At 69.4% G+C, this 57,671-nt stretch carries 43 protein-coding genes (2 of these 43 cut by a window edge); 22 read left to right on the top strand and 21 right to left on the bottom strand.

The window, feature by feature from the left end; genetic code table 11:
- Positions 1-146, top strand: partial view of a flavodoxin domain-containing protein gene (locus tag AC1DK9_RS09260; protein ID WP_476915729.1) — the end only. Its footprint begins 394 nt before the window's first position; the window shows 146 of its 540 coding nt (coding positions 395-540); its start codon lies beyond the left edge, outside the window; it ends in the stop codon at positions 144-146.
- On the opposite strand, the gene AC1DK9_RS09255 is transcribed toward AC1DK9_RS09260, so the two are convergent.
- The 9 genes from AC1DK9_RS09255 to AC1DK9_RS09215 all read right to left on the bottom strand — a co-directional run bounded on the left by AC1DK9_RS09255 (position 143) and on the right by AC1DK9_RS09215 (position 8,975).
- Positions 143-781 (bottom strand): hypothetical protein, encoded by a 639-nt coding sequence (locus tag AC1DK9_RS09255; protein ID WP_476915728.1) that lies wholly within the window; start codon positions 779-781, stop codon positions 143-145. The two genes, AC1DK9_RS09260 and AC1DK9_RS09255, sit on opposite strands and share 4 nt — an antisense overlap.
- A gap of 251 nt (positions 782-1,032) precedes the next feature.
- On the bottom strand, positions 1,033-1,653 hold the full coding sequence (locus AC1DK9_RS09250) for an excalibur calcium-binding domain-containing protein (RefSeq protein ID WP_476915727.1): 621 nt from the start codon (positions 1,651-1,653) through the stop codon (positions 1,033-1,035).
- Positions 1,654-1,814: 161 nt separating this feature from the next.
- Positions 1,815-3,368 carry an FAD-dependent oxidoreductase gene (locus tag AC1DK9_RS09245; protein WP_476915726.1) on the bottom strand — a complete coding sequence of 518 codons (1,554 nt, stop codon included), beginning with the start codon at positions 3,366-3,368 and terminating at the stop codon, positions 1,815-1,817.
- Complete coding sequence (locus tag AC1DK9_RS09240) at positions 3,365-5,578, bottom strand: molybdopterin oxidoreductase family protein (RefSeq protein ID WP_476915725.1); 2,214 nt, start codon at positions 5,576-5,578, stop codon at positions 3,365-3,367. Before AC1DK9_RS09240 ends, AC1DK9_RS09245 begins: the two co-directional genes overlap by 4 nt.
- The gene (locus AC1DK9_RS09235; RefSeq protein WP_476915831.1) at positions 5,579-6,976 is read right to left on the bottom strand and encodes an MFS transporter; all 1,398 of its coding nucleotides are present in this window, start codon (positions 6,974-6,976) and stop codon (positions 5,579-5,581) included.
- A 176-nt stretch (positions 6,977-7,152) separates the two neighbouring features.
- Complete coding sequence (locus tag AC1DK9_RS09230) at positions 7,153-7,485, bottom strand: thioredoxin family protein (protein ID WP_476915724.1); 333 nt, start codon at positions 7,483-7,485, stop codon at positions 7,153-7,155.
- Between the two features lie 2 nt (positions 7,486-7,487).
- A complete protein-coding gene (locus AC1DK9_RS09225; RefSeq protein WP_476915723.1) occupies positions 7,488-8,258 on the bottom strand; it encodes a cation diffusion facilitator family transporter in 771 nt (256 codons plus the stop codon).
- Positions 8,255-8,581, bottom strand: coding sequence for an ArsR/SmtB family transcription factor (locus AC1DK9_RS09220; protein WP_476915722.1), 327 nt, complete (start codon positions 8,579-8,581; stop codon positions 8,255-8,257). Before AC1DK9_RS09220 ends, AC1DK9_RS09225 begins: the two co-directional genes overlap by 4 nt.
- Positions 8,582-8,636: 55 nt before the next feature.
- Positions 8,637-8,975: a YnfA family protein gene (locus AC1DK9_RS09215; RefSeq protein WP_476915721.1), complete on the bottom strand. Its 339-nt coding sequence runs from the start codon at positions 8,973-8,975 to the stop codon at positions 8,637-8,639.
- Between the two features lie 185 nt (positions 8,976-9,160).
- Here AC1DK9_RS09215 and AC1DK9_RS09210 point away from each other — a divergent pair, with 185 nt between their 5' ends.
- Positions 9,161-10,573, top strand: coding sequence for an MFS transporter (locus AC1DK9_RS09210; RefSeq protein ID WP_476861739.1), 1,413 nt, complete (start codon positions 9,161-9,163; stop codon positions 10,571-10,573).
- Positions 10,574-10,703: 130 nt separating this feature from the next.
- On the opposite strand, the gene AC1DK9_RS09205 is transcribed toward AC1DK9_RS09210, so the two are convergent.
- From AC1DK9_RS09205 to AC1DK9_RS09180, 6 genes are all read right to left on the bottom strand, one after another.
- Entirely contained in the window at positions 10,704-11,435 is a 732-nt protein-coding gene (locus tag AC1DK9_RS09205) for a glutamine amidotransferase (protein WP_476915720.1), read from the bottom strand.
- A gap of 33 nt (positions 11,436-11,468) precedes the next feature.
- Positions 11,469-13,280 (bottom strand): acetyl/propionyl/methylcrotonyl-CoA carboxylase subunit alpha, encoded by a 1,812-nt coding sequence (locus AC1DK9_RS09200; RefSeq protein ID WP_476915830.1) that lies wholly within the window; start codon positions 13,278-13,280, stop codon positions 11,469-11,471.
- 157 nt (positions 13,281-13,437) lie between these two features.
- Positions 13,438-14,106, bottom strand: coding sequence for a Maf family protein (locus tag AC1DK9_RS09195; RefSeq protein ID WP_476915719.1), 669 nt, complete (start codon positions 14,104-14,106; stop codon positions 13,438-13,440).
- A gap of 144 nt (positions 14,107-14,250) precedes the next feature.
- Complete coding sequence (locus AC1DK9_RS09190; RefSeq protein ID WP_476915718.1) at positions 14,251-16,797, bottom strand: MMPL family transporter; 2,547 nt, start codon at positions 16,795-16,797, stop codon at positions 14,251-14,253.
- 1 nt (position 16,798) lies between these two features.
- On the bottom strand, positions 16,799-17,503 hold the full coding sequence (locus tag AC1DK9_RS09185) for a TetR/AcrR family transcriptional regulator (RefSeq protein WP_476861735.1): 705 nt from the start codon (positions 17,501-17,503) through the stop codon (positions 16,799-16,801).
- Positions 17,504-17,541: 38 nt separating this feature from the next.
- Positions 17,542-17,940: a YbjQ family protein gene (locus AC1DK9_RS09180; RefSeq protein ID WP_476861734.1), complete on the bottom strand. Its 399-nt coding sequence runs from the start codon at positions 17,938-17,940 to the stop codon at positions 17,542-17,544.
- Between the two features lie 188 nt (positions 17,941-18,128).
- Between AC1DK9_RS09180 and AC1DK9_RS09175 the strand changes: the two genes are divergently transcribed.
- Positions 18,129-18,713, top strand: a complete 585-nt coding sequence (locus AC1DK9_RS09175) for a hypothetical protein (protein WP_476915717.1) — start codon at positions 18,129-18,131, stop codon at positions 18,711-18,713.
- Positions 18,714-18,788: 75 nt separating this feature from the next.
- On the opposite strand, the gene AC1DK9_RS09170 is transcribed toward AC1DK9_RS09175, so the two are convergent.
- Positions 18,789-20,207: a dicarboxylate/amino acid:cation symporter gene (locus AC1DK9_RS09170; RefSeq protein WP_476915716.1), complete on the bottom strand. Its 1,419-nt coding sequence runs from the start codon at positions 20,205-20,207 to the stop codon at positions 18,789-18,791.
- Positions 20,208-20,481: 274 nt separating this feature from the next.
- Here AC1DK9_RS09170 and AC1DK9_RS09165 point away from each other — a divergent pair, with 274 nt between their 5' ends.
- Positions 20,482-20,841: a VOC family protein gene (locus tag AC1DK9_RS09165; protein WP_476915715.1), complete on the top strand. Its 360-nt coding sequence runs from the start codon at positions 20,482-20,484 to the stop codon at positions 20,839-20,841.
- Here AC1DK9_RS09165 and AC1DK9_RS09160 read toward each other — a convergent pair.
- From AC1DK9_RS09160 to AC1DK9_RS09150, 3 genes are read right to left on the bottom strand one after another with little or no spacing between them, the layout of a single operon-like run.
- Positions 20,834-22,546: a DUF885 domain-containing protein gene (locus tag AC1DK9_RS09160; RefSeq protein WP_476915714.1), complete on the bottom strand. Its 1,713-nt coding sequence runs from the start codon at positions 22,544-22,546 to the stop codon at positions 20,834-20,836. The two genes, AC1DK9_RS09165 and AC1DK9_RS09160, sit on opposite strands and share 8 nt — an antisense overlap.
- Before the next feature lie 53 nt (positions 22,547-22,599).
- Complete coding sequence (locus AC1DK9_RS09155; protein WP_476861730.1) at positions 22,600-22,824, bottom strand: acyl-CoA carboxylase subunit epsilon; 225 nt, start codon at positions 22,822-22,824, stop codon at positions 22,600-22,602.
- Positions 22,821-24,404: an acyl-CoA carboxylase subunit beta gene (locus AC1DK9_RS09150; RefSeq protein ID WP_476861729.1), complete on the bottom strand. Its 1,584-nt coding sequence runs from the start codon at positions 24,402-24,404 to the stop codon at positions 22,821-22,823. Before AC1DK9_RS09150 ends, AC1DK9_RS09155 begins: the two co-directional genes overlap by 4 nt.
- Positions 24,405-24,748: 344 nt before the next feature.
- On the opposite strand from AC1DK9_RS09150, the gene AC1DK9_RS09145 reads away from it, so the two are divergent.
- The 18 genes from AC1DK9_RS09145 (at position 24,749) to AC1DK9_RS09060 (ending at position 55,343) form a co-directional block, all read left to right on the top strand.
- On the top strand, positions 24,749-25,654 hold the full coding sequence (locus tag AC1DK9_RS09145; protein ID WP_476861728.1) for an SDR family oxidoreductase: 906 nt from the start codon (positions 24,749-24,751) through the stop codon (positions 25,652-25,654).
- A gap of 184 nt (positions 25,655-25,838) precedes the next feature.
- Positions 25,839-26,756 (top strand): biotin--[acetyl-CoA-carboxylase] ligase, encoded by a 918-nt coding sequence (locus tag AC1DK9_RS09140; RefSeq protein ID WP_476861727.1) that lies wholly within the window; start codon positions 25,839-25,841, stop codon positions 26,754-26,756.
- Positions 26,749-27,345: a PH domain-containing protein gene (locus AC1DK9_RS09135; protein ID WP_476861726.1), complete on the top strand. Its 597-nt coding sequence runs from the start codon at positions 26,749-26,751 to the stop codon at positions 27,343-27,345. Before AC1DK9_RS09140 ends, AC1DK9_RS09135 begins: the two co-directional genes overlap by 8 nt.
- Complete coding sequence (locus tag AC1DK9_RS09130) at positions 27,335-28,648, top strand: adenylate/guanylate cyclase domain-containing protein (RefSeq protein WP_476915713.1); 1,314 nt, start codon at positions 27,335-27,337, stop codon at positions 28,646-28,648. The genes AC1DK9_RS09135 and AC1DK9_RS09130 overlap by 11 nt, the downstream gene beginning before the upstream one ends.
- A 142-nt stretch (positions 28,649-28,790) precedes the next feature.
- Positions 28,791-34,898, top strand: coding sequence for an Ig-like domain-containing protein (locus AC1DK9_RS09125; RefSeq protein ID WP_476915712.1), 6,108 nt, complete (start codon positions 28,791-28,793; stop codon positions 34,896-34,898).
- Between the two features lie 91 nt (positions 34,899-34,989).
- Positions 34,990-35,961, top strand: coding sequence for an AAA family ATPase (locus AC1DK9_RS09120; RefSeq protein WP_476861723.1), 972 nt, complete (start codon positions 34,990-34,992; stop codon positions 35,959-35,961).
- 76 nt (positions 35,962-36,037) lie between these two features.
- Positions 36,038-37,369, top strand: coding sequence for a DUF58 domain-containing protein (locus AC1DK9_RS09115; RefSeq protein ID WP_476915711.1), 1,332 nt, complete (start codon positions 36,038-36,040; stop codon positions 37,367-37,369).
- Complete coding sequence (locus tag AC1DK9_RS09110; RefSeq protein ID WP_476915710.1) at positions 37,366-39,933, top strand: transglutaminase-like domain-containing protein; 2,568 nt, start codon at positions 37,366-37,368, stop codon at positions 39,931-39,933. The genes AC1DK9_RS09115 and AC1DK9_RS09110 overlap by 4 nt, the downstream gene beginning before the upstream one ends.
- A complete protein-coding gene (locus AC1DK9_RS09105) occupies positions 39,930-41,432 on the top strand; it encodes an RDD family protein (RefSeq protein ID WP_476915709.1) in 1,503 nt (500 codons plus the stop codon). The genes AC1DK9_RS09110 and AC1DK9_RS09105 overlap by 4 nt, the downstream gene beginning before the upstream one ends.
- Positions 41,429-42,385, top strand: coding sequence for a PP2C family protein-serine/threonine phosphatase (locus AC1DK9_RS09100; protein ID WP_476915708.1), 957 nt, complete (start codon positions 41,429-41,431; stop codon positions 42,383-42,385). Before AC1DK9_RS09105 ends, AC1DK9_RS09100 begins: the two co-directional genes overlap by 4 nt.
- On the top strand, positions 42,372-44,015 hold the full coding sequence (locus AC1DK9_RS09095) for an FHA domain-containing protein (protein ID WP_476861718.1): 1,644 nt from the start codon (positions 42,372-42,374) through the stop codon (positions 44,013-44,015). The genes AC1DK9_RS09100 and AC1DK9_RS09095 overlap by 14 nt, the downstream gene beginning before the upstream one ends.
- Positions 44,012-45,685: a serine/threonine-protein kinase gene (locus AC1DK9_RS09090; RefSeq protein WP_476861717.1), complete on the top strand. Its 1,674-nt coding sequence runs from the start codon at positions 44,012-44,014 to the stop codon at positions 45,683-45,685. The genes AC1DK9_RS09095 and AC1DK9_RS09090 overlap by 4 nt, the downstream gene beginning before the upstream one ends.
- Before the next feature lie 69 nt (positions 45,686-45,754).
- A complete protein-coding gene (locus tag AC1DK9_RS09085; RefSeq protein WP_476861716.1) occupies positions 45,755-46,459 on the top strand; it encodes a hypothetical protein in 705 nt (234 codons plus the stop codon).
- Positions 46,456-50,901 carry an FtsK/SpoIIIE domain-containing protein gene (locus AC1DK9_RS09080; RefSeq protein WP_476915707.1) on the top strand — a complete coding sequence of 1,482 codons (4,446 nt, stop codon included), beginning with the start codon at positions 46,456-46,458 and terminating at the stop codon, positions 50,899-50,901. Before AC1DK9_RS09085 ends, AC1DK9_RS09080 begins: the two co-directional genes overlap by 4 nt.
- A 100-nt stretch (positions 50,902-51,001) precedes the next feature.
- A complete protein-coding gene (gene ligA, locus AC1DK9_RS09075) occupies positions 51,002-53,305 on the top strand; it encodes an NAD-dependent DNA ligase LigA (RefSeq protein WP_476861714.1) in 2,304 nt (767 codons plus the stop codon).
- On the top strand, positions 53,302-54,132 hold the full coding sequence (locus AC1DK9_RS09070; protein ID WP_476861713.1) for an inositol monophosphatase family protein: 831 nt from the start codon (positions 53,302-53,304) through the stop codon (positions 54,130-54,132). Before ligA ends, AC1DK9_RS09070 begins: the two co-directional genes overlap by 4 nt.
- 87 nt (positions 54,133-54,219) lie before the next feature.
- Entirely contained in the window at positions 54,220-54,723 is a 504-nt protein-coding gene (locus AC1DK9_RS09065) for a GNAT family N-acetyltransferase (protein WP_476861712.1), read from the top strand.
- A 98-nt stretch (positions 54,724-54,821) separates the two neighbouring features.
- Positions 54,822-55,343: a hypothetical protein gene (locus AC1DK9_RS09060; protein WP_476915706.1), complete on the top strand. Its 522-nt coding sequence runs from the start codon at positions 54,822-54,824 to the stop codon at positions 55,341-55,343.
- Between the two features lie 92 nt (positions 55,344-55,435).
- On the opposite strand, the gene AC1DK9_RS09055 is transcribed toward AC1DK9_RS09060, so the two are convergent.
- Both AC1DK9_RS09055 and AC1DK9_RS09050 read right to left on the bottom strand, forming a co-directional pair.
- Positions 55,436-56,107 carry a response regulator gene (locus tag AC1DK9_RS09055; protein WP_476915705.1) on the bottom strand — a complete coding sequence of 224 codons (672 nt, stop codon included), beginning with the start codon at positions 56,105-56,107 and terminating at the stop codon, positions 55,436-55,438.
- Positions 56,100-57,671: the 3' portion of a sensor histidine kinase gene (locus AC1DK9_RS09050; protein ID WP_476915704.1), read on the bottom strand. 192 nt of this gene lie beyond the right edge of the window; 1,572 of the gene's 1,764 nt are visible here — the last part of the coding sequence; the start codon falls outside the window, past its right edge; the stop codon is at positions 56,100-56,102. The genes AC1DK9_RS09055 and AC1DK9_RS09050 overlap by 8 nt, the downstream gene beginning before the upstream one ends.

The raw sequence follows: 57,671 nt of genomic DNA, 5'->3' as shown, positions 1-57,671 counted from the left end.
TCAAACGGCACCTGATGAAACGGATCGTCAGCGGCCAGGGATCGCCGGACACGGACATGTCCCGCGACTACGTCTATACCGAGTGGGACGGCGTCCGGCGGTTCGCTGAGGATTTCCTGACCGGGTTGCCCGCGGCCGGCGCCTAGACGGCAGCGGTCGGAACGTTCTCCGACATTGTGCCCGCCCGGGCCATCCGGGCCGCCAGCAGGTAGACGGCTCCCGTGACCAGCGGGACCACGCTTGCCGCGGCGAGCGAGGCGATGGGACCGGACCTGCCGAGCACCGTGATCAGCAGCGGCAGCACGCCCACGGCCAGCAGCAGCCAGCCGGCCAGGGCAGTCCGTTTCAGGCCGAGGATGGCGGCCGGGAACGCGAGGGCGACGACGCCGACGGCCAAGACCGGTCCGTTCACTTCCTGGAAGCTGCGCGCCATTGTCGAATCGGCGGCAAACCACACGCAAAGCGCGACGAACGCCGCCGTCAGTGCCACCAGCAGGGGAGCGGCGCCTGCCGGCCAGAACCAGGCGATGGCCGCGAGGAACAGCACCGGCCCCGCCCAGCCCAGGAGCACCGTCAGGCCGGCCGAGCCGCCCGGTTCCTCCATGGCGTAGCCTCCGATGAAGGCCCCGCCGAAGACGGTGAACACGGCCATGAGCACTGCACCCGTCCTCGTCAGCGCTGCCGCCCGCCGCTGCGGGTCCTTCTGCCGCTTACTGACAATTCCCAGCACGACGGCGACCACGACGACGGCGACGACCGCCAGGATGATGGGGACCGACACGGGTGCCTCCTAGAGGGGTGAGAACCTGAGCCCATTGAAGCCGTGAGGTGCGGTGCGGGCCAAGGGGAGAAAGGCCCCGCTTGGGTGTGGGGAAGAAAACGCGCGGCCCGCAGGCCTGAACAGTTGGTCACGCCTTAACACGCCGCATTGCGGCTGTGCCCCGCTGGCTAAAGGGCCAACGGGGCACAGACGAAAGTCCCTGAAGTGGGACCTTAGATATCGGAAAGGCATAACCTTCCCGGCACGTGGGGCTATTTGTCGCAGGCCCAGCCGTCGCGATCTCGGTCCAAGTGCGTGCCATATCCCGGTTGGCCGATGTGAATGGGAGCAGCGCCGGCATTCCTGGCGGCCGTGCAGTTCGCGTAGTAGGGAGCCGCCGGAGGCGCGGGCGGGGCTACAACGACCGGCGGTGCCTTTACAACCGGCGGGGCTTTGACGACAGGCGGAGCTTTCACGACGGGCACGGGTGCCACGAGCTTGGCCGGAACCTTCGTCGGCGTAGGCGTCGGCGTCGGGGTGGGCGTCGGCGTGGCATCCGTCAGATGCCGGACACCCAGCTCCACCGTTGAGCCGTCGGCGACGCTGGCCCCGTCGGCGGGATTCTCGGTGACTACCTGCCAGTTCTTCTTGCTTAGGATCATTTTGCCGTCGTTCACGTCAGTGGCGTGGGCTTTCAGGCCGAGTCCCTCAAGCTGTTCCGTCGCCTTATCCAAGGTCAGGCCCACGACGTTGGGAACGGTTACGGCCGTCGGAGTGACTTCGGCTATAGCGGAGACCTTGGGCGTCGCGACCGATGGGGCGGCGGCCTGCTTGCCGCCGCAGCCGCTCATCATCAGACCGGCAAGCATGACTAAGGCGAGTGTTTTCTTCAAGATTTCCCCCTGCTACGGCGAGGCCAATAACTGTCGGAAGTGCGGATTCTTCCGAAGGGCTCGCTTGGACTAAGCTACCAGCGCTTCGCCGTCAGCTACGCGCACCATGCAGGATCGGAGTTGCGGCCATCAATTTGACGACGGAGGCATAGGTCAAGGCCCTACACCTCTGCCGCCTGGAAATGCTTCTCGATGATCCCCTTGATGTCCTCGTGGCAGCCGCCGCAGCCGGTGCCGGCGCGGGTCGAGGCTGAGACCTCGGCCAGCGTCCCGCAGCCATCGGAGACCGAAGCGGCGATCGCGGTCCCGCTCACCCCGGCGCACCGGCACACCGTGCGCTCCGGATCGGTAACAGCAGAAGCCGCCTGGTCCGGCCCATCGAGGCGCAGCAGCAGCGACCGGTCCGCGGGCAGCTCGGCGCCGCGCTCGAAGAGTTGCACCAGTTCCGCCGCGGTTCGGGGCATGCCCACGGCCACCAGGCCTTCCAACACCCCTGCGCGCGTGGTCATCTTGACGTAGCGGCCGTGCTCGGGATCCGCCCACTGCGCGACCTGCAGCCGCGCGCGGCCGACGGCTGCGCCCGCCGTCAAAGCCTCCTCGTCCCACGGCTCGGCAGACACTTCCCCGGCCACAGCCAGGGTCAGCCCGCGGGCCTTCAGCACCAGCACCCCCGGCTGTTCCGCCGCCAGCGGCGGCAAAGCTGCTGCTTCGGAGGAAGCACCGGCTGCCAGGAGAGCCAGGTAATGAGCCAGCCAATCGGCCTGCCGCCAGCCCGGTCCCACCAGCCCGGACGGGCCGCGTGCGCTCCGGCAGTCCACACATGACGGGTCGGGGCAGCGCACCTCGGCGCAGTCACCGATCGCGTAAACGCAAGGATCATGGTGCGCGTGGAGCCGGTGATCCACCAGAATGCCTGCCGCCGTCGGCAGTCCGCAGCCCTCCGCCAGTTCGATCCGCGGCCGGACACCGCAGGAGAGCACCAGCAAGTCGCCGTCGACCGCGGAACCGTCCGCCAGCAGCAGCGCGGAGAAGTCGCCGTCGGCCCCGGTCTCCACGGCAACCGACCGCGCATTCCCGGCCACCCGCACGCCGCAATTCCGCAGCGCCGCTGTGAGCACGGCGCCGCCTCCGCGGTCGATGTTGCGGCCCAGCGGGTGCGGGCCGTTGTGCACCACGGTCACGGTGGCGCCTTCCTCGGCCGCGGCCAGCGCCGTCTCCAGGCCCAGCACCCCGCCGCCGAGGACCACCACGCGCTTGCCGCCGTCCACCGCCCTCCGGAGCGCGGAGGCATCCGCCAGGTCCCGCAGCGCCGTCACTCCGGCGGGCAATACCGGGGCGGCCGGATCCGGGTTCAGCCCGGTGAGGTTGGGGATCACCGGGCGGGAACCGGTGGCGAAGACCAGCCGGTCGTAGCCGGGGGAGCTGCCGTCGCTGAGCAGGACCCGCTGCCGGGCCCGATCCACCCGCAGGACCCGGGTACCCAGCCGGACGTCCACGCCGTCGGCAACCAAAGCCGCCGCGTCCGCCAGCGCCAGGGCCCCGGCGGAGGTCCGGCCGACGCCGAGGTCCGCCACGAGAACCCGGTTGTACGCGGCTTCCCTCTCCTCGCCGACCACCGTCAGCTCCAGCATCCCGTCCCGCACCGCGGGCAGCAGTTCGTCGATCAAGCGCGCCGCCACCGGGCCGAAGCCCACCACCACAATGCGCTCCGTCATGGGGCACCTTCCATCTGTAGAACTTCGGCTTGCAGTTTTTGGTCCCGGGCGCCAGCCGTGGCCGGCCGCACCCATACTGCGCTGGTCTTGAAGTCCGGCATCCCGGAGTCCGGGTCCGTGGCCGCCTCGGTGAGCCGGTTGGCGCTCTCCAACCCCGGGAAGTGGAACGGCATAAACACCGTTTCGGGCCGGATGTCCGCGCTCAGTTCGGCCCGGCACACGACCTCGCCGCGGCCGTTGGCAACGGCGACGACGTCGCCCTCGGCGATGCCCTGCGCCGCGGCGGCCGCCGGGTGGATCTGGAGCCGGGCCTCGGGCCGGGCGGCGGCCAGGGCGGCCACCCGCCGGGTCTGGGCGCCGGACTGGTAGTGCTCCAGCAAGCGGCCGGTGACCAGGGTCATCGGCGCACCGGCGGGGCCTGCGCCCGCCTCCGCTGCCGGGGACGAACGACGGCGTGGAGCCACCGGGACGAATACCGCCCGGCCGTCCGGATGGGCGAAGCCGTCCCGGAACAGGCGCGGCGTGCCGGTGCTGCCGGAAGGATAAGGCCAGTAGGCTTCCTCGCCGCGGTCCAGCAGGGCGTAGTCGATCCCGGAGTAGTCGGCCAGGCCGCCGGCGGAGGCAAGCCGAAGCTCCTCGAACACGGTCTCCGGATTCTCGCTGAAGGTCGAGGGCGCATCCAGCAGCTCGGCCAGCCGGGTCATGATCCAGAGCTCACTGCGCACGCCGGGTGGGGGAGCGATGGCCCGGCGGCGGCGCAGTACCCGGCCTTCAAGGTTGGTGAGGGTGCCTTCCTCCTCGGCCCATTGGGTGACGGGCAGGATCAGGTCCGCCTCGGCCGCGGTTTCGGAGATGAAGAAGTCGCAGACCATCAGGAAGTCGAGGCTGCGCAGGCCTGCGATCACGGCATTGGCGTCCGGGGCGGAGACCGCCACGTTGGCGCCGTGCACGAAGAGGCAGCGCACGCCGTCGGGCTGTCCCAGGGATTGGAGCAGTTCGACGGCGGGGACGCCGGGGCCGGGAATCGAAGCCTCCGGCACGCCCCAGACGGACGCCACGTGGGCGCGCGCCGCGGGATCGGTGATCTTCCGGTAGCCCGGGAGCTGGTCCGCCTTTTGGCCGTGTTCGCGGCCGCCCTGGCCGTTGCCCTGGCCGGTGAGGGTGCCGTAGCCGCTGAGCGCCGAGCCCGGCAGGCCCAGCAGCAGGGCAAGGTTGACGGCGGCGGTGGCGGTGTCCGTGCCGTCCACGTGCTGTTCCACGCCGCGGCCGGTGAGGATGTAGCTTCCGCCCTGCCGGGCGCCTGCGGCAAGCCGGTGCGCGGTGTCCCGGATCAGCCCGGCCGGGACGCCGGTCAGGGACTGCACGCGCTCGGGCCAGTAGCCGGCGACGCTGCGCGCCAGCGCCGGGTAGCCCGAGGTGCGGTCCGCGATGAATTCCTCGTCCGCGAGACCGTCGTGGATCACCACGTGCGCCAGTCCGAGGAGCAGGGCCAGGTCCGTTCCCGGCAACGGCTGCAGGTGCAGGCCACCGCCATCGGCCGTGAACGCTGCCGTGGCGGAGCGGCGGGGGTCGACGACGATCAGGCCGCCGGCGTCGCGCGCCCCCTTGAGGTGCTGGACGAAGGGCGGCATGGTCTCGGCCACGTTGGAACCGAGCAGCAGGATGGTGCTGGCGGCGTCGAGGTCCCCCAGCGGGAATGGCAGGCCCCGGTCCAGGCCGAAGGCGCGCATCCCGGCCGCGGCAGCGGAGGACATGCAGAACCGGCCGTTGTAGTCGATCCGCGAGGTGCCGAGGGCCAGCCGGGCGAATTTGCCCAGCTGATAGGCCTTCTCGTTGGTGAGTCCGCCGCCGCCGAATACCCCGACGCCGTCCGGCCCGTACGCGGCGCGGGCATCCCGGACCGCGGCGGCGGCACGGTCCAAGGCCTCCTCCCAGCTGACCGGCCGGTGTACGCCGTCGGCGCCCCTCAGCAGCGGCTCGGTAACGCGTCCGGGGTGTTCCAGCAGCGACGCCGAGGTCCAGCCCTTGCGGCAGAGTCCGCCGCGGTTGGTGGGGAAGTCCCGGCCGGCTACCTCCAGCGGTGCCGGCGGCGGAACCTCCGCCGGAGGAGCCTCCGCCAGGGGAGCGGCTACCGGCGCAGCCGCAGCGGTCAGGGTCATGGCGCACTGGAGCGCGCAGTACGGGCAGTGCGTGGCGGCGCCGTCGGCCATCTAGACGTGTCCTTTTCCGTGGCGGGTGGCGGGGCGCAGGTAGCAGGCCCAGCAGACGGCCAGCATCACAAGGTAGGCGGCCACGAAGCCGTAGAAGGCCGGGGTGTAGGAGCCGCTGGCGGTGTTGGAGGCATTCAGGACCTGAGGGATCACGAAACCGCCGTAGGCGCCGATCGCGGAGATCAGGCCCAGCGCGGCGGACGCCAGCCGCTGGGTGTCCACCCTGCTGGCGCCGGACAGAGCTGCCCGGCTGTGCAGGGCGAAGATCACCGGGATCATCCGGTACGTGGCCCCGTTGCCGAAGCCGCTGGCGGTGAACAGCGCCAGGAACAGGACCAGGAAGAGCCAGAAGTTGCCCAGCGGCAGTGTCCAGACCATGGTCAGGGTGATGACGGCCATGGCGGCGAACGCGGTCACTGTCATCCGTGCGCCGCCCATCCGGTCGGCCATCCGGCCGCCATAGGGCCGGGCCAGGGAGCCGACCAGCGGGCCGAGGAACGCCAGGGACAGGGCCACCGTCCCGACGCCGATCGAGGAGAACGCGGGGAAGTAGTCCTTGATGAGCTTGGGGAACACGCCGGCGAAGCCGATGAAGGAGCCGAAGGTGCCGATGTAGAGCAGCGCCATGACCCACAGGTGCGGTTCCTTGACCGCGGCGAGCGAGCCGGCGACGTCGCCCTTGGCGCTGGTGAGGTTGTCCATGTACTTCCAGGCGCCGAAGGCCGCGAGCAGGATCAGCGGGATCCACATCAGCCCGGCCACCGGCAGGTTCACGGTTCCGGCGGCCAGGACGGTGATGGCGACCGGCACGGCGAGCTGGGCGACGGCCGCGCCCAGGTTTCCGCCGGCGGCGTTGAGCCCCAGCGCCCAGCCCTTTTCGCGGGCCGGGTAGAAGAAGGTGATGTTGGCCATCGAGCTGGCGAAGTTGCCGCCGCCGAAGCCGGCCAGGGCGGCCACGAGCAGCATGACGCTAAAGGGGGTGCCGGGGTTGCCGACGCACAGCGCCAGGCCGGTCGAGGGGATCAGCAGCAGCATGGCCGAGACGATGGTCCAGTTCCGGCCGCCGAAGCGGGGAACCATGAAGGTGTAGGGGATCCGGAGCGTCGCGCCGACCAGGCTGGGCATCGAGATCAGCCAGAAGATTTCGTTGCTGGAGAAACGGAAGCCGGCCGCGGGAAGCTGGACCACCACGATCGACCAGAGCTGCCAGACCACAAAGCCCAGGAACTCGGCGAAGATGGACCAGTTCAGGTTCCGCCGGGCGATGCCGCGGCCCAGGGATTCCCACTGGGCCTTGTTCTCGGCGTCCCAGTTCGCGATCCAGCGGCCCGGGCGGTACTCCAGCGCGGGTCCTCCGACGGCGGTGCGTGCGGCGGGCGCTGAGCCTTCGGAGACTATGGTGCGCTCGGTAGCGTCGTGCCCGGCGGCGGCGGTGTAAGGGTTCGGTGAGACGCCGGTAGCGGCGTCTGCAATGCGTTCAGCAGTCACGGGGACCTCCTTCGGGGTGTCCCTCAAAGCTAGGGACGCCGCGTTTCCGGGACCCTCGCGCTTTGTTAACGTGCTGTGACGTTTGCCTATCGGCGCCTTTGTTGCAGCGTGAGGCCGCGGCTCTTCAGCGCTTCAACGACCTGGTCAACGGTGGGCGCGCCCGCATGTCCGCCCGGCGTGGGGTAGATCCGGCAGGCGAGCTCACTGCTGGGCGCCCCGCCGGGGAAGATATCGGCCCCGTCTACGGTGATCGTGGGCGAACCGGCGAATCCGGTTCCGGCGGTGTCTGCCGCGGACTCGATGAGACGCAGGTGGACCGCGACGTCGTCGCGCCCCAGGGCGGCCAGGGCCGCTTTGACCCGTTCGAGCGCCCGCCTCGTGTTGGGGCAGTCGGCGATGTGGAGCAGTTCGAGTCTCATGCTCAGCCGTGCCTTGGCGGCATCGTGAGGGTGACAACTTTCGGTTCGGGACCGGATCCGCAGCCCTCGCAGCAGCCGGCAACATCGCCGGTGGCGGTCGCTACGGCGCCGGCGTCGCCGTCGTCGTCGGCCACGGTGTGGGGGAAGGCGCAGCAGGCGTCCCCACGCCACGCGTTGATGCCTTCGCGCACGGCGATCCCGGCGATGACCAGCGCCGCACCGGCGTCCGCCCACCACCATCCCAGCGTGCTGTTCAGGACGAGGCCGAGCAGCAGGACCGCGGAGAGGTACGTGCACAGCAGTGTCTGCTTGGAGTCTGCCACCGCGGTCCTGGAGCCGAGTTCCCGGCCGGCCCGGCGTTGCAGCCAGGACAGGACGGGCATGATGGCCAGGCTCAGGGCAGCGACGACGATACCCGGCGTGGAATGCTGCGCCTCGCCGCCTCCGGTCAGCGACCTGACCGAGTCCGCGGACACGAACAGTGCCAGGGCGAAGAAGGAGATCGCGATGATCCGCAGGGTCAGGTGCTCGCGCCGTTCCGGGTCTTTCGCGGAGAACTGCCAGGACAGGGCGACCGCGGAAGCGACCTCGATCACCGAATCGAGTCCGAAACCGACGAGGGCGGAGGAGTCCGCGAGGTTTCCCGCCCAGAGCGCGACGACGGCCTCAACGATGTTGTAGCTGATCGTCGCGGACGCGAACAGCCGGATGCGCCGGCTGAGCGTGGCACGCCGGGCGGCGGAAGGGGCGGACCGAGTTGTTGTTGCGGTCATGCCAGGCACGTCCCGTCAGGGGCACAGCAGGCGGGGTCCACTGCCAGCACGACGCCGAGCAGGTCCCTGATCGCGTGGCCCAGCCGGGCGTCGGCGAGTTCATACCGGGTCCGCCGGCCGTCCGGGGCGGCCACTACTAGGCCGCAGCCCCGAAGGCAGGTCAGGTGGTTGGACATGCTCTGCCGGGAGACTCCCAGGGAATCAGCGAGCTCCGACGGGTACGCGGCCGCCTCCGCCAAGGCCAGCAGAATCCGCGCCCGGGTAGGGTCGGAGACCGCGTAGCCGAACCGGGCGAGCACCGGGGCGTGGGTGAGGGTTTCCATCGACCCAAAATACATCTGCGCATGTATTCACGCAATTCTGTATTGACCAGTCTCTTCAGCCGGCGTTGCGCGGCGCGAACATGATGACGGCCACCCCGAGCAGGCAGATTGCCGAGCCGGCGAGGTCCCACCGATCGGGCCGGAAGCCGTCGAAGACCATGCCCCAGGCCAAGGATCCGGCCACGAACACACCACCATAGGCGGCAAGGATGCGGCCAAAGTGGGCATCGGGCTGCAGCGTCGCGGCAAAACCGTAGATCCCCAGGGCAACAACCCCGAGGCCGGCCCACCACCATTCCTTCCCCTCGCGGACTGCCTGCCATACGAGCCACGCGCCGCCGATTTCCGCGACGGCGGCCAGGACGAACAGCAGGATCGTTTTCGCAATGCTCACGCGTACATCATGCCAGCGTGCGGCGGGACGGCCAGCGCCGCCACCGCCCAGGACGACACGAAGCGTCCAAATAATGGAACATTTGTCCATTTCGTGGACAGGGGGAACTATTATCGTACATATATCCATTCCTTAGCCGGACGTCTCTCCGCACGACGGTCCGGTCTTCATGAAAGCGTCACTAAATGTCATCCACTGCCACTTCGACGGAGCATGGGTCCGCCAAGCAGGTGAATTCGCGCGGCCGCGTGATCGTCGCCAGCCTGATCGGAACCACCGTTGAGTTCTACGACTTCTACGTCTACGCCACGGCCGCCGTCCTGGTCTTCCCGAAGCTCTTCTTCCCGGGCCAGAACGAAACCACCCAGCTGCTGAGCTCCTTCGCCGTCTTCGGTGTTGCGTTCATCGCCCGCCCGCTCGGCTCGATCGTCTTCGGCCACTTCGGTGACAAGTTCGGCCGCAAGGGCACCCTGGTCGCCTCGCTGCTCACGATGGGCATCGCGACCTTCCTGATCGGCTGCCTTCCGACGGCGACCGTCCCCGGCTGGACCTTCTGGGCCCCGGCCCTGCTCGTCGTGATGCGCTTCGCCCAGGGCCTTGCGCTCGGCGGCGAATGGAGCGGCGCGGCCCTGCTGGCCACCGAGAACGCCCCGGCCAACAAGCGCGCCGTCTACGGCACGTTCCCGCAGTTGGGTGCCCCGATCGGCTTCATCATCGCCAACGTGATCTTCCTGGTCTTCAGCTACACCCTGACCCCGGCCGCGTTCGAGGCGTGGGGCTGGCGCGTGCCGTTCCTGGTCAGCGCCGTGATGGTCATCATCGGCCTGTACGTCCGACTAAAGCTGATCGAAACCCCCGCCTTCACCAAGGTCATCGAGTCCAACGAGGTCGCCAAGCTGCCCCTGGGCCGGGTCTTCAAGACCAGCTGGCGCCAGCTGATCCTGGGCACCTTCATCATGCTCGCCACCTACGTGCTCTTCTACCTGATGACCACGTTCACCCTCACCTACGGCACCCGCGCGTCCAGCCTGGACGCCGCCAAGGCCGCCGCGGAAAAGGCCGGCAAGCCGATGACCGAGGCGGCAGCAGCCGCGTTCGTGCCGGGCCTGGGCTTCACCCGTAACGACTTCCTCTGGATGCTCATTGCCGGCGTCGTCTTCTTCGGTATCTTCACCCTGGTCTCCGGCCCGCTGGCCGAGAAGTACGGCCGCCGCAAGATGCTGATCGCCGTTACCGCGGGCATCTTCGTCTTCGGCCTGCTGTTCGTGCCGCTCTTCAGCGGTGGCTTCGTCGGCACCATGGCGCTGCTGATCATCGGCTTCTCGCTGATGGGCCTGACCTTTGGCCCGATGGGCGCGCTGCTGCCCGAGCTGTTCCCGACCAACGTCCGGTACACCGGCTCGGCCATCAGCTACAACTTCTCGTCCATCCTGGGCGCGGCGGTGGCGCCGTTCATCGCCGTCTGGCTGTGGGAACTGGCGAAGGGCAGCCCGGTCCTGGTGGGCGTGTACCTCACGCTCATGGCCGTGCTGACGCTGATCGCACTGTTCGTGAGCAAGGAAACCCGCGACCTGGACTACGAGAACAACGTAGCCTGACGCTCCTCCCCAGTTACTGAATCGGATGCCCGGCGTGTGAGGTCAACACGCCGGGCATTTCCGTGTCCGGGGAGGGTGCGGCGGGAAGTAACCGGGGAGGAGCGCACGCACGCGGCGTAGCCGACAGGCGCTACCGGGCGTAGCGCTCCACGAAGTTGCGCAGGATGGCCATCGGCTCGGTGACGTTGTGCTGCCGGGCCTGGTCCATCAGCTCCTCGGCGGCGTCGGGCGGGAAGTATCCGGCATGGCGGTAGACGTCGATCCGCGTGGTGAGGCCTTCGGCGTCGAGCTCGGGGTGGAACTGGGTGGCGTAGAGGTTGGACCGGATCCGGAACATCTGCACCGGGCAGGTCTCGGAGCTCGCCAGCAGCACCGCCCCGCCGGGCAGCACGGTGCATGCCTCCTTGTGGCCCACAAAGGCCGTGAACTGTTCCGGCAGGCCGCGCAGCAGCGGGTCCTGCTGCCCGGCGGAGGTCATGCTGACGGTGACGCCGCCGAGTCCCTCGCCATAGGTCCGGTCAATCACGGCGCCCTGGTGCAGGCCCAGGGTGCCGACGCCGTAGCAGGCGCCCAGGAAGGGGAAGTCCTCGGCCACGATCCGGTCCAGCAGGGCGAACAGTTCGCGCTCCACCCGGTGCTGGACGTCGCTCTTGTGCTCGGCGGGGTCGCTGGAGGTGAACGGACTGCCGCCCACAATCACGCCGGAATACTCGCTGAGTTCCAGTCGGGGCAGCGGCGCGGCTTCCATCCGGACCCGGTGCAGCTCAGTTTCGGTGAGCCCGGTGTAGCGCAGGTAGGCGAGGTATTCGTCGTCGGCGGCGGCATCCTCGGCGCGGGAGGCGAGGAGCAGAAATGGCTTCACGTAACTAAGTCTGCCCCGCCGCCGGCGACGCCGCTATTCGGCTGCCTCGCCGTCCTCGATCATGGCGATAACAGCGCCCGCGGAGACCGTCTCGCCGGCGGATGCGGAAAGCCCGATCACGATTCCGGCGCGGTGCGCGGTGAGCGGCTGCTCCATCTTCATGGCTTCGAGCACGACGACGAGGTCGCCTTCGGCCACCCGCTCGCCCTCGTTGACGGCAACCTTGACGATGGTGCCCTGCATGGGGGAGGTGAGGGCGTTGCCGCCGGCGGGCGAGGCCGCCGCCGCGCTCCTGGAACGCTTCTTGGCCTTCGCCGGCTTGCCGCTGCCGCCGCCGGAGACGGTGCCCAGCGACGCCGGGAGCACCACCTCGAGGCGCTTGCCGCCGACCTCGACGACGACGCGCTGGCGTTCGCCGGCGTCGGCCGCTTCAGCCGCGGTTCCTGCGGGAGTCCATGCGGGGATGTCGTTGACGAAGGCGGTCTCGATCCAGCGGGTGTGGACCTTGAACGGACCCTCAGTGGGGGCGAAGTCGGGGTTGCTGACGACGGCGAGGTCGAACGGGATGACGGTGGGGATACCCTCCACCACCATCTCCTCCAGCGCACGGCGGGAGCGCTGCAGCGCCTGGGTGCGGGTAGCGCCGGTGACGATCAGCTTGGAGAGCATCGAGTCGAAGTTGCCGCTGATGACGTCGCCCTGCTCCACGCCGGAGTCGACGCGCACGCCGGGCCCGGTCGGGTTCTTCAGCCCGGTGATGGTGCCGGGTGCGGGCATGAAGTTGCGGCCCGGGTCCTCGCCGGTGATGCGGAATTCGATCGAGTGGCCGCGGACCTCGGGGTCGCCGTAGCCGAGCTCCTCGCCGCGGGCCAGCCGGAACTGCTCCCGGACCAGGTCGATCCCGGTGACTTCCTCGGAGACGCAGTGCTCCACCTGGAGGCGGGTGTTGACCTCGAGGAAGGAGATGGTGCCGTCCTGGCCCACGAGGAATTCGCAGGTGCCGGCGCCGAGGTAGCCGGCCTCCTTGAGGATGGCCTTGGAGGATTCGTAGAGCCGCTGGTTCTGCTCCTCGGTGAGGAACGGGGCGGGCGCCTCCTCCACGAGCTTCTGGTTGCGGCGCTGCAGCGAGCAGTCGCGGGTGGAAACGACCACGACGTTGCCGTGCGCGTCGGCCAGGCACTGGGTCTCGACGTGGCGCGGGGCGTCAAGGAAGCGCTCGATGAAGCACTCGCCGCGGCCGAACGCAGCCGTGGCTTCGCGGACGGCGGATTCGAAGAGCTCGGGGATTTCCTCACGGGTGCGGGCCACCTTGATGCCGCGTCCGCCGCCGCCGAAGGCGGCCTTGATGGCAACGGGAAGGCCGAACTTGTCCACGAATTCGAGGATTTCCTCGGCGGATTCCACCGGATCGGCGGTACCGGGCACCTGCGGGGCACCGACCTTCTCGGCAATGTGCCGGGCCTGGACCTTGTCGCCGAGGGCGGAGATGGCCTCGGGGGAGGGCCCGATCCAGGTGATGCCGGCGGCAATCACCTTGGCGGCGAATTCGGCGTTTTCGGCGAGGAAGCCGTAGCCGGGGTGGATGGCGTCGGCGCCGGAGCGCAGGGCCACCTCGATCAGCTTGTCCATCACGAGGTAGGACTCGGCAGCGGTGTTGCCGCCCAGCGCGTACGCTTCGTCCGCGAGCTTGACGTGGAGGGCGTCGCGGTCCGGATCCGCGTAGACGGCCACGGAGGCGATGCCTTCATCGCGCGCGGCGCGGATGATGCGCACGGCAATTTCGCCGCGGTTGGCGATCAGCACCTTGCTCAGGCGGTGGGTGCCCGGGGTGGTGGCGGCGGGCACTGACGTTGCGGACTGCTCCGAATTTGCTGACAAGGCGTCTCCTTCTTTCCTTCAGGGAGCCTAGCGCGGTTTTGAGGGTTCCGCCGATATTACTTGCGGATCCCGCGCGTAAATGGCCGATCCTTTGTGGGGTTCCTACAAGGTGGTGCGAAATGGCTCACTCGGCGCGGATGTCGGCCGGGTTGGCGGCGCCGCCGGTCCAGAGTTCGGTGACGACCACCTTCGCCTGGCCGAGCAGGCCGCGCAGGGTAGAGATGGAGAGCCCGACGACGGTGTGCGGGTCGCCGTCGACCTTGCGGATGAAGGCCCCGCCGTAGCCGTCGATGGTGAAGGAACCGGCGCACTGCAGCGGCTCGCCGGTAGCGATATAGGTATCGATCTCGTCCTCGCTCATCTCCATGAAGTGCACCTCTGCGGAGGAGACGGAACCCAGCGTCGCGCCCGTGCCGGGATTCTCCTCGGCGTCGGTGTACCGGCAGTCCACGAGCCAGTGGCCGGTGTGCAGCACGCCCATGCTGCCGCTCATCCTGAGCATCCGTTCCTTGGCGACGTCGGCGGTGTACGGCTTGCCGTGGGCTTCGCCGTCGAACTCGAAGACCGAGTCGCAGCCGATCACCAGGGCGCCCTCGGCCTCCGGCAGGGAAGCGACGGCCTCGGCCTTGGCGCGGGCCAGCAGCAGGGCGGTGTCATGCGGGTCGGTCACGCCGTAGCGGGCCTGCACTGCGTCCTCGTCGACATCGGAGACGAGGACGTCGTGCGCGATGCCGGCGTTGCTGAGCAGCTTGGTGCGGGCGGGGGACTGGGAGGCAAGAATGAGGCGGGTCACGGAACCAGCGTAGTTGCTAGGCCGGCATCGTGGGCCACCACAGACGGGACCCGCCCACAACAAAGCCGCCCGCCGATCGCAATGATCGACGGGCGGCTCGGGCGGTTGCTGCTGCGGGCAGCGCCGGCCGCCGGGCGGTTGCTGTTACCGTGCCCCAGCCGCGGCGGGTTCGGCAGCGCCCGCATCGGTGTCGTCGTCGGCTGCCGGCTTGCGCAGCTTGGCGCCTTCGACGTCGACGTCCGGCAGGATGCGGTCCAGCCAGCGCGGGAGCCACCAGGCTTTGCGGCCGAGCAGGTACATGACGGCTGGAACGATCGTCATGCGCACCACGAAGGCGTCCACCAGCACGCCGAACGCCATGGCGAAGCCCAGCGGCCGGACCATGTTCAGGTGCGAGAAGATGAAGCCGGAGAACACGCTGACCATGATGATCGCCGCGGCAGTGACCACCGCGGCCGCGTGGCTGAAGCCGGACCGGACCGCGTGCTTGGCCGTTTCGCCGTGCATGAAGGACTCACGCATGCCGGAGGCGATAAACACCTGGTAGTCCATGGCCAGCCCAAACAGCACGCCGATCAGGATGATGGGCAGGAAGCTCAGCACGGCGCCCGGATTTTCGACGCCGAAGACGGTTCCCAGCCAGCCCCACTGGTAGACGGCCACGACGCCGCCGAACGCGGCGGCGAGGGAGAGCAGGAATCCGCCGGTGGCCAGTAGCGGGACCACGATCGACCGGAACACCAGCAGCAACAGGATCAGCGAGAGACCGACGACGATCGCGAGATACGGCGGCAGGGCGGCGCCGAGCTTGCTGGAGACGTCCACGTTGCCGGCGGTCTGGCCGGTGAGGCCGATGCTGACGCCGGTCGTGTCCTGGATACGGCTCTTTTCGGCGCGCAGATCGGAGACCACCTCGACGGTGCTGGCGCTGGCCGGCCCCTCCTTGGGCAGTACCTGGAACACGGCGGTGCGGCGGTCGTCGCTGAGCGCCAGCGGCACGGCCGCGGCAACGTTGTCCGTCTTGCGCAGGATGTCCGCGACGTCCAGCTGCTTGGCCTGGGCGTCGGCGGTGCTGAGGCCGGCGGGGAAGTCGCCGACCACGATGATCGGGCCGGTCATGCCCTCGCCGAAGCTGCGCTTGGTGACGTCGTAGGCCTTGAAAGCCGTGGAGGCGACAGGCTCGGAACTGGCATCCGGCAGCGCAAGCCGGAGCTGGCTGGCGGGCAGGGCCACCACGCCCAGCAGCACCACGCCGGCCACCAGCGAGAGCCAGGGGTGCCGGGTGACGACGCCGCCCCAGCCGTGGCTGCTGCGGTATTCGTCCCGGGCACGGTCCTCGGCGTCGTGGCCGGGAGCGGCGTTGTGCCGCTCCGCCTTGGCCCAGGCCCGCTTCGACACCAGCTTGCGGCCCACCAGGGACAGCACGGCCGGCGTCAGGGTCAGGGCCACGACGACGGCGACGGCCACCGTGGCGGCGGCGGAGAGGCCCATCACGGCCAGGAAGGGCAGCCCCGGAACCACCAGGGCGGCGAGGGCAATGATCACCGTGAGGCCGGCGAAGAGCACCGCGTTGCCGGAGGTGCCCGTGGCGAGGGCCACGGATTCCTCGGGATCCATGCCGGCGAGCAGCTGGCCGCGGTGCCGGTTGACGATGAACAGGGAGTAGTCGATGCCGACGGCCAGGCCCAGCATGAGGGCCAGCATCGGGGAGATCGAGCTCATGTCGACGGCGCCGCTCAGCGCGAAGGTACCGCCGACGCCGACCGCCACGCCGACGATCGCCATCAGCAGCGGGAGCCCAGCGGCCACGAGGGTACCGAGCATGATGATCAGCACCAGCGCGGCGACGGCGATGCCGATGATCTCAGCGGTGCCGAAGATCTCGGAGATGTCTTCGCTGATTTCCTTGCTGGGCAGGGCCGTCACGTTGGCGGCGGAAACCTCTTTGACGATGTCCTGGACCTGCTGCCGCACCTCCGGCTTGAGGCCGTTGATCGAGGTCTTGAACTGCACCTGGGCGATGGCGGCCTTGCCGTCCTCGGAGACAAAGCGCAGCCCCTTCGAAGCATCGAGCTGGCGCTTGCCGAGGGCCAGCTTGGCATCGCCGGCCTTGAGTTCCTTTGTCCCGGCGTCGAGCTTTGCCTGCCCGGCAGCCAAAGCCGCCTTCTGCTGGCCCAACTGGGCCTCGATCGCCGCGGGGGGCAGGCCGGCGGCCGCCATCTGCTTCTCGGCATCGGCCAATTGGGCCTTGCCGTCGGCGAGCTGCGCCGCGGCCTTGTCCAGCTGGGCCTTGCCGGCGGCGGCCTTCTGCTCTCCGGCCGCCAGGTCGGTGACGGCCTTGTCCAGCTGCGCCTGGGTGGCGAAGGGGTCCACGGTGCCCTGCACGTCGGGGAGGGTCTTCAGCTTGGCCAGGGAAGCGGACACCGCGTCCTTGCCGGCCTGGCTGAACTGGGCATCGTTGGCTTCAAAGACGATGCTCGCGGAACCACCCGAGGAGGACGGGAGCTCCTGCTTGAGCTTGTCCGCCATCTGCTGGGTCTCGGTGCCCGGGATCTGGAAATTGTTGGACAGGGTGCCGTGGAATGCCGCTGCGGCACCGCCCACGGCCACCATCACGGCAAGCCAGAGCGAGATGACGAGCCAGCGGTGGCGGTAGGAGAACTTGCCGAGTCGATAGAGCAAAAGAGCCATGTCAGGACCGATCTGGGGAAGGGGCGGCGGTTGGGTTGGCGGCCGGGGCGGCTGCGGGAGTGGCAAATCCTGAGCCCAGCAGGCTCATGGAATCAATCAGTAGCTGGCGCAAAGTCGAAAGCGATTCCGCGGAGAGGGAGCCTGAGCATCGGGCAAACCAGACATCCATGGCTGCTTTGCCGCAGTAGATGACGGAGCCGGCAAGGGCACGCAGATACAGTTCGTCGATTTCGACGTCGGAGCCCCGGGCGAAGCGCTCGCGGGCGGCGTCGATGATCTCGATAGTGCAGTGGTCCCACGCTTCGAGCTCGGAGCGGTTGAGCTGCGGGTTCGACTGGCCAAGGCTGTAGAGCTCGGCCAGCGGCGCCACCGTCATCGGATCGGCGAGTTCGACCAGGGCGGCCCGGGCGGATTCCAGGATGGGCTCGCCGGCCGGGCGGAGGCGGAATTGCTGGAGCGCCTTGTCCAGGAAGCCGTGCGTTACCGAGGCGATGGCCGCTTCGGTGCTGCCGAAGTAGTTGAAGAAGGTCCTCCGTGAGATTCCGGCGGATTCGGCGATGTCCTCGACGGTGAAGTTGCCCGGCCCCTTGGCGCGGAGCAGGCCAAGCGCGGCGTCGGTGATCGCTTGCCGGGTGGCGGCCTTGTTCAGCTCGCGCCGCGAAGGCGCCGTGCCGCCGTCGTCGGGGCCGGTAAGTGGAGTGGGCATGGCCTTACACTATGTGCATCTTTGCACTCCGGGCAAGTTTATGGCCCTCCAGCGGCACCCTCCCTGCGCGTGCCCGTCAATTGGATCGATTGGCCCGTCGCGCCGGGTTCGCCGTCGCCCAGCGGGATCGCAAACACCGCCGTGCCGTAGGCGCAGATTTCCGTCCAGTTATTGGCCATGTGGGCCGTGTCGAACCGCATCGCGACGATCGCGTTGGCACCGCGCTGCGCTGCCTCGGCGACCATCCGCGCCATCACCTCCTGGCGGCTCTCGTAAAGCACCTCGGTGAGTTCGCGCAGCTCGCCTCCGGCTATGGAACGAAATCCGGCCACGAGCTGGGCGCCGACATCCCGCGACCGGACGGTCAGTCCCATGACCTCGCCGAAGACGGCGTCGATCCGATGGCCGGGAATGTCGTTCGACGTGACGATCAGCATGACCCGAGCCTAGCCACTTTGCGCCCGCGGACAACGGAAAATCGGCCCGGAATCTTTCACAGCAAGATGAAAGGTTGCGAACAGGCCCTGCCGAGCCTGTCGCTGCAGACTGAAGGCACGTCTTGAAAAGACAGCGCAGCAAGTACAGAACCGAGCCGTCGCCGCACGGCAGATCCAGGAGGCAACACATGTCACGTACCAAGAGAATCACGCTCGGCGTTTCCGCCACGGCCCTCGCCCTGGGCGCCGGCATCGGGCTGGCCGGCATGGCTTCCGCCACCACGACGCCGACCCCCACCCCCAGCGCCAGCTCCAGCGCTAGCGCTAGCGCCTCACCGGACGGCAGCAACGCACCGGGCGACGACATGGGCATGCGCGGCGGGCACGGCCACGGCGGCGAACGCGGCTTCGGCGGTGCGAGGGCCTCCGAGCTGGCCACCAAGCTGGGCGTCGACGAAGCCAAGCTCACCGAGGCACTCAAAGCCTTCCGCGACGCCCACAAGCCGACCACCCCGCCGGCCGAAGGTACCCGGCCGGACAGGGCAGCCATGGAGGCGGAGCTGGCGAAGTCCCTCGCCTCCTCGCTCGGCATCGACGAGGCCAAGGTCACCGCGGCCCTGACGGAGCTCCGCACGGCCGAACAGAGCGAACGCGCCGCGGCGCTGAAGACCAGGCTGGACAAGGCCGTCAGCGACGGCACCCTGACGCAGGCCGAGGCCGACGCGGTGACCAAGGCTGTGGAGAAGGGCGTCATCGGCGGCGGCGGCCGCTAGGGCGCAGCAGTTCTGAAGCAAAAAAGTAGTCCCCGGGACAATTGTCCCGGGGACTACTTTTGCGACGCGTGATGCTTAGGCCTTCGTGCCGGCCAGTTCGCGGCCGACGGCAGCCGAGTCGGCGTCGGCGGCTACGACGTCGTCGCTGAACGGGTCACCGTTGCGCGGGGCGTTGTAGAGCGACTCGTCCAGGATGCCCTGGCGCTTGGCCACGATCGTGGGGACCAGGGCCTGCCCGGCCACGTTGACGGCGGTGCGGCCCATGTCCAGGATCGGGTCGATCGCCAGCAGGAGGCCGACGCCGGCCAGCGGCAGTCCCAGCGTGGAGAGCGTCAGGGTCAGCATCACGACGGCGCCGGTGGTGCCTGCGGTCGCGGCGGAACCCAGCACGGAGACGAGGGCGATCAGCAGGTACTGGCTGAACTCCAGCTGGATGCCGAAGAACTGGGCCACGAAGATGGCGGACACGGCCGGGTAGATCGCGGCGCAGCCGTCCATCTTGGTGGTGGCGCCCAGCGGCACCGCGAAGGAGGCGTAAGCGCGGGGCACGCCCAGGGAACGTTCGGTCACGCGCTGGGTCAGCGGCAGGGTGCCCACCGAGGAACGGGACACGAACGCCAGCTGCACCGCCGGCCAAACGCCGGAGAAGTACTGCTTGATGGACAGGCCGTGGGTGCGGACCAGGATCGGGTAGACGACGAACAATACGAGGGCCAGGCCAACGTAGATGGCGACGGCGAACTTGCCGAGCGAGCCGATGGTGTCCCAACCGTAGACGGCCACAGCGTTGCCGATCAGGCCCACGGTGCCCAGCGGGGCGATCCGGATGATCCACCAGAGGACCTTCTGGATCACGGCGAGGGCGGAGGCGTTGAGGGTCAGGAACGGTTCGGCGGCCTTGCCCACCTTGAGCGCGGCGATGCCGACGGCGATCGCGATCACGAGGATCTGCAGCACGTTGAAGCTCACGGCGGTGGTCGCTACGCCGTCGGTGACGGTGGTGCTGGCGCCGAGGCCCAGGAAGTTCTTCGGGAAGAGGCCCACCAGGAAGGCCCACCAGTCACCGGACTTGCCGGTGTACTCGGCCTGCTTGGTGATGCCGGTGCCGGCTCCGGGCTGCAGCAGGACGCCCAGGCCGATGCCGATCAGCACCGCGATCAGCGAGGTGATCGCAAACCAGAGCAGCGTGTTCCAGGCCAGCCGGGCCGCGTTGGACACGGCGCGCAGGTTGGAGATGGAGCTGACGACGGCGGTGAAGATGAGCGGCACGACGGCGGTCTGCAGCAGCGAGACGTAGCTCGAGCCGATGGTCTGCAGCGTGGCGCCAAGGGCGTTGGGGTTCGCCTTGGTGCTGCCCGTGTACTTCGCGAGCAGGCCGAGGCCCAGGCCCACGATCAGGGCGGCGACGATCTGGAAGCCGAACGAGCCGGCCCATTTGGGCAGCTGGAAACCGGGCTTTCCTGCGGTTGCGGGGGTGCTTGTCTGAGTGGTCACCCGAATACGCTAGGACCGGGCCGAATATCACGGCGAACGAACATTGAGAAATGTTACGCGCCCCGGATTCGCCGGCGCGCACAAGAACCCCGCAAAGACGCCGAAAGACTGCCCGTTTGTGAAGTTATTCCAGCCCTAGGTGTGGCGATTGTCTCTCCCGGGAGGGCGGGGGAGCGGGGACCCTGCGCCGAGATGACAGTTCGCGGCAATGTTTTCCTCAAACACTGCCGCGAACTGCTGTCTCGATTGCTCACAGGCGCCTAGAGTGGGCGCCATGGCTATCGCACGCTTCCCGGCCGTCGTCCTCGACTGCCCGGACCCCAAGACCCTGGCACAGTTTTACGGCGCCCTGCTCGACTGGAAAATCGACCAGGACGACGACGGCTGGAGCTCCATCCGCGCGGAATACGGCGATTCGATCAATTTCCAGAAGGTCGACTCCTTCGTTCCGCCGCAGTGGCCCGGCCAGGAAATGCCGCAGCAGATGCACCTCGACCTCGTCGTCGATGACCTCGACGCGGCCGAGGCGGCGGTGCTCGAGCTCGGCGCCACCAAGCACGAGCACCAGCCGGGAACGACCTTCCGGGTCTTCCTGGACCCGGCCGGCCACCCCTTCTGCCTCTGCCTTAGCTAGCCAGGAGCGCCCGCTTCAGGGTGTCCAACCCCACGGAGCCCATGTTGAGCGCCTTGGTGTGGAAGGCCTTGAGGTCGAAGCCCGGCCGGGATTCGAGCTCGGCACGGATCTGCTCCCAGAGCCGCTGGCCCACCTTGTACGACGGCGCCTGCCCCGGCCAGCCGAGGTAACGGGTGAACTCGAACTTCAGCTGGCCCTCGCTGATCGCAAGGTTCTGCTTCAGGAACTCGTACCCCAGATCCGGAGTCCAGGTGCCCGACCCCCAACGCTCGGGCACCTCCAACTCCAGGTGCACGCCGATGTCGAACACCACCCGGGCCGCCCGCATGCGCTGCATGTCCAGCATGCCCATGTGGTCGCCCGGATCCTTCAAATAGCCGAGCTCCTGCATGAGCTTCTCGGCGTACAGTGCCCAGCCCTCGCCGTGGCCGGAGGTCCAGCACACATTGCGGCGCCACTTGTTCAGCAGCTCACGGCGGTAGGTGGCGGTGGCGACCTGCAGGTGGTGGCCCGGTACGCCCTCGTGGTAGACCGTGGTGGTCTCCGCCCAGGTGGTGAACGTGTCCTCGCCCGGCGGAACGGACCACCACATGCGGCCCGGCCGGCTGAAGTCATCCGAGGGGCCGGTGTAGTAGATGCCGCCTTCCTGGGTGGGGGCGATCTTGCACTCGAGCGTCTTCATGGCATCCGGGATGTCGAAGTGCACGCCGGCGAGGTCGGCCACAGCCTTGTCCGAGAGCTCCTGCATCCAGGCCCGGAGGGCGTCGGTGCCCTTGAGCTGGCGGGACGGATCGTTGTTCAGGATTTCCTTGGCCTCTTCGACCGAGGCGCCGGGCTTGATCTCGTTGGCCACACGCTCCTGTTCGGCGATCAGGCGGTCGAGTTCCTGGACGCCCCAGGCGTAGGTCTCCTCGAGGTCCACGGTGGCGCCGAGGAAGGAGCGCGAAGCCAGGGCATAGCGCTCGCGGCCCACGGCGTCCTTCTCCGGGGCGGCCGGCAGCAGCTCGGACTCCAGGAAGCCGGCCAGCCGGGCGTACGCCGCGCGGGCGGCGGCAGCTCCGGCGTCGAGCTTGGCCTGCACCTCTTCGGGCAGCGGGCCCTCGGCGGTCTTTGCCTCGGCGGCCAGCTTGGCGAAGAAGCCGTCGTCCGCAGCGTGCTTGGTGGTCTGTTCGATCACGATCCGCACCTGGCGGGCGGCGGAGACCCGGCCGGCGTCCCGCGCGGTGCGCAGCGACTCGATGTAGCCGTCCAGGGCGGCCGGGACGTTGTGCGCGCGGCCCGCAATGTGGTCCCACTGGGCGGCGGTGTCGGTCGGCATCAGGTCGAAGATCGCCCGGATCTCCTGGGCGGGGGAGGCGATGTTGTTCAGCTCGGCGAGGTCCCAGCCGGACTCGTGGATTTCCAGCTGCAGGCCGAGGCGCTCGCGCATCGCGTCGAGGGTGACGGCGTCGACGTCGTCGGCGGGCTCCAGTCCCTCCAGCGCGGCGAGGACTTCGCGCGCCGCGGCGGCGAATTCCTCGTGTCCGGCGGGGGAGAAGTCCTGGTATTCCGTTTCGTGGCCGGGCAGGCCGAGTTCGGTGGCGAAGCTCGGGTTAAGCCGGATCAGGGTGTCCGTGAAGGCGTCGGCTACGGCGTCGATGGCGGTCTGCGGGCGCGCCGGAACCGGGGTGTCGGGCGTGCTGTTCTGAGTTGTTTCGGTAGTCACCCGAACGAGACTAGCCCGGCCGCGCCAGTTATGAAAGGGTTACTGAACTTTTCTTAGCCCCGGCTGCGTTTCCACGATCCAGGGCCCGGCTTCGGCGCGAGCTGCAGTTGCTGCCGCCGGATCCAGTGCCGCACGCCCGTCTTCTCCGGCGCCGCGGTCTCGCCGCTGCCGAGGGAGAGGACGACGGCGGTCAGCGCGGCGAGTTCCTCCGCCGTCGGTTCGCCCTTGACCACCGAGAGCAGCGGCTGCTCCGCCGGTGCCGGCTCCGAGCCGGTCACAGTGGGATGTTCCCGTGCTTCTTGGCGGGCAGGCTGGCGCGCTTGTCACGCAGGGCGCGCAGGCCCTTGACGATCTGCAGCCGCGTCTCGGACGGGGCAATGACAGCGTCCACGTAACCCAGTTGGGCGGCTTGGTACGGGTTCAGCAGCTCTTCCTCGTACTGCCGGATGACCTCGGCGCGCTTGGCCTCGACGTCGCCGCCAGCCTCCGCGACCGCGGCGAGTTCGCGGCGGTACAGGATGTTCACGGCGCCCTGGGCTCCCATCACGCCGATCTGCGCGGTGGGCCAGGCCAGGTTGAGGTCGGCGCCGAGCTTCTTGGAGCCCATCACGATGTAGGCGCCGCCGTAGGCCTTGCGGGTGATCACGGTCAGCTTCGGCACGGTGGCCTCGGCGTAGGCATAGAGCAGCTTGGCGCCGCGCCGGATGATGCCCTGGAACTCCTGGTCCTTGCCCGGCAGGAAGCCCGGCACGTCCACGAGGGTGATGATGGGGATGTTGAAGGCGTCGCAGTGCCGGACGAAGCGGGCGGCCTTTTCCGAGGCGGCGATGTCCAGGGTGCCGGCGAACTGCATCGGCTGGTTGGCCACGATGCCAACGGTGTGGCCCTCCACGCGGCCGTAGCCGATGATCACGTTCGGCGCGTAGAGCGACTGCATCTCGAGGAAGTGCGCGTCGTCGACGATCTGTTCGATCACTTTGCGCATGTCGTACGGCTGGTTGGCCGAGTCCGGGATGAGCACGTCGAGGGCGAGATCGTCCTCGTCGAGCTCGGGCTCCTGGCTGTGCTCCAGCACCGGGGCTTCGGCGAGGTTGTTCGACGGCAGGAAGTCCAGCAGTTCGCGGACGAATTCGACGGCGTCGGCCTCGTCGGCGGCCAGGTAGGTGGAGGTGCCGGTGTTGGCGTTGTGCTGCCGCGCGCCGCCGAGGGTCTCCATGTCCACGTCCTCGCCGGTGACGGTCTTGATCACGTCGGGGCCGGTGATGAACATGTGCGAGGTCTTGTCCACCATGACCACATAGTCAGTCAGGGCCGGGGAGTACGCCGCGCCGCCGGCGGAGGGGCCCATGATGAGCGAGATCTGCGGGACGACGCCGGAGGCGTGGACGTTGTTGCGGAAGATATCCGCGAACATGGCCAGGGAGGCGACGCCTTCCTGGATGCGGGCGCCGCCGCCGTCGAGGATGCCGACGACGGGGCAGCCGTTGCGGAGCGCGAACTCCTGGACCTTGACGATCTTCTCGCCGTTGACCTGGCTGAGGGAGCCGCCGTAGACGGAGAAATCCTGGCTGTAGACAGCGACGGGCCGGCCGTCGACGGTGCCGTAGCCGGAGACCAGGCCGTCGCCGAGCGGCTTCTTCTTCTCCATGCCGAACGCGGTGGAGCGGTGCACGGCAAGGGCGTCGAACTCCACGAAGGAACCGGCGTCGAGCAGCAGGTCGATGCGCTCGCGGGCGGTGTTCTTGCCGCGGGCGTGTTGCTTCTCGATTGCTTCCGGGCCGGAGGGCTGCTCGGCACGGGCCTGGCGGTCGCGGAAATCGGCAATCTTTCCCGCGGTCGTGGTCAGATCGTGGCTCATCAAGTGTCTCCGGCTCTGTCGTTCGCTGCTGTTCTTCGTGACGGCTGTCGCGGGCCCTTGTGGTGGCACTTAAGTGGATTCCACACAAAAACATGGCCGTGCTGGCAAGTCTAGTGACGGTATTCGCCCATGCCGCTGTAGAAACCCTACAATTTTCGGCCCGATCCCCGGCGGGGCCCGTACCTTCCCGCCCAGTTACCCGCGGCCTGATCCGGCGCGGCCCCCGGAAATCCGCGGCGGCGCGCCGCCGGAGGGTGGTCCGGCCCGGAGTAACCGGGGAGGAACGCACGCAAAGGTTGAAAGAAGGGATGTTACTCGTCAGTAACATCGGCTAAGGTGGGCCTATGACTTCAAGCAATGACGCTTCGGCTGCCTCACCGCAATCCCGCCCGGCCGGGCCGTACCAGGCCTCGGCATCCCTGGCGGGCCGCACCATCCTGATGTCCGGCGGCAGCCGCGGCATCGGCCTGGCGATTGCCCTGCGCGCCGCCCGGGACGGCGCCAACATCGTGCTGCTGGCCAAGACGGGCCAGCCGCACGCCAAACTCGAGGGCACGGTCTACTCCGCCGCCGAGCAGATCGAAGCCGCCGGGGGACAGGCGCTGCCGCTGGTTGGCGATGTGCGCAACGACGCCGACGTCGCCAGCGCGGTTGCCGCCGCGGTCGAACGCTTCGGCGGGATCGACATCGTGATCAACAACGCCTCCGCGATCGACCTTTCCAAGACCGACGCCGTGGACATGAAGCGCTACGACCTGATGCAGGACATCAACGTCCGCGGCACCTTCCTGCTGAGCAAGCTCGCCCTGCCCGCGCTGCGTGAATCCGCGGCCGGGCAGATCCTCACGCTCTCCCCGCCGCTGAACCTGGACCCGAAATGGGCGGGCATGCACCTGGCCTACACCATGGCCAAGTACGGGATGAGCCTGACCACCCTGGGCCTGGCCGAGGAACTCAAGGTGGACGGCATCAGCGTGAACTCACTCTGGCCCTGCACGCTGATCGACACCGCGGCGATCCGCAACATGCCCGGCGGCGAGCAGATTGTCCGCGGCGCGCGCGGCCCCGAAATCATGGCCGATGCCGCCCACGCCGTGCTGACCGCTAGCAACGCGATCCCGGCCTCGGGCAGTTGGAGCGGCAATTTCTACACCGACGAAGAGGTGCTGGCCGCGGCCGGCGTCACGGACTTCGCGCCGTACAGCCTGGGCGCGTCGGAAGACCAGCTGGTACCTGACATTTTCCTCTGAGTTTCCGGCGGCTTCCGGTGGTCCAGGAGCCGGCCGCGCCGCCGAAACTCCCCACCTTTGCCGGTTCGACGCCGGAATTCCGCGGCGATTCGCCCCGGCACGCCGACGTCGCGGTTCAAAGGTGGGGTGGTTCCGCGGTGGCCGGTCCGGCGCCGCGGAGGCGGTTACTCGGTAGGATTCAAGCATGGAAGCCGCGCAGGAGACACCGGACCGTCCACCCCTGGACCAGAGCGCCCTTGGTGACGCCGCGTTCCTCTCGGCCAACGGCATCCCGCAACTGACCGTAGTGGAGTCCACGGGCTCCACGAACGCGGACCTGCTGCGCGGCGTGAGCGTGGATCCCGGCGCCTGGCCCGACCTGTCCGTGCTCACGGCCGAGTACCAGAGCGCCGCCCGCGGCCGCCTGGACCGGCAGTGGGAGGCCCCGGCCCTCAGCTCCGTCTCCGTCTCGATCGTGCTCCGGCCGGTCAACGCGGAGGGCCGGCCGCTGCCCACCCAGAGCTTTTCCTGGCTCTCGCTGCTTGCCGCGCTCGCGCTGCGGGAGGCCCTGCTGGAAACCGCCGGGATCCCCGCCGAGCTCAAATGGCCCAACGATGTACTGGTCCGCGGCAAGAAGATTGCCGGCATCCTCGCCCAGCTGGGACCGATGGGCGACGGCGCCGTCCCGCCCGTGGTACTCGGTACCGGCCTCAACGTCACCCTCACTGAGGCCGAGCTTCCGGTACCCACGGCCACTTCGGTGCTGCTGGAGCACCCGGCAACAGTGGACCGGACCGCACTGCTGAAGAGCTACCTGTCCCGCTTCGCCACGCTCTACCGCAGCTTCTGCAACGCCGACGGCGACCCGGCCGCGGGAATGGCTGGCGGCCCGTCGCTGCACAAGAGGGTGGAGCATGTGCTGACCACCCTCGGCAAGCAGGTCCGGGCCCAGCTCCCCGGCGACCACGAGATCATCGGCCACGCCAGCCGGCTGGACGAGTACGGATCCCTGCTGGTGGTCGACGCCACCGGGCACGAGCACGTGGTGACCGCCGGTGACGTCGTCCACCTGCGTCCCTGGACCCCACCCGGCGAGGCCGGCGGCGAAAGCGGCTATGCGTAAGGAGCTCCTCCCGGGCGAGCAAGTGATTGTGATTACCCGCCCCCAGCCGCGGACACTGATCGCCCCGGCCCTGCTGTTCATCCTGGTTTCCGCCCTCACCGCCTTTGCCTGCGCCTGGATTGTGAAGGGCGGCCCGGCCAAACTCGTCCCGCTCGTCACCCCGGACTGGACGCCCTGGCTGATCGGCACCTGCCTGGCTCTCGCGGCCTGGCTGCTGCTTGCCTACTGCCTGCCTAAAGTGGTGACCTGGCACGCCAGCCGCTACACGCTGACCAGCCGGCGTTTTGTGGCCCGTTACGGCATGTTGCGGCGTCGTGACCAGCAGGTTCCACTGGCCGCGGTCCGTAATGTGTTCATCGAACAGACCCTGATCCAACGGGCCCTGCGCTCAGGGAATATATCCTTGGATACCGGGTACCCCTCCAGCACGGTGATTCCGGACGTCCCCGAGGTCATGACGTTCCGGAACTTCATCCTCGACGCGATAGACGAACTTCCGGAGGGTGAACTGCTTGAGGCCGACGACACGATGCACGGTTCCGGCGAATGGCCCTTGGACATGAGAGAAGGTGGAAGAGATGAACGCTGAGAACGTGCACCCCGACACCGGACTCCTGGCCGCGGAGCCTTCGGACGTGCCTGAGGCGGTCCTCGACGCTTCCTCCCTCGAAGCCGCGGTGCTGGATTCCCTCGCCACGTCCGAGCCGGAAGACCCGAACGACGCCGGCGCTGCCGCTTCCGACGCCGACGCCGACCCTTCCGACGACGACGCCGACCCCTCCAACGACGCCGACCCCTCCGGCCCGGACCTCGTCGACGAGCCCTCGGCTGCCCCTCCCACCGGCACCATGTCCGCGGAACGCCTCGCCGCCAAGGCCCTCGAGCAGCGGCTGCTCGGCGGCGAGCGAAAGCTGCGCCGCCGCGAGGTGGCCGCCGGTGCAGGGCTGTCCCTGCTGTCCGCGCGGAAACTCTGGCGCGCCCTCGGCTTCCCCAACCTCGGCGATGAGGACGTGGCCTTCACCGAACGGGACCAGACCGCGCTGAACACGATTGTGGACCTGGTCCGCAGCCGCAAACTCACCGAGGAAGCCGCCATCTCCGTCACCCGTGCCATCGGCCAGATGACCGACCGCATGGTGGTCTGGCAGATCGAGGCCCTGGTCGAGGACATGGTGCACCAGCAGGGAGTCACGGACGCCGTGGCCCGCAAGCGGCTGGTCAGCGAACTGCCCTCCCTGGTGGACGCGCTCGAGGAAATGCTGGTCTACTCCTGGCGCCGGCAGCTCAACGCCGGGGTGCAGCGCCTCGCGGTGCGGGCCGAGGCCGGCCTGGCCTCCAGCGAGGAAGGCCGCGAAGGTGACGAGGACGACGCCCCGCTGCCGCTTGCCCGCGCCGTCGGCTTCGCGGACCTGGTCTCCTACACCAGCCTGTCCCGCCGGATGAACGAAAAGACGCTCGCGCAGCTGGTGCAGCGCTTTGAAAACAAGTGTGCCGAGATCATTTCGGTCGGCGGCGGCCGGCTCGTGAAGACGGTCGGCGATGAAGTCCTCTACATCGCCGAAACCCCTGCTGCCGGGGCGGAGATCTCGCTGGCGCTCTCGCAGGCCTTCAATGAGGACGAGATCCTGCCCCAGGCCCGCGTCGCGATGGTGTGGGGCCGCATCCTCTCGCGGCTGGGCGACATTTACGGGCCCACCGTGAACCTGGCCGCCCGCCTCACGGCACTGGCAGATCCGGGCACCGTGCTGGTGGACTCGATGACGGCCGCCGCCCTGGAGCACGACGAACGCTTCGTGCTGCTTCCCCGCGACGCGGAGAACGTGCGCGGCTTCGGCGAAATCCACCCCGTGGAACTGCAGCGGGGCAGCGGAAAGGGCCTGGTCCTGGACTAAGGGCCACGGACGCGGCACTCTCCGCCGGGCAGTCCTCCCCATCGCGCTGCCGGAGATCGTTAGGTAGGCTGTCGCGGGAAGTGGGGGGCCGGTCTGGGGCCCGCCGGGGAATCCACCAAACTCTTGAAGGAAATCTGACGCTGTGCCACGACTTTTCGCCATGCTGGGTGCCAGGAAGCCGGGCTCCAAGAATCCGGGATCGCGCACGCGCCGCAAGTTCGTCACCGCCACCTCCTTCGCGGCTGTCGCTGCGGTGCTGGTAACCGGGGCCATCATCTACCCGGGGTTCAAGACCACTGAGGTGGAGTTGAACGACGGCGGCGTCTGGGTGGTGTCGAAGGCAAAGAATGCGGTGGGACGGCTGAACTACCCCTCCCGCGTGTTGGACGGTGCGGTGACGCCGGCATCGACGTCGTTTGACGTGTTGCAGGATGCCGGGACGGTGTTCGTTGACGACGCCTCGGGCTCGACGCTGAACCAGGTGTCCGCGGCGCAGATGCGCTTGGGCGGGGACAAGAAACTGCCGGGCTCCGCCGACGTGAGCTTCGGATCGAAGGTCATCGCAGTGACGGACGAGGCGCGCGGGCGGGTCTGGGCGTTGTCGCCGTCGACGTTGAACGGTTTCGATGAGGAGAACTCCGAACCGGTGCTCGCGGGAGCGCGGGGCACGGTCTCGGCGGTGGGGTCCGATGACCGGATTTACAGCGCGGATCCCAAGTCCGGGCAAGTGACGGTAACGAGTGTGGACGCCGACGGCCGGGCGACGGATTCGCAGGCCAGCACCTGGGACGGTTTGAAGGGTGCCGGTAGCATCCAGCTGACGGTGGTGGGTGACCAGCCGGTGGTGCTGGACGCGGACCGCGGGAAGTTGTTCTTGCCGGGCGGGCGTGAGCTGTCGCTGGCCGATGCACGGGAGGCCCGGCTCCAGCAGTCGGGCCCGGGAGCAGACGCGGTGGCGGTCGCGACGCCGAAGGCCTTGTTGGAACAGCCGCTGGACGGTTCGACGGCGAAGACCGTGACCTTCGGCGGCCAGGGCGTGCCCGCGGCGCCGGTGCAGCTCGGCGGCTGCGTCCACGCGGCCTGGTCCGGCGCGAACAAGTATGTCCGGGACTGCGCGAAAGATGCCGACGACAAGACCGTGGACGTGCCGAAAGCGTCCGCGTCGCCGAGCTACGTGTTCCGGGTGAACCGGGACGTGGTGGTGCTCAACGACGTCAACTCCGGCAATGTGTGGCTGGTCAACCAGAACATGCTGCTGGTGGACAACTGGGACGACGTCATCCCGCCCAAGAACCAGTCGGATGACCAGGACCAGGAGTCCGCGGACAACAACACCGTCAACATCCTCCCGGACCGCACCAAACCCAACCGGCCGCCGGAAACCAAGCCCGACGCCGTCGGCGTCCGACCAGGCCGCACCACGGTGCTCAGCGTGCTGGACAACGACTCGGACCCCGACGGCGACGTCCTGACCGCCGCCGTGGCCGGCAACGGCCCCAAGGCAGGCAGCCTGGAAAGCATCTACGGCGGCACGGCCTTCCAGATCACCGTCCCGCCCGATGCGAAACCGGGCACCGAAACCTTTGGCTACAACGCCTCGGACGGCCGCGGCCTCTCTGCTGGCGGCAGCATCACCCTCAGCGTCGTGGGCCCGGAGGAGAACAAGCCGCCCCTCTTCAAGCGCGGCGAGCCCACCACCATGCTGGTGGAGCAGGGCAAATCGGTCAGCCAGAACATTCTCACCGACTGGACCGACCCCGACGGCGACGACCTCGTGCTCCTCGATGCCAAGGCGGACAACGACCAGGACCAGGTCAAGGTCCGCCGCGACGGCCTGCTCAGCTATCAGGATTCCGGCGCCGCGCCCGGCAAGAAGACCGTCACGGTCACCGTCTGGGACGGCCGCGCCACCACCACCGGCAAAGTGATCGTCAATGTCCAGCCGCCCGGGGCACTCCAGCCCGTGGTCAACGCGGACCACGTCACCGCCGTCGTCGGCCAGGACCTGGTGATCGCGCCGCTGAAGAACGACGTCGACCCCAACGGCGGCGCGCTGCGCCTGGCCCAGGTCGAAGCTGCGGGAACCGCCGAGCTGGGCCCGGTGACCGACGGCGGAACGTTCACCTTCCGCAGCAACACCCCTGGCCCCGTCTACCTGACCTACATCGCCAGCAACGGACCGCAAAGCACCCAGGGCCTGATCCGCGTGGACGTCGAATCCGGCAAGGACACCGGCAACCCCGTAGCCGTGCACGACGTCGCCCTGATGCCGGTGGGCGGCAGCGTGCTGGTGGACCCGCTCGCGAACGACTCCGACCCGGCGGGCGGGGTCCTGGTGCTGCAGTCCGTGCAGATGCCGGAGAACTCCACCGCCTCGGTCAGCGTGATCGACCACAGCGTGCTGCGGATTACCGACGTCGTCGGCACCCGCGAACCGTTCACCTTCCGCTACACCATGTCCAACGGCAGCAAGTCGGCCACCGGCAGTGTCGCCGTGGTCCCCGTCCCGGCACCCGCCGTCGTCGAGGCCCCGCAGCCCAAGCCGGACGAGGTGAACGTGCGCGCGGGCGACGTCGTCACCATCCCGGTGCTGGCCAACGACACGCACCCGCAGGGCCAGAAGCTGACCGTGGACCCGGTGCTGCCGCAGCCGGTCCCGGAAAGCGACGGCAAGAGCTTCGTCTCGGAGAACACGCTGCGCTTCATCGCAGGCTCCGTGCCCAAGACCGTGCGTGCCATCTACAACGCCGTGGACCCGCAGGGCCAGAAGAGCGCAGCCGCGGTCACCATCCACATCCTGCCGCTGGAAGGCGCGGAGAACTCCCGCCCGCAGCCCAAGAACCTCACCGCCCGTGTGGTGGCAGCCGGCACCGTGCGGATCCCGGTGGAACTGGACGGCATCGACCCCGACGGCGACTCCGTCCAGCTGACCGGCATCGACAGCTCGCCGTCGATGGGTACCGCCACCGTGGGCAGCAACTTCATCGACTTCACCGCCGCCGGCGACGGCGCCGGGACGGACACTTTCCGCTACAAGGTGGTGGACCGGCAGGGCGCCGTCAATACCGGCACCGTCACCGTCGGCATCGCCCCGCGCGGTGACGTCAACCAGAAGCCGACCCCGGTGGACGACGAGGTTAAGGTCCGGCCCGGCCGCCAGATCGCCGTCGACGCCCTGGGCAACGACACCGATCCCGACGGCGACCCGATCCGGATCCAGACCAATGACATCGAGGCGCCGCGGGAGCTGCAAGCCACGGTCAGCAAGCAAAGCGGCCGGATCATCCTGTTGGCACCGTCCCAGGAGGGCACCACCAACGTCCGCTACACGGTGGCCGACGACCGTGGCGCCACCGCCCAGGCCGCGATCGCGGTCAAGGTGAAAAAGGACGTGCCGCTGCAGGCACCGATCGCCCGGGACGACCGGGTGACTTCCGCGCAGACGCTCGGCAAGACCGCCGTCGACGTCCCGGTCCTCAAAAACGACGAGGACCCCGACGGCGTCGGCGAAAACCTCAAGGTCAGCACCGAGGCCAAGACCGCCCGGCCCGGCACCGAGGGCAACATGATCGTGCAGCTGACCGAGAAGCCGCAGCTGATCCCTTACACCGTGGAAGACGTCGACGGGCAGAAGTCAACGGCCATCATCTGGGTGCCCGGCGTCGGCCAGCAGGTCCCCACCCTGGCCAAGAACGACGTCGTGGAGGTGGTCGCCGGGCAGTCCGTCACGGTGGACCTCAAGGAATGGGTCAAGGTCCGGGATGGCCGCTCGCCGCGGCTGACGCAGACGGACCGGATCAAGCTGATCGGCGCCAACGGTTCGGACCCCGTGGCAAACGGCGGCACGGCCCTGAAGTACACAGCCGGAACTGACTACGCCGGCCCCGGATCGCTCAGCTTTGAGGTCACCGACGGCACCGGCCCGGACGACCCGGCCGGCCTGAAATCCACGCTCAGCATCCGCACCAAGGTGCTCCCGGACCCCAACCGCAACAACCCGCCGGTGCTGCTGGGCAGCCAGGTGGACGTGCCCAAGGGCGACGCCGCCAGCACCGACCTCGCCAAGCTCACCACCGACCCGGACGACGGCGACGTGGACGCCATGAAGTACGAACTCGCCGGAAACGCCCCGGCGGGCTTCGACGCCTCCATCGACGGCAAGACGCTCAAGGTCACGGCCAAGGACGGCACCGACGCCGGGGCCACCGGCGCGGTCCAGGTCAAGGCCAAGGACCGCCGCGGGCTGGAATCGACGGCCACCTACCAGCTGACGGTCACGGCCTCCAACCGGCCCAAGCCGGTGGCCAACGACGACGTCGAGGACAACGCCGCCGCCGGCAAGCCGGTCACGGTCAACGTCCTGGCCAACGACGCGAACCCGTTCCCGGAGACACCCCTGAAAATCCTCTCCGCCACCGCCGAGACCGGCTCCGGCGGCGTCCGGGTGGCCGGCGACAGCGTGGAGGTCACACCGTCCGCCTCGGGCACCATGGTGGTCTCCTACACCGTGGCTGACAAGACCGGCGATCCGAGCCGCAACGCGACCGCCCGGATCCGGCTCAACGTCAAGGACAAGCCGCTGGCCGCGGGCACGCCGCAGGCCCAGAGCGTGGGGGACCGGACGGCGCTGCTGACCTGGACCCCGCCGGCGGACCGCGGCTCACCGATCACGAAGTACACAGTGACCGGAGAGGGTGGCTTCAGCCAGGACTGCCCGGCCAACTCGTGCACCCTGAACGGGCTGACCAACAACACCAAGTACCACTTCCAGGTCACGGCCACCAACGCCATCGACAAGTCCGAGCCCTCCCCGCCCTCGGCGGAGGTGCGCCCGGACGTCAAACCGGACACCCCGGCCGCACCCACGCTGAAGTTCGGCGACAAACAGCTGGCCGTGGCGTGGACCGCGCCCGCCTCCAAGGGCTCCGCGATCAAGTCCTACGACCTGGAAATCTCGCCGGCACCCGCGGGCCAGAACGCCCAGATCCAGAACCTGACTTCCACCAGCTATGTCTGGAAGGGCCTGCAGAACGGTGTGGCCTACACGGTGCGCGTGTTGGCCCGGAACGATGCCAAGGACCCCTCGGAGTGGAGCGCCTACTCCGCGGCCGAGACACCCGCCGGCAAACCGGTCACCCCGGCGCCGCCGAACGCCAGCCAGGCCGGTTCGGTCGGGCCGCAGAGCCAGCTCAAGGTCACCTGGGCGGCGCCAAACAACAACGGCGACGCGATCTCCGCCTACACGCTGACCACCCTGCGCGGCGGGACCGTGGTGGGCACCCAACGGGTCCAGGCCACCTCGCAAAACATCACCGTGGACAACTCCGAGGCCGACTACACCTTCACCGTCGCGGCCACCAACAAGGCCGGAACCTCGGGCACCAGCCCGGCCTCCGCGCCGGTGCGCGCCGCCGGGAAGCCGGGCATGGTCAACGGCGGGACCGTGGCCGCGCCGGGCAACAGTGGACAGCTGAAGGTGACCTTCACCCCGCTGACCCAGGCGCAGCGGAACGGTTCCACCGCCTCGGAGATCAGCTACCGCTGGTCCACGGCTTACGGCTCCGGACCGATCAATGCCCCTGGCGGCACCATCACCGGCCAGCCCAACGGCAAGAACGTCATCGTCAACATCATTGCCTTCTCCACGAAGAACAATGTCTCCGGGGACGCCAAAGCCATCGGCTCGGCCGTTCCCTACGGACCCCCGGGTACGCCCAGCGTCAGCGGCGGCACCTCGAACAAGGGTGACGGGCAGGTGCACTGGAACTGGACCCAGCCCAACGACAACGGACGGGTGATCAACCGCTACGAGGTCAGCTACGACGGAGGCGGCTGGACCAGCGTGGGGCTGAACCGCAGCTATGACCACAACGCCGGCGGCTGGAGCAAGAGCCACAGCCTGAAGGTCAGGGCCTGCAATGGCACCGACGGCAATAAGGACTGCGGCGGCTATGACACCGCAACGGCCAAGTCCGGGGCGGACCCCACCCCCACCCCCACCTCGCAGATCCAGGCGCACAACAGCACCTGCCCGGGCAAGCCCGGGCAGGCGGACACCTACGATCCGAGCGGGCCCAGCTGCGGCGCCGGCTGGGTCAGGAGCTCCGAGGGCAGGCTCACCATCGACTGCACCAAGGACATCTATGGCAACGGAACGCCGTGGTACCGCATGACGGAGGGAAGCCACCCGCAGTGGTACGCCAAGTCGACCACCGTGAACCTATACGGCCCCAAGCCCGGCGGCTGCTGATGCCCGCTACTACACTGAACGCCGGACCATGCGGGGACTTCCTGCCGGCAGAACCCGTATCGATCGACCAGACACAGAAGAGGACCACGTCATGACGATGACCACCGAACAGGCCGAATGGTTTGCCGGCACTTTCGAGAAGCTCGTTGCCAACGTGGGGCAGGCCGTACTGGGCAAGTCCCATGTCATTCGGCTGACCTTCACGGCGATGCTGGCCGAGGGGCATGTCCTCTTCGAGGACGCCCCCGGAACCGGCAAGACCTCGCTGGCCCGTGCCCTCGCGGCCACCGTCCAGGGCTCCAACAACCGCATCCAGTTCACCCCGGACCTGTTGCCCTCCGACGTCACCGGCGTGACCATCTATGACCAGAAGACGCAGAAGTTCGAGTTCCACAAGGGCCCGATCTTCAACAACATCGTCCTCGCCGACGAGATCAACCGCGCCTCGCCCAAGACCCAGTCGGCCCTGCTGGAGGTCATGGAGGAATCCCGCGTCACCGTGGACGGCGCCACCTACCAGGCCGGCCGGCCCTTCATGGTCATGGCCACGCAGAACCCGATCGAGCAGGCCGGCACCTACCGCTTGCCCGAGGCCCAGCTGGACCGCTTCCTGATCAAGACCTCCATCGGCTACCCGGACCACGCCTCCACCGTGCAGCTGCTCGGCGGCGCGAACCTCAAGGACCGCTCGAAGGAAATCACCGCCGTGATCACCACCCAGGCAGTCGCGGACATGGCCGACCTCGCCGCCACCACGCACGTGGACACCGCCGTGCTGGAATACATCTCCAGGCTCTGCGAAGAAACCCGCAGCGCCCCGGAGACCCGCCTGGGCGTCTCGGTCCGCGGCGCCCTCGCGATGGTCCGCGCCGCCAAGGTCTGGGCGGCCAGCCAGGGCCGGAACTTCGTCCTGCCCGACGACGTCAAGGACCTCGCCGCCGTCGTCTGGACGCACCGGCTCGTGATGGACCCGGAAGCGGAATTCTCCGGTGCCACCGCCGAGGCCGTCCTGGCCCGCGTCCTGGCCGACGTCGCCGCCCCGCAGCAGCGGGCCGCCGTCTAAGCGGCCCGTCCCGCCGAGCCCGCACCCGGGGTGGCCCCAGGCCACCCCGGCACCATGCACGAACAAAGGCACCGATATGTCCACCAGCACTCCGTTGACCCGGCTTGCTGAACGCCTGAAGCGGCCCCTGTCCCGGGCCGCAGCGCCAGCCCGGCTGCACCCCTCCGCCGTCTGGGCCGAGGCCCGCAGCACCGCCGCCCTGGCGCTGGGTCCGGCGGCGCGCGCCGTCCGGGAGCGCTACCGCCGGCACCTTTGGCCCGTCCTCTCCGTCGTGAGCGTGCTGGGCTGGTCCGTGCTGGCGGCGTCGGTGCTGCTGTGGAGCGTCGGCCAGGCCTACGGGTGGCAGGAAGCCAAGGCCGCCGCGATCGCCGCCTTCGTCCTGCTGGTGTTGGCGGTCGGCTTCATCCTGGGCCGCTCCTCCTACGGCGTGCTGCTGGACCTCGCCCGGACCCGGGTGGCCGTGGGGGACAGCGCCGTCGGCAGCATCGCCGTGTCCAACACCTCCGCCCGTCCGCTGCTGCCCGCGTCCCTGGAACTTCCGGTCGGCGCCGCCACCGCCGTGTTCCACCTGCCCCGGATGAAACCCGGGCAGGTCCACGAGGATCTCTTCACCATCCCCACCGCCCGCCGCGCCGTGATTGTGGTGGGCCCGGTCCGCTCCGTGCGCGCCGACCCGCTGCACCTGCTCCGCCGGCAGGTGCTCTGGACCGAGCCCGTTGACCTCTTTGTCCACCCCAGGACCGTGGCCCTGGCAGGCTCGGCCGCCGGCTTCATCCGCGACCTCGAGGGCATGCCCACCACCGATCTCTCCAGCGCCGACGTCTCCTTCCACGCGCTGCGGGACTACGTGCCCGGGGACGACCGACGGCACATCCACTGGAAGACCACGGCCCGGACCAACAAGCTCATGGTGCGCCAGTTCGAGGAAACCCGCCGGGCACACCTGGCCATCTCGCTCTCCACCAACACGGACGAATACGCATCCGAGGAGGAATTCGAACTGGCCATCTCCGCCGCCGCCTCGATCGGGCTGCAGGCCATCCGGGAGCAGCGCGACCTCGACGTCCTCACCCAGCAGGGGCCGCTGCGCTGCCAGACCGGCCGGAACATGCTCGACGACATGACCCGGATCGTCGGCGCCCCGCAGCGCAAGACCGCCGTCGACCTGGCAAGGACCCTGGCCGACACGGTGCCCAACGCCTCCGTGGTGTTCTTCGTGGTGGGCAGCAACGTCACCCCCACCCAGCTGCGCTCCGCCGCCGCCTCGGTGCCGCCCGGGGTGCGCAGCCTCGCGGTCCGCATCCAGGCCGGCGCCGCGCCGGCCCGGGCCAACATCGCGGACCTGACCGTGCTCACCCTGGGCGATCTCAGCGAGCTGGCCATCGTGCTCAGGAAGGCGGCAGCATGAGCGGCGCCACGGGCCTCCGGCCCCGGAAGAACGCGCCGGCAGCCCGCCGCTCCGGCTTCGCCGACGGGCAGCCGGGCTGGCACTACGCGCTCGACGCCGGCGCCCTCACCGTGCTGCTGGGGCTCGGCGTGCTCGGCTTCAGCCTCAGCTTCGGCGGCGACCCCTATTACCTGGCCGCCGGTCTCGGCGGCATCCTGCTGGGCCTTGGCGTCGCGGCCGCCCAGGTTCACTTCCGGCTCGGCGTGCTGATCACCACCGCGCTGGCGGTGGGCGCCTACCTGGTCTTCGGCACCGCCCTGGCGGTCCCCGAAGCCTCGATCGTCGGTGTGCTGCCCACGCTGGACTCACTGCGGACGCTGCTGGTGGGGGTGGTCTTCGCCTGGAAGGACATGCTGACCGTCGGCGTGCCCGTCGGGACCGCCGGCGGGACCCTGATCGTCCCGTTCCTGAGCTCGCTGCTGACCGCCCTGGCCGCCGGGCTACTGATCTGGCGGCTCAAGAGCCCCTACTGGCCGCTGCTCCCGGTGCTGCTGCTGTTCATCACCGGCATCGCGTTCAGCACCAACGCCGGCTTCCTCACCGTGGAACGCGGCATCTCGCTCACCGTGGTCGCGATCGCCTGGGCCACGTTCCGCCGCGACGCCCTGCGCCGCAGCGACACCCGCGCGGTGTCGGTAAACCGGCCGGAGACAGACCAGGGCGCCGCCCGCACCGCGCGGCTGCGCCGGGTGGGCACCGCCGCAGCGGTGATTGCCGTCGCCGTCGGGATCACCGCCGTCGCGTCCCCGCTGGTGACCGCCGACGACGACCGGAAGGTGCTGCGCAACGCGATCGTGCCCCCGTTCGACCCGAAGGACTACGTCACCCCGCTGGCGAGCTTCCGCAACTTCGTCAAGGACAAGAAGGACGACGACCTCTTCCTGGTCAAGGGCCTCCCCAAGGACGGCCGGGTACGCCTCGCCGCCCTGGACGCCTTCAACGGCACCAACTACAACATGGACCCTAACGGTTCCGGCAGCTTCAGCAAGGTGGGCGATGCGAAGTCACTGAACACCCTCGCGGACTCCACCGGCGTCGTGCCCACGAACAACTACACCCTGGGCATCACCATCGAGGACTACCAGGGCTACTTCCTGCCGGGCGGCCGCAAGACCACCGGCATCAGCTTCGACCGGGACGGCTCGGGCGCCGCCTCCGGTCTCTACTTCAACTCCGGCACGGACACCGCGGTGACCACCCGCGGGCTCGCCAAGGGAGATTCCTACAGCGTCCAGGTGTCCGACCCCGCGATGCTCGAACACGGTCAGCTGACCCAGTACGACTTCGCCAAAATGACGCTGCCGGATCCGGCCGAGGTCCCGCCGGTGGTCGGCTCACAGGCGAACGACCTCGCCGCCGACGCGCCCACCGCGATCGACCGGGTCCGGCAGATTGAGGCGCACTTCCAGAAGAAGGGCGCCTTCAGCAACGGCCTGATCGCCGACGGGCAGCTGCCCAGCGTCTCCGGCCACAGTGCCAACCGCATCCGCAGCCTGCTCACGGCCAAGCAGATGCTTGGCGACGACGAGCAGTACGCCGTGGCGATGTCCCTCATGCTGCGCCACCTGGGCATCCCCTCCCGCGTGGTGATGGGCTTCTACCCGGACCCCAAGGGCCCGGAAAACGGCGCCGGCGAAGTGCAGATCACCGGCAAGGACGTCCACGCCTGGGTTGAGGTCGCCTTCGACCGGGTGGGCTGGGTGTCGTTCGATCCCACGCCGCCCAAGGACAACGTGCCGATCCCGCCGGATCCGGAGAACAAGTCCAAGCCCAAGCCGCAGGTCCTGCAGCCCCCGCCCCCGCCACAGGAACCGGCCGAACTGCCGCCGGACTCCACACCGGACGCGCTCGACGCGGACCAGAAGAAGAACAATCCCTGGCTGTTCTGGGGACCCCTGCTGGCCGCGATCGGTACGGCACTGATACCGGTGGCGGTCCTCGCGCTGCCGCTGCTGCTTATCGCGCTGCTGAAATCCCGCCGCCGGAAGGCCCGCTTCACCGACGGGCACCCCGCGCAGCGCGTCGGCGGCGGCTGGAGCGAAGTGCTGAGTCTCGCGACCGACCTCGGCGCCGGGGTGGACAACCGCGCCACCCGCCGGGAGTCCGCCGTCGTGCTCGGCGAGGCGTTCCCGGCAAGCCAGGGCACCACCACGCTGCTCGCGCACCGGGCGGACGCCGCCATCTTCGGGGCGGGGGAACCGAGTGAGGAGCAGGTGCGTGAATACTGGGAGATCGTGGACGGCTCACTCAAGGAGATGACCGGAACGGTGGGCTTCTGGCGCCGCCAGCAGGCCCGCTTTTCGCCACGTTCCCTGCTGGCCGACGGCCGGGCCGCGCTCAAGCTGCGTGGACCCCGTCCGGTCCTGCCCGGCCGACGCCCCGCCGCCGGCGGCCCCGGCAGCGCGGCTACGGCATCCGGTCCGGCAGCCGTTGACCCGGCCGCCTTCGGTCCAGCTAGTACAGTGGAGCCCGGTCCGCACCCGGAACCACAGGGAACAGCCAGGAAGAACCGCAACGAGCCATGAGCGACGACGTCGAGCGCTGCCCGCGCTGCCACCAGCCGATCCGGCCCGGCGCCGCCTTCTGCACAAGCTGTGCGGCGCCGCTGAGCAACCGCTCGGCGCGCAACGCCGCGCGTGTGGAGCCAGCACCGGGTACTATCCCGGTAGCGCCTTCCGGTCACGGCGGTTCGTTCACCGCCGGCCCGGCGCCTGCCGGAGTGCAGCCGAACAGCCAGGGTGTCCGCGGACAAGGGGGAGGTACCGTTTTGCCGAACAAGCTTGAGCTGGTTCCCGCAACTGCCGCAAAGCGGCTCGGCGCGGCAGTGCTGGACTGGATTGGCCCCGCAGCGCTCCTTGTGGTGCTCTTCACCGTCGGCTTCGCCGGTGTCACGCAAACGCGCAGCGGCGGCTCCATCATCTACAACACCTCTTCGCTGGTGCTCTTCGGCGGCATCGGGCTCGGGGCCACCCTCGTCTACACGCTGGTCCAGGCCATGATCGAAGCCCGCTCCGGCACCACCCTCGGCAACCGCCTCGTGGGGATCCGCAGCGCCGACGCCGACGGTTACGCACCCGGCGGCGGAGCTGTCTTCCTCCGCGGACTCATCACCGGGGCCGGACTCTTGCTGGCTGCCCTGGCCGCCGTGCTGGTGGTGGTGTTCCAGTGGTTCGGCGCCGCGCTGGTGATCCTTGGACCGCTCGCCCTGGTGGGAGTCGGATGGGCCGTGCTCGTGGTGGTTTCCAATACCTGGGATCCGAACAGCGGCTTGCGCGGCTGGCACGACACCGCCGCCAAGACCCTGGTCTTCGACATCAAGGCCGGCCGCAACCCGATCACCACCGGCGGCATCCAAGGCCCCTACAGCTTTGCCCCGCTGGACCTGCCGCCGGTGCAGCAGGTCGCCTCGCCGGTGGCCGGAGCGGCCCGGCTCCAGCCGCAGCCGCAGCCGGCGCCCGCGCCCGCGGTCGCGTCCGCCCCCGCGCCGGCTGCGCCCGCGCCGGTTGCGGTGGCTGCTAAGCCGTCTACTCCCGCGGAGTTCCAGCCGGTGTCCTTCCGCCCGCCGGCCGCCGCCCCCGCACCGATCGAGGCCGCCCGCAGCCAGTCCGTCAACAGCCGCGCGTTCAGCCCGCACCCGGACGATGACCACGACCGCACCCAGGTCCGGGGCGACAGCTCCGTCCCGGTCACCGTGGCCATCCCGCGCATCAGGATCGACGACGGCCGGGAAGTGGAACTGGACCGGAGCGCGCTGATCGGGCGCAACCCGGCCGGCCACCCCGGCGAGGAAAACGTGCAGCTGCTGCCCGTGGCCGATCCGGGACGCTCCATCTCCAAGACCCACCTCCATGTGCTGGCCGGAAACGGCGGCATCTGGGTGACGGACCGCAACTCCACCAACGGGAGTGCGGTCACGACGCCGGACGGTATCCGCACCGCACTGGCACCCGGGGAACCCACCCACGTACGCCCCGGATCCACCGTGCACTTCGGTGACCGCTCCTTCTACCTAGGACAGGCATGACATCCCAGCCGGCATCCGTTCCTCCTGCCGAGGCACCCGCAGCCTCACTCGGAAACACCCCCAGCAGTGCCGCCAGCAGTGCTCCCACCAGTGCCCCCAGCAGTGCCCCCAGCCTGCGGCTGAATTGCGGCTACGGCACGGACCGCGGCCTGCGCCGGGAGATGAACGAGGACTCCTTCATCGCCGCGGATCCGGTGTTCGCGGTCGCGGACGGCATGGGCGGCCATGAGGCCGGCGAGATCGCCAGCGGCATTTGCGTGCGCACCCTCTCCGAGATCCCCCAGCTCGCCACGGGGGAGCGGGACGCCACGGCCGCCGTCGTCCAGCAGTACCTGCTCGAAGCCGACGCCGGCATCCGCGAAGCCACCGGCTCCCGGGCCGGCACCACCCTGTCCGGCGTCGTCGTGGTGGAGCAGTCAGGCGTTCCGTACTGGCTGGTCCTGAACATTGGCGACTCCCGCACCTACCGGCTCAGCCAGGGCAAACTCAGCCAGGTGAGCGTGGACCACTCCGAGGTGCAGGAACTGGTGGACGCCGGCGAGATCACTAAAGCCGAGGCCGCGGTCCACCCACGCCGCCACGTGGTGACCCGCGCGCTCGGCACCGGAGACGAGACCGAAGCCGACTACTGGCTGCTGCCCGTCGAGGAAGGCGATCGGATCCTGGTCTGCTCGGACGGTCTCAACGGCGAGCTCGACGACGAGCAGATTTCCCGCATCCTCGTGGCCGAGACCGACCCCCAGGCAGCGGTGGACGAACTCATCCAGGCCGCCCTGCGCTCCGGCGGCCGCGACAACGTGACCTGCATCGTGGTGGACGCCAGCAACGTGGCCCACGACAACGTCGCGCAGACCGCCCCGCGCACTTCGGCCGAAGCCGAAGACGAGAACACCCTGCCGCGCACCGAGGTCCTGGACATGGGCGCCGGCGAGGAGCCCCGTGGCGCCCGCTAACCGCCCGGCGGAACTTAGCTACACGCCGGGGACCTGGCTTGGCGTGGTCCGGTCCGGAACGGCGGTGCTGTTGCGCCCGGACACCGACCGCGGGCTGCTCGACTCGCTTTGGGCGCTGCTGGCCCGAAACCCGGAGATCCATGAGGTGCTGGATGCCGTGACCGCGGCCTCGGGCGGTTCCCTCGCGCGGCTGCCGTGGTTCGGGATCGTAGGGTTCCACGGAGCGCTGCAGGTCTTCCTGCGCGGCGAGATCGATCTGGACGTCCGGCTCGACGGCGGGGAATCCGTGGCGCTCAGCGGCAGGGACGTCAGCACCTGGACCGAACGGCGCTTCATGACCGCCGAGGAGTTCAGCCTTGCCATCCCCGGCGCTGCAGCACCCCAGGACGCTGGTGTCCTGACGCGCCGGCTGCCCCTGGGCGACGGCGTGGTCCTGCTGGAGGGCCTGCGCTGGGGCCGGACCGGCGACGTCACCGCCCTGCCGGAGGCAGCCGTCGTAGATGACCAGTTGCTGGCCGCCGCCGAGGCCGACGTCGCCGCCGATCAGGGCGAGCTCGGCAGCTCTACCGACACGGTGCTCGAGTTCCCGGAAGAGGAACCGGACGCCGGTTCTGGCGCGGAACCCGAGGCGGAACCCGACGCCGGCTCGGACGCCGGCTCCGACGCGGAAGCCGCCGCGGTGTTTGATCCGGAACCGGCAGAACAGGAGCCCACCGGCAGCTACGACCACCTCTGGGAACAAACGGTGATGCGGAACATTGAGGACGCCGCGGTGCGCGAGGATCCCGAGGCGGGCGAGGAACCAGCGCCGAGCGCCGCCGCGCCGGAACCGTCCGTTGCCGGGGAACCCGAAGCGCCCGCAGCGGCTGTCGCTCCGGCGGAGGAACCCGCGGCGGCCCCGGCGCCGGCACCAGCGAGCGGACCGGGTATCCCCGCCGGGCTCATCGACTCGGTGCCTTGGCGCACCGGCGGCGAGCAGGCGGACCCCGCCACGCCGCCGACGCCGCGCGGCCCCGGCCCCGTGGCCCCGCCGTCGCTGTTTACCCCACCGGCCCCGCAGCGGCAGGCCGGCGATGCCGACCACGACGGCCAGACCATCATGAAGAGCGAGCTCGCCGGGCGCGCGGCCGGAAGGTCCGAACAGCCCCCAACCATCAAGGATCCGGGCACCGGCCCCATGGTGCTGGCCCGGGTGTGCCCGCAGGGCCACGCGAACCCGCCCACCAACGGCCAGTGCGCCTACTGCGGCGAGGCGCTGCCCGGCGACGGAGTCCAGATCCGCCGGCCGCGGCTGGGCCGGGTGCGCCTGTCCACCGGCGAATTGATCGACCTCGACCAGTCACTGATCGTGGGCCGGCAGCCCTCCGTGTCCCGCGTCCAAGGCGCCGTGATGCCCAAACTCGTCCAGGTGGCCAGCCCCGGCGGCGACATCTCCCGCTCGCATGTGGAGGTCCGGCTGGAGGGCTGGCATGTGATGCTGTGCGACCTCAAAGCCACCAACGGCACGGTCCTGCTGCGCGAGGGCCAGGCCCCGCGCCGGCTCGCCCAGGGCGAGATGGCGATCCTGTTCGACGGCGACATCGCCGAACTGGGCGACGGCGTCCAGTTGCGCTTCGAGGAGCTCCTGTGAACGCCAAGCGTCCGGCGGCTCCGCCGCCCACCATCCCGGGATTCACGTACCTCAGCCCGCTCGGCTCCGGCGGGTTCTCGGACGTCTACCTGTACGAACAGGACCGGCCGCGCCGCAAGGTCGCCGTCAAGGTGCTGCTCTCAGACCTCAAAACCGAGGGCGCCCGCCGCCGCTTCGAGTCCGAAGCGAACCTGATGGCCCAGCTGTCCTCGCACCCGTACATCGTGACGATCTTCGAAGCGGAGATCACCGACGCCGGGCACTCCTACCTGGCCATGGAGTATTGCTCCCGGCCAAGCCTCGACGTGCGCTACCGCCGCCAGCGGTTCAGCGTGGACGAGGTCCTGGCGGTGGGGATCCAGGTGGCCTCCGCCGTCGAGACCGCGCACCGCGCAGGCATCGCGCACCGGGACATCAAACCGGCGAACATCCTCGTCACGGACTACAACCGGCCCGCCCTCACCGACTTCGGCATCTCCGGCACCCTCGCGGGGGACCAGGACGAAGACGCGGGCATGTCCATCCCGTGGTCCCCGCCGGAACAGTTCAGCGACCGGCAGGTCGACGGCGTGCTGGTGGACGTCTGGGCGCTCGGCGCCACGCTCTACACGCTGCTGGCCGGGCGGTCCCCGTTCGTGCTGCCGGGTGCGGACAACTCCCAGCGTGAACTGATCTCGCGCATCACCAACCTCCCGCTGCCGAAGCTGGGCCGCGCAGACGTACCCGAGTCCCTTGAGCTTGCCCTGGCCACGGCAATGGCCAAGTCGCCCGCCTCCCGGTACTCCTCCGCCCACGCCTTCGCGCTAGCGCTGCAACGCATCCAGGCCGAGCTGAACCTGTCCGTGACGCCGTTCGAGGTCCTCGAAGAACCCCGCCCCGACGAGCCGCACCCGGACGACACCTTCGAGGAAACCCGCGTCCGCAGCGTCGCGGCGATCGACCCGGACGCCACCGGCCACGGCCCCACCTTCCCGGCCCGGGTGCAATCCGCGACGTCGCCGGACAACGCGACGACCTCCGCCAATCCGGGCACCTGGGACACCAACCGCGTTACCGACCCGGATACGATCCAGCGGCCGGCCGCCGGCCAGCGCTTCGCGGTGCCGCCGGCTTTTCCAACCGCTCCGCGTCCGGCGCACGACGACGACGTCGCGGCCACGATCAACCGCTCCAGCGTCGCGGCGCCGGACGAAGCCGACGGGACAGCCGGCGGACCCGGCGAGCCGGCCGCAGCCGGCCACGGCCGCCGGAACCTCGTGCTCTCGATCGTCGGCGGGGTGGTCCTGGCCACTGCCGCCGTCGTCGGCATCATCGCGGGGTCCACCCGGCCCGCGCCGGCGCCCCAGGCGTCGGAGCAGCCCAGCAAGCCGCCTGCCGACGCCTTGGACAACGGCACCGTCCCGGACGTGGCAGGGCTCTCCGGCCGGGCTGACGGTTCCGGCAAACTCACCTTCACCTGGAAGAACCCGCAGCCCAAGCCCAAGGACAGCTACAAATGGCGGACCTACTCGCCGACGGGCAACGGGGACTTCCAAGCCACCACCACTCCCAAGGTCCAGGTGGCGCCCAACCCGGCGGGGGAGACCTGCATCCAGGTGATGATCGTGCGCTCCGACGGCGCGTCCTCGCCGATGGAACAAGACTCCATCGCCTGCGCCAGGAAATCCTGAGCGCGGCACCCCGGCCCGCGGCACACCCGAGAACACTCAGGCATATTGCCCACTAAGGAGACATCGACAATGGCGGACCTAGCGATAGATTTCTGCGGCGAATGGCACGAGCCGTCCGACGAGGACATCTTCAGCATCGGCCGCGAGGGCGACCTCGAAGTGGACGACAACCCCTACCTGCACCGCCAGTTCCTGCAGATTGCCCGCTACGACGGCATCTGGTGGCTCAGCAACGTCGGCAGCATGCTCTCCGCCACCGTCGCCGACGCCTCCGGTGGCATGCAGGCGTGGCTCGCGCCGGGGGCCCGCCTTCCGCTGGTCTTCAGCCACACCAACGTGATCTTCACCGCCGGCCCCACCACCTATGAGTTTGCCGTCCACCTCCGAACCCCGGCGTTCCGGCAGGAGGCGCGCAGCGAGGACAGCGGCGGAGACACCACGATTGGACCCGTGGTGTTCACCGACTCGCAGAAGGCCCTGATCGTGGCCCTGGCCGAACCGATGCTCCGCCGCGACGGAACCGGTTTCAGCGCCATCCCCTCCTCCGCCGAAGCGGCCAAGACCCTGGGCTGGGCCCTGACCCGGTTCAACAGAAAGCTGGACAACGTGTGCGACAAACTTGACCGGGTGGGTGTCGCCGGGCTGCGCGGCGGCGCCGGCAGGCTCGCCACGAACCGCCGCGCGCGACTCGTGGAACACGCCGTGACCTCCCACCTCGTCACTCCCGCCGACCTGGTGCTGCTCGAAACCCAGCGCGGAGCGGACAACGCATGAGGATCCGGCTGACCCTGCGCCGCGACCCCGCCGAAGCCAAGGACCTCGCCGTCACGGTCGACGGCCTGGCCACCGTGGCGGACATCGCCACCGAGCTCTGGGCCGCGGACCCCGCCCGCCGCGGAACCGTGCCGCCGTCGAACCTCACGCTCAGCATCGAGGAGGCCTTCGCCGCCGGCGGCACCAAGGGCAGCGTCCTGAACCGGGAGGACAACCTGCTGGAGTCCGGGCTGCGGCCCGGGTCAATCGTCTCGCTGACCCAGGTGAGCGAACAGTTCACGGTGCCCGGGGCGAACCGGGGACCCGCGGCGGCGACCCTGCGCGTCCTCTCCGGACCCGACGTCGGCCGGGAATTTTCGCTGCCCTCCGGCACCAGCTACATCGGCCGGGACCGCGACGTGGACGTCCGGCTGACCGACCCGCTGACGTCCAAACGGCACGCCCGCATCACGGTAGGCGAAACCGTCGAGATCGTGGACACGAATTCCGCCAACGGCCTGCTGATGGACGGCCTGCCGGTCAGCCGCGCCACGCTGAACTCCTCGGACACCGTCACGCTGGGGGACACCACCGTTTCCGTGGTGTCCCTGGGCGGCAGCCAGGGCGCGGCGCCAAGCTCGCCGCTGATCAATTTCAACCGCTCGCCCCGCGTGGTGCCGCGCTTCGAACCGCACAAACGCACGCTGCCGGCCGGCCCGAAGCGCCAGGAGCACCACCCGTTCCCGTACATCATGCTGGTGGCCCCGCTGATGATGGGCGCCGTCCTCTTTGCCGTCACGCAGAACATGATGTCCGTGATCTTCATGCTGATGATGCCGCTGTTCATCGTCGGTCATTACGTGGACCAGAAGATGCAGGGCAAGCGCGAGCGCAAGGAACAACTCAAGTCCTTCCGCGCCGCCATGGCGGCATTCCGCGCCGACATCACCGCGCTGCAAAAGGTGGAACGCTCGGTCAGGTTGCAGGAAGCGCCGTCCGTCAGCGACACCGTGGACTCCATCTACAAGCTCGGCCCGCTGCTCTGGACCCATCGGCCCGAGCATGCCGGCTTCCTGGGGCTGCGGTTCGGCCTCGGCACTGCGCCGTCCCGGATCGAGTTCGAGGAGCCGCACAGCAACGAGACCGAACCCGAGTACATGGCGGAGATCCAACAGTGCATGTCCCAGTTCGGCAGCATCGAGGGCGTGCCGATCGTCTCGCAGCTGCGCACCGCAGGCTCGTTCGGCCTGGCCGGCGCCCGCGGCCTGGTCGACGACGTGGCCCGCGGCATGGTGCTGCAACTGGTGGGCCTGCACTCGCCGGCCGAAGTGGTGCTCACCGCGATCACCTCGGCGCAGTCCAAGGAACGCTGGGAATGGTTGCAGTGGCTGCCGCACGCCGGTTCCGGCCACAGCCCGCTCAGCGGCGACCACCTCGCCGCGGGCCCGGCCGGCGGCTCCGCGCTGCTGTCCAAGCTCGAGGACCTGATCGACCAGCGTGAGGCCGTGGCCCAGTCGCCGCGCCCGGAACTGCGCCCCGGCCTCGCGGGCGAGGACGCGGACACCCCGGCCCCGCAGCTGCCAACCGTGCTCCTGGTGGTCGAGGACGACGCCCCGGTGGACCGCGGGCGGCTCACCCGGGTCCTGGAGCGCGGGCCGGACTCCGGCGTGCACGTCATGTGGGTGGCCGGGTCCGTCCAGCAGCTCCCGGCAGCCTGCCGAGACTTCATGGCGGTCGACGGCGAACACGGCACCACCACCGGGCAGGTCCGGCTGGGCCGGCACACCTTCCCGGTCAGCTGCGAGAGCCTCGACGCCGGGCTCGCGGCCCAGCTGGCCCGCATGCTCGCCCCGGTGGTTGACGTCGGCAAGCCGCTCGAGGACGAATCGGACCTGCCCCGCGCGGTGTCCTACGCGACCCTGATCGGCAAGGACTTCCTCGACAACCCGCAGGCCGTCGCGGACCGCTGGAGCGAGAACAACTCCGTGCACGCCACCGCCAAGCCCAACCGCAGGGACAACGGCACGCTCCGTGCCCTGGTGGGTTCCAAGGGCATCGAGCCGCTCTACCTTGACCTGAAGAACGAGGGCCCGCACGCCCTGGTCGGCGGCACCACCGGCGCCGGCAAGTCCGAGTTCCTGCAGTCCTGGGTGATGGGCATGGCCGCGGCCTACAGCCCGGACCGGGTGAGCTTCCTGTTCGTGGACTACAAGGGCGGCGCCGCGTTCGCTGACTGTCTGCACCTGCCGCACACCGTGGGCCTGGTCACGGACCTCTCCCCGCACCTGGTCCGCCGCGCCCTCACCTCGCTCCGGGCCGAGCTGCACCACCGCGAGAGGCTGCTCAACCGCAAGAAGGCCAAGGACCTGCTGGAACTCCAGCGCCAGGCCGATCCGGAGGCCCCGCCCTACTTGATCATCATCGTGGACGAGTTCGCGGCCCTCGCCACCGAGGTTCCCGAGTTCGTCGACGGTGTCGTGGATGTCGCCGCCCGCGGCCGCTCGCTGGGACTGCACCTGATCCTCGCCACCCAGCGGCCTGCCGGCGTCATCAAGGACAGCCTGCGTGCCAACACCAACCTGCGCGTGGCCCTGCGCATGGCCGACGAGGACGACGCCGTCGACATCCTCGGCGTCCCCACCGCGGCGTACTTCGACCCGTCCATCCCCGGCCGCGGCGCAGCCAAGACCGGACCGGGCCGGATCCAGGGCTTCCAGACCGGCTATGCCGGCGGCTGGACCACGGAGAAACCGCAGCGGCCGCAGATCGACGTCGTCGAGATGGCCTTCGGTTCCGGCGCCGCCTGGGCCGCCCCCGCGGCCGAAACCCCGGTGCGGGAAGAACCCGCCGGGCCCAACGACATCGCCCGGATGACCGCCAATATCATCAAGGCCGCGGACGTGCTCGCGATCGAGCCTCCCCGCAAGCCCTGGCTGGACGAACTCGCCACCACCTACGACTTTTCCCGGCTGCCGAACCCGCGCACCGACGAACGGCTGCTTTTGGGCGTGGCGGACGACCCCGCGCACCAGGACCAGCCGACGGTCTTCTACGAGCCCGACCGCGACGGAAACATGGCCATCTACGGCACCGGCGGCTCGGGCAAGTCGGCCGCCCTGCGCAGCATCGCGATCGCCGCAGCCGTGACCCCGCGCGGCGGTCCGGTCAACGTCTACGGCATCGACTGCGGTTCCTCGGGACTCAAAATGCTCGACGCGCTGCCACACGTCGGCGAGATCATCAACGGCGACGACGTCGAACGCGTCGGCCGGCTGCTGCGCTGGCTGCGCGACCTTGCCGACGACCGTTCGGCCCGCTACGCCGAGGTGCGGGCCGCGACCATCGTGGAGTACCGCCAGCTGGCCAACATGCCGGGCGAGAAGCGCATCTTCGTCCTGGTGGACGGCATGTCCGCGTTCCGCGAAGCCTACGAATACAGCAAGCTCTCGGCGCTCTGGGACATCTTCCTGCAGCTGGCCACCGACGGGCGCCCGCTCGGCATCCACCTTGTGGTCAGCGGCGACCGGCCGAACGCGGTCCCGGCATCGTTGCTCGCCTCCATCCAGCGCCGGCTGGTGCTGCGGCTCTCCTCAGAGGACGACTACCTGTCCATGGACGTGCCCAAGGATGTGCTCGGGGCCGGCACCCCGCCGGGCCGCGGCCTGCTGGACAACCTCGAGGTCCAGCTGGCGGTCCTCGGCGGGAACTCCAACCTGGCCGTACAGGCCCGTGAGGTGCACAAACTCCGCGAAGCCATGCTGCGCCAGGGCGTGGAACGCGCGCCGCAGATCGAACGCCTGCCGGACACGGTGGACCTGGACGTGCTCCCCGCGGGAAGCCCGGACCTGCCGGTGATCGGCGTCGACGACGAGACGCTGCAGCCGGCCGAGATCCTGGCCAAGGGCCCGCTGCTGCTGGCCGGGCCGCCGGGCTCCGGCCGCACCGTGGCGCTGGTGACCCTTGCCTACGCGCTGCGTCGTTCCAACCCGGGCGTGGAACTGATCTACCTCGGCTCGCGGCGCTCCGCCGCGGCGTCGCTGAAGCTCTGGGACCGATCCGTGGTGGGCTCGGACGACGTCGAAGAGGCCATCGACGAACTCGTGGACTACTCCACCGGCACGCCGGGCAAGCTCGCGATCTTCATCGAGGGCCTGACCGACTTCACCGACACCCTGGCCGAATCCGGCATCGGCCGGCTGGTCACGGCGTCCATCAAGGCCGAGCAGTGGGTGGTGGGCGAATCCGAAACGTCCACCTGGTCCTCCGCCTGGTCCCTCGCCCAACCGTTCAAGTCCGGCCGCCGGGGACTGCTGCTCAACCCGGGCGAAATCGACGGCGACAGCCTGCTCAGCACCTCGCTGGGCCGGATCAGCGGCGACTTCATCCCGGGCCGCGGCTACATCGTGGGCCGCGGCAAGGTCCGCAAGCTCCAGATCGCCCTGCCGCCGGAGAACCGCAACTAGCCGCCGGGCATCAGACAGCCAATGGAGGGCGCTCCTTGTGCTGGGCGGCAGTACCCGCTCCTGACCGGACAATGTCCGGGATCTAGGGCAGGATAGGTCTGTGAGCACAGGGAAGACAGCAGCAGAGACCGAAACCCCCAGCCCGGCCGGGGAACTGGTTCCCTCGGAGGCCATCCGCGCCGAGTACGAGGAACTGGTCGAAGAGGTCCGCAAGCACCGCTTCGCGTACTACCAGGAGGACGCCCCGATCATCTCCGACGCGGAGTTCGACGAGCTCTTCCGGCGGCTGGAGACCATCGAGGCGATGCACCCCGAGCTGGTCGCCAACGATTCGCCCACCCAGGAGGTGGGCGGCGAGGTTTCAGCCGCCTTCGCCGCCGTCGAACACCTGACCCGGATGTATAGCCTCGAGGACGTGTTCTCGCTCGAGGAGCTGGAGGCCTGGATCGCCAAGGCCGAGGCCGGCGTCGCCAAGCTCGGCAACGGCGGCAACCCGCCGTCGTGGCTCACCGAACTCAAGATCGACGGCCTCGCCGTCAACCTGCTTTACCGCGACGGCGTGCTCGTCCGTGCGGCCACCCGCGGCGACGGCTTCACGGGGGAGGACATCACCCACAACGTCCTGACCATCAAGGAAATCCCGCAGCAGCTCAAAGGCGGGAACTTCCCGGCCGAGATGGAGATCCGCGGCGAGGTCTTCATCCCGTCCAAGGCCTTTGCGGAATTCAACGAGGCGCTGATCGAGGCCGGGAAGGCGCCGCTGGCCAACCCGCGCAACGCCGCCGCCGGTTCGCTGCGCCAAAAGGACCCGGCGGAGACCGCCAAACGGCCGCTGAAGATGTACGTGCACGGCATTGGCGCCCGTGAAGGCCTGGCGACCGCCAGCCAGTCCGACACCTACCGCCAGCTCGCCGAGTGGGGCCTGCCCACCAGCCCGTACTTCGAGGTGCTGCCCGGCCTGAAGGAAGTCCTGGACTTTATCCGGCGCTACGGCGACAAACGGCACAGCCTCAGCCACGAGATCGACGGCATCGTGGTCAAGGTGGACGACCTCGCCACCCAGCGGGCCCTGGGCTACACCTCCCGCGTGCCGCGCTGGGCCGTGGCCTACAAGTACCCGCCGGAAGAGGTCAACACCAAGCTGCTGGATATCGCCGTGAACGTGGGCCGGACCGGCCGCGTGACCCCCTACGGCGTGATGGAACCGGTCAAGGTGGCCGGCTCCACGGTGGAGATGGCCACGCTGCACAACCAGGAGGTCGTCAAGGCCAAGGGCGTGAAGATCGGCGACATCGTGGTGTTGCGCAAGGCCGGGGACGTCATTCCGGAAATCGTCGGCCCGGTGCTGGCCCTGCGCGATCAGCAGGATCCGCCGGTCCGGGACTTCGTCATGCCCACCGAATGCCCCTCCTGCGGCACGCCGCTCGCGCCGGCCAAGGAAGGCGACGTGGACATCCGCTGCCCCAACGCCCGGTCCTGCCCGGCGCAGTTGCGCGAACGCGTCTTCCATCTGGCCGGCCGCGGCGCCTTCGACATCGAGGCCCTAGGCTGGGAGGCGGCTATTGCCCTGACCCAGCCGACCGAGCCCGAGGTTCCGCCGCTGACCACCGAGGCGAACCTGTTCCGGCTCAAGCCCGAGGACCTCGCCGGGGTCCGGATCCGCCGCGAAAAGCGCTCCAAGGGTGTGGCAACAGGCGAGTTCGAGCTGGTGCCGTACTTCTACACCAAGGGCACGGCCAAGGTCCCGTCCAAGCCGACCGCCAGCACAGAGAAGCTCTTCACCGAGCTCGAAAAGGCCAAGGCCCAGCCGCTCTGGCGCGTCCTCGTGGCGCTCTCCATCCGGCACGTGGGTCCGCGCGCCTCGCGTGCCCTGGCCACCGCCTTCGGAACCATGGACGCCATCCGGCAGGCCTCCGAAGAGGAACTGGCCCACGTCGACGGTGTGGGTCCGGTGATTGCCGTGGCGCTCAAGGAATGGTTCGCCGAGGACTGGCACCGCGAGATCGTGGACAGCTGGGCGGCCGACGGCGTCCGGATGGAGGACGAGGTCGACGAGTCGACCCCGCGCACCCTGGAAGGCCTGACCGTCGTGGTCACCGGAAGCCTGGAAGGTTTCAGCCGGGATGAGGCGAAGGAAGCGATCCTGATCCGCGGCGGCAAGGCGGCGGGCTCGGTCTCCAAGAACACCAGCTACGTGGTGGCCGGCGAGAACGCGGGAACCAAGCTGGACAAGGCGGAACAGCTGGGCCTGCCGGTCCTGGACGAGGACGGCTTTCGTGCGCTGCTCGCCAACGGTCCGGCCGGGCTCGGCGACGCCGCCGAAGGAACAGACGACGCCGGAACAGACGACGGAGCCGACGAAGCGGCGGCCCAAGACGGAGACGACGAGGAAGCCGCCGAATGACCTCAGGCACGGAGCAATTCCCCGCGCCTGACGCGTTCCTGGCACTCGCGCGCGAGGCCGCGGCTGCCGGCGCCGCTGTGCTGGCGGCCCGGAACGCGGGAGCGCTGGACGTGAGCAACAAGGGCGACTCGGGGGACTGGGTGACGTCCTTCGACCTCGCGTCCGAGGCCGCCGTCCGCGAGGTCATCACCCGGGCCCGTCCGGAGGATGCGATCACGGGCGAGGAAGGCGGCACGGTGCTTCCCGGGCGCTCCAGCGGCTTCCGTTGGTCGATCGACCCGCTCGACGGCACCACCAACTTCATCCGCAACATCGTCTACTACGGAACCTCGGTGGCGGTTGCCGGCCCCGACGGCGCCTGGCTGGCCGGCGTCGTGCACGCCCCCGCGCTGGGGCGGGTCTACTACGCCTCCCGCGGCCACGGCGCATGGCTCGAGGAGAACGGGCAACGCACGCCCCTGAACGGCCCGGTGCCCGGCCGCGCGGGCCAGATCCTGGCCACGGGCTTTAGCTACGACCCGGCGGTCCGGGCCGAGCAGGCTTCCGCGCTCGGCGGACTGATGGACGGCTTCGCCGACGTCCGGCGGCTGGGATCCGCGGCGCTGGATCTGTGCCTGGTAGCCGACGGCACGCACGATGCCTACGGCGAACGCGGCCTCAATGAACACGACTTCGCCGCCGGCGCCCTGATCGCCGAGGAAGCCGGCTGCTGGGTGCGCCGCCCCCGGCTCACCAGCGTGCTCGACGGCGGACCCTCCGACGACGAGCGGCTTGCGGCGTGGACCTGCGCGGGACCCCTGGAGCTCTCCGGCAAGTTCCCGCTCTGACACGGCGCTCTGGGCGGAACTGATAGTTCAATCACGGAAACTTGCGTTTGGCGGCCCGGCCGCCGTGCAGCGCCGTAGCATGGACAGGTGAATTCGCAGATCCTCGTCCGTCCCGCCGTCCCGGCCGATTACGACGCCGTCGCCCGCATCACCCGCGACGCCTACCTCGCCGCGGGCCACTTCGAGGACGCGGACCACCCGTACATGCGCCAGATCCAGCAGGTCGCGCAGCGGCACGAGAACGCAACGATCTGGGTGGCGGAGCGCGCCGGCCGGATCGTGGGGTCGGTGACGCTCGCCGTTGCGGGGGAGCCCTACGCGGACATCGCCCGGGCGGATGAGCTGGAGTTCCGGATGCTGGTGGTGGACCCCGCGGTGCAGCGCAGCGGCGCCGGCAAGGCCATGGTGGAAGCCATCATCGAGCATGCCCGGGCGCTTCCCGGTATCACCGGCGTGGCACTGACCACCGGCCTGACCTGGGAGAGCGCCCACGGCCTGTACCGGAAAACCGGCTTCCAGCGCGTCCCCGAACGCGACTGGTTCGTCCCGGACACGGACATCAAACTTCTCGTCTACCGCCTGGACCTTTAGCCGTAGCTGCCGGCCCGGCGCGCTCCGGGTAGGGTATTCAGCCAAGGCACCATCCCCTGACGCACGCTGGCAACAGCACGAGTACAGCTGGAGGATCCATGGCACCGCGCATCCCCGACACTCTCGACGAGAAACTGCTTGGCCTCTACCTGTCGGACCACCTGACCGGCGCCACCGCCGGGCTGGGCAGGATCGAGCGAATGGCCAAGGACTTTACCGACACCCCGGTGCACGCCGAACTTGCCGGCTTGGCCGGGGAGATCCGGCGCGAGCGCGAGCTGCTCAAAGGGCTGATCCGGGACCTGGGCATTCGCCGTCGCCCGCACCGCCAGGCCGCGGCCTGGCTTGGGGAACACGCCGGCCGCCTGAAGCTCAACGGCCGGCTGCTGAGCCGGTCGCCCATGACCTTGGTGCTGGAATCCGAACTGATGCGCGCCGCCGTGCTTGCCAAGATCGGCGGCTGGCAGACGCTGGAGGAGCTTGCGCCGGAACTCGGGCTCCAGCCGGCCAGATTCGCCGACCTGACAGCCGAGGGCCGGTCGCAGATCGAAGCCCTGGGCCGCGTCCACGAACACGCCCGCAGCAACGCCTTCCACAAGCACCGGGACATCGCGGCCTGACCCCGCCCGTGCCTCCCGCGAGATGACAGTTCGCGGCAGTGTTACCGCAGAACACTGCCGCGAACTGTCATCTCGGCGTCCGGCGGCAACCCCTAGCGTCCCGCGCCCGCCGGCACGCCGTAACGGTGTTCGGGCCGGCCCGTCGTGCCGTAGCGCAGCTGGATGTCGACGGCGCCGTCGTCCGCCAGCGAGGACAGGTACCGCTGTGCCGTGGCCCGGGATACACCCACCCGGGCGGCTACCTCGGCCGCCGAATACTGTTCCCCCGGTTCCAGCGACTCGAGCACCGCCGCCTCCGTGGCGGACCGGGGCCGCGAGGAAGCCGTGACATCGCCCGGGATGAGGGCACGCTTGGCCCGCTCCACGGTCTCCTGCGTGAGGTTCCCCGGCTGGGCCAGGATCCGGCGGTAACGCGCATACGAGCGTATCTGCTGGGAGAGCGACTCGGCCGTGAACGGTTTGAGCAGGTAGCCCAGGGCCCCACGCCGGAAGGCAACCCGGATTGACGCCGCATCCGACGCGGCGCTGAGGATCATGGTGTCCACATCCAGCTGGTGCAAAAGGTCCAGCCCGGATGCGTCCGGCAGGTAGACATCCAGCAGCACCAGGTCAGGGCGGAGGCTGTGGATGGACTGCAGGGCCTGCGACGCCGAGCCGGCAGGCGGCAGCGCCAGGAAACCCGCCACCGAATCCACATAGGCCGCATGCAGCTTGGCGACGTGGAAGTCGTCGTCCACAATCAGGACCCGGAAATCGTCAGACATCGTTGTCTCCTTCGGTCATATCTCGTTCTGCCGGCTCCTCGTGGACGGTTCCGGCGATGGTCCCCGGGAGGGTCGCCATGAACACGGCTCCTGGTCCGCCCGGCCTGCCCGGGTCCAGCACCGTCACGTCCCCGGCGCGGCGACGGGCCAGTTGCCGGGCCAGGGCCAGACCCAGGCCCTGCCCGGCGCCCGCGCGGGCCGGCTGCCCCGAGGTGGTGAAGCCCTCGGCAAAGACGTCTTCTGCGCCGCCGCCGCCGTCTGTGCCGTCGCCGGCAGCGCGTCCGCCGGGCAGGCCGTCGCCGGAGTCGCCCACGATGATGTGCAGGGTGCCGGCGGTAGCGCCGTCGCCCGGTGCGTCGAGCACCTCGATCTCCACCCAGCGTTCGGCCGCGGAGCCTGCGACGGCGGCGTTCACGGCGTTGTCGATCAGGTTGCCGAGCACGGTGGTGACCTCCTGCGGCTCGATGACGTGACCGCGCACCAGGGTCTCGGGACCGAGCCGGAGGCCCACCCCGCGCTCGTCGGCTTCCACGCCCTTGGCGCCGAGGAACGCCTGCAGGTAGGGGTCCTGCAGCAGCTCGGCCTGTTCCACCGGGAACTTCAACGGCCCGGTGGCCGCCAGCCGGGCCAGGTAGTCGCGGGCCTGCTGGTGCTGCCCGATGCTCATGAACCCGGCAATCGTGTGCAGCTGGTTGGCGAACTCGTGGCGCTGGGCGCGCAGGGCGGTGGACAGGGTGCCGACGGCGTCGAGCTGGCGGGTGAGCTGCTGGAGCTCGGTCCGGTCCCGGAGCATGACCACCCAGCCGAGGTCCTCCCGGCCGTGCAGGGCCTTGCGGGCGCTCGCCACCAGCACGCGGCCGCCGGCCAGGAACTCCACGGCGTCCCCTTCGGCGGCGTCGGCCCTGGTCAGGGCCTTGAGCGGGACGGGCACAGGGGCCGCCGCCCACGCAGAGCCGGCGAGATCGGGCTGGTCCAGCATCCGCCGGGCCGCCGCGTTGAACACGCTGATCCGGCCGTCGGCGGAAACACCGATCACGCCGTCGTCCACGCCCTGCAGCACGGCCACCTGGTCGTGGACCAGGGTGCTGATTTCCTCCGGCTCCAAGCCCAGGGTCAGCCGCCGGAGCCGGTGCCGCAGCAGGAAGGAGACCAGGACACCGGCCAGCAGGGCACCGGCCGCGGTCAGCGCGATCGGAACGATGTCGCGGGCCAGGCTTTGGGCGATGGACTCGGTGGAGTAGCCCACACTGACCTCGCCCACCACGGTGCTGGAGCCCGGCGCGAAGACCGGAACCTTGGCGCCGGCCGAGGGGCCCAGCGTGCCGGTGTTCCGGGTGGTGACCTCCCTGCCGGAGAGGGCCTCGGACGGGTCGGTGCTCACGCGCTGGCCCAGCCGGTCGGCGTCGGGGTGCGCCAGGCGCAGGCCGGTCTCGTCGGTGACGACGACGAACAGCGCGCCGGTGCGGGCCCGGGCACCCTCCGCGGCGGCCATCAGCGGGCCGGCGAGCAGTTCGGCCGCCGGAGGGGTGCCGGGACGGGCGCTGATTTGCTGCACCTCGGCCCG

It is taken from the genome of Arthrobacter sp. 01T414 (genome assembly GCF_056398965.1).
This window is presented reverse-complemented; position numbering and strand designations above follow the sequence as displayed.

Excerpts from the sequence above, each read along its gene's own strand:
- AC1DK9_RS09140 (WP_476861727.1), top strand. The coding sequence starts at position 25,839 with ATGGAAGCCGCGCAGGAGACACCGGACCGTCCACCCCTGGACCAGAGC.
- AC1DK9_RS09180 (WP_476861734.1), bottom strand. The coding sequence starts at position 17,940 with ATGCTGATCGTCACGTCGAACGACATTCCCGGCCATCGGATCGACGCC.
- AC1DK9_RS09240 (WP_476915725.1), bottom strand. The coding sequence starts at position 5,578 with ATGGCCGACGGCGCCGCCACGCACTGCCCGTACTGCGCGCTCCAGTGC.
- AC1DK9_RS09070 (WP_476861713.1), top strand. The coding sequence starts at position 53,302 with ATGACCTCAGGCACGGAGCAATTCCCCGCGCCTGACGCGTTCCTGGCA.
- AC1DK9_RS09130 (WP_476915713.1), top strand. The coding sequence starts at position 27,335 with ATGAACGCTGAGAACGTGCACCCCGACACCGGACTCCTGGCCGCGGAG.
- AC1DK9_RS09230 (WP_476915724.1), bottom strand. The coding sequence starts at position 7,485 with ATGAGACTCGAACTGCTCCACATCGCCGACTGCCCCAACACGAGGCGG.
- AC1DK9_RS09100 (WP_476915708.1), top strand. The coding sequence starts at position 41,429 with ATGACATCCCAGCCGGCATCCGTTCCTCCTGCCGAGGCACCCGCAGCC.
- AC1DK9_RS09120 (WP_476861723.1), top strand. The coding sequence starts at position 34,990 with ATGACGATGACCACCGAACAGGCCGAATGGTTTGCCGGCACTTTCGAG.
- AC1DK9_RS09245 (WP_476915726.1), bottom strand. The coding sequence starts at position 3,368 with ATGACGGAGCGCATTGTGGTGGTGGGCTTCGGCCCGGTGGCGGCGCGC.
- AC1DK9_RS09145 (WP_476861728.1), top strand. The coding sequence starts at position 24,749 with ATGACTTCAAGCAATGACGCTTCGGCTGCCTCACCGCAATCCCGCCCG.
- AC1DK9_RS09150 (WP_476861729.1), bottom strand. The coding sequence starts at position 24,404 with ATGAGCCACGATCTGACCACGACCGCGGGAAAGATTGCCGATTTCCGC.
- AC1DK9_RS09080 (WP_476915707.1), top strand. The coding sequence starts at position 46,456 with ATGAGGATCCGGCTGACCCTGCGCCGCGACCCCGCCGAAGCCAAGGAC.
- AC1DK9_RS09060 (WP_476915706.1), top strand. The coding sequence starts at position 54,822 with ATGGCACCGCGCATCCCCGACACTCTCGACGAGAAACTGCTTGGCCTC.
- AC1DK9_RS09055 (WP_476915705.1), bottom strand. The coding sequence starts at position 56,107 with ATGTCTGACGATTTCCGGGTCCTGATTGTGGACGACGACTTCCACGTC.
- AC1DK9_RS09165 (WP_476915715.1), top strand. The coding sequence starts at position 20,482 with ATGGCTATCGCACGCTTCCCGGCCGTCGTCCTCGACTGCCCGGACCCC.
- AC1DK9_RS09115 (WP_476915711.1), top strand. The coding sequence starts at position 36,038 with ATGTCCACCAGCACTCCGTTGACCCGGCTTGCTGAACGCCTGAAGCGG.
- AC1DK9_RS09190 (WP_476915718.1), bottom strand. The coding sequence starts at position 16,797 with ATGGCTCTTTTGCTCTATCGACTCGGCAAGTTCTCCTACCGCCACCGC.
- AC1DK9_RS09225 (WP_476915723.1), bottom strand. The coding sequence starts at position 8,258 with ATGACCGCAACAACAACTCGGTCCGCCCCTTCCGCCGCCCGGCGTGCC.
- AC1DK9_RS09210 (WP_476861739.1), top strand. The coding sequence starts at position 9,161 with ATGTCATCCACTGCCACTTCGACGGAGCATGGGTCCGCCAAGCAGGTG.
- AC1DK9_RS09220 (WP_476915722.1), bottom strand. The coding sequence starts at position 8,581 with ATGGAAACCCTCACCCACGCCCCGGTGCTCGCCCGGTTCGGCTACGCG.
- AC1DK9_RS09135 (WP_476861726.1), top strand. The coding sequence starts at position 26,749 with ATGCGTAAGGAGCTCCTCCCGGGCGAGCAAGTGATTGTGATTACCCGC.
- AC1DK9_RS09105 (WP_476915709.1), top strand. The coding sequence starts at position 39,930 with ATGAGCGACGACGTCGAGCGCTGCCCGCGCTGCCACCAGCCGATCCGG.
- AC1DK9_RS09085 (WP_476861716.1), top strand. The coding sequence starts at position 45,755 with ATGGCGGACCTAGCGATAGATTTCTGCGGCGAATGGCACGAGCCGTCC.
- AC1DK9_RS09185 (WP_476861735.1), bottom strand. The coding sequence starts at position 17,503 with ATGCCCACTCCACTTACCGGCCCCGACGACGGCGGCACGGCGCCTTCG.
- AC1DK9_RS09110 (WP_476915710.1), top strand. The coding sequence starts at position 37,366 with ATGAGCGGCGCCACGGGCCTCCGGCCCCGGAAGAACGCGCCGGCAGCC.
- AC1DK9_RS09175 (WP_476915717.1), top strand. The coding sequence starts at position 18,129 with ATGTCACGTACCAAGAGAATCACGCTCGGCGTTTCCGCCACGGCCCTC.